Here is a 47377-nt window from a genome sequence, read left to right as displayed (position 1 = left end):
CCCTCCACTCAGCCTTCCGACGTCGCCCGTGGATCAAGATCAAAAGCAGGCGAGCTGACACTCGGCCTATTGAGTGGTTAAGGGCCAAGCGGTGTTCGGCTGTTGATTTATGTTGTGGCTACCCCAGCCCTCTCCCGAGGGAGAGGGAGCCGATTTGTGGGCCTTTCAGAATCTGAGTTCGACTCGGTATCGCACGTCGGCGTACCTTGCCCAAACACCTCGGTCAGTCACCTCTCTCTGGGAAGGAGAAGAGCCGATTTGTGTGCTTTTCAGCGCTGGAGTTCAACGCGGTATCGCACGTCGGCGTATCTTGCCCAAACACCTCGGTTAGTCCCCTCTCCCTCTGGGAGAGGGTTAGGGTGAGGGGCGATTCTGCTGGCACGATCAAGAACTGGAAGCGCTCACTGTCCGGCATTTCTCGTGCGTAAACATGATTTTGTGAGCGCGTGTAAATTACACAACCCGTTACGCCACCGGGCCTACAACACCTTGCGCCGTTACCTACGCATACGCCAGAATCCGCCGGCTTACACGACCATGCGCGGGCTATATCGTTTGCCTGCCACTGCCCATCAGTGGTCGGGTTTAGTAGCCCGTATGGTTTTAGTAAGTGCATAGGTCCCATAAAGTCAGGCGCATCTGCCTGTACTCAATGGTGGCTGTGCTCAGGGCGCTTTCGAGCGCGCCGGTCTTGCTAATTCCTCCGGTCTACTAACCTGCGCACAGCCGCCACCCTTCTTTAGTAGAGAACGGTCGCGGCCCTTGTTCAGGAATTAGATATTTATGTTCAAAGCCACGCCAAACCCTCCGGGCATCGACCCAACCCCTCACGACCCAGCGCTGGAGTCTCAAAAGACAAAAGAAGCGACTGATCGCGCCCTCGACTACTACCTCCGACCAGAAGCCCTGGGGGCTCCACCAAGCTCGCCCAAGTTTCGCCCGGTCTATCTCGTCGACCCTACACTGGACGACGAAACCCTGCTGGTCGAGGCGAGCGAGTCGCTTTCATACGCCCACGCCATGGCCGGTAACATCGCCAACTCAATAGGCGGCCCGGAGCGCAAACCGCTGCTGGCGCTGCAACAGGTGATCATGTTGAACGAGCTGTTGGTCAATCGGCTGCTGGATAAGCTGAAGTTGCCTCAGTAATTTCGCTGGCTGTTATGACCTCATCGCGAGCAGGCTCACTCCTACATTGGATCTGCGGTGATCACTGATTGAGTGCCCGACAACGATCCCCTGTAGGAGTGAGCCTGCTCGCGATGGCGGCCTAAGAGCCGACCAACCTCTAACTGATTGCATCCGGTCCAAATGTGGGAGCGAGCTTGCTCGCGAAAGCGGTCTGACAGACACCATCAAAAGAACAGGGCATTTGCGGACTTCTCTGTCGGTAAACGCAGTCCTGTAAGCACGTTTAAATCACACAACCCGTTACGCCGCAGGGCCTACAACACCTTGCGCCGTTACCTACGCGTACGCCAGAATCCGCCGTCTTACACGGCTATGGGCCGGGCTATATCGTTTCCTTGTCACCGCAAAACAGTGATCGGGATTGGTAGCCCGTCTGTAATAGCTGTGTGGCAACACCTTATGGAGCTTCTATCTTGAGGCTCTGCTTTATGGTGGTCATGCGTGGGGTTCATCCGTGAGCGCCGGGTTCCTATTGCAGTCGGTCTACCAACCCGCGTATGGCCGCCACCCACTCGTTTGGTAGCGACGGTGACTGCTCCTTAAAGCTGCGGTAGGAGTTTCATCCAAATTCAAAGTTACGCCCAACCCACCGCCAGTAAGCACACTGTTATCGAACGCGTTCTGCCCATCGTGCGCGATTTTCGGCACATCAAACAGTATCCGTGAATGTCTCAAAATATTGTTTGGCTTTCAGATCATTTCTTCTTAAATTGAAAGTTCCTTTGGGCTTTATTTCTTCGGGCGTTTCGTCGGGGTTTGTTTTTGTGAATGTTGCTTCGAACTTACCTTCAGCAGTCCCTTTTACAGGGTCCAGCTTAATACTCAGTGTCGCAGCATCCGCCTGGATAACTCGCCAGCCTTTCAACGCACCCTTTTTTACTGAATGCCTGTGGTCAAAGTACAAGCCGTTTGCAAGTGTATAGGTGCCTTCCAGGATATCCTCATTGATATACGGCACTCGGAGCATAAAACCAAAATAGTTCACTGAATCAACCGAACCCACGGAACCATAAATTATCCATGAAAGGTTAGTTGAGGTGCTTGATTTGTAAAATGATGTTCTTTGGGCTTTGGTTGATAAAGAATCGATCTCCCACTGAAAGTCGTCGTCCTCTGCTTCGAAGTTATCTATCTGAGAGGCGTTATTTTCATTATAAAAATCGCTGTAGCTCACGATGAAATCCTTCTGTCTCGTAGGGGAATCCCGTCGATTGACCGAGCGGTATTTCATAGATATTCAGTTATTAATGTTCTGTCTACTGTCAGAGTTGTCAGCTAGACTTTATTCGCGGAATGTGCTTCGGCGCTGTTTTTGGGGTTTGCCTTTATTTCAGGTATTAAAAACCGGAAGCTTTCGCCGTCCGGGCTTTCAGAATTAAAAGGTCGCAGCCTGCGGCAGCTCCTACACAATGGCTTTTTAGAAGCTGTGGCAGGCTGCGATTTTTTTGATTTACTTTGTAATGGGTAGCCTGCCAGTGATCACAATTTCATCGAACACTTTCTGCCCATCACGCGCGGCTTGCCGAACATCAAGGAATGTCAGTTCATCACAAACTTTCTGTTTTGCGGGTTTTCGGGCGGACGTTGTATTCATGCTGGCCGGTATGTGTGATTGAGTAGCGACCGGCAAACGATAGAAACTGGCCTCAACAAGCACCAGTCGGCGCATTCTGTCGCAATTGTAGGCAATGTCTGCATTACTTGAGTGAGATCGTTCCCGGTAGTGATAGCGCTCATCGCGAGCGGGGAGCACGCTGAATGGCTAAGTGCTCTGAGGGTGATTTTCAGTCAGCTCTATTGCCACTCCGTATTTTTTCTTCAAACCAGCATCATGAGTGACAATTATTAAGCAGGGTATGTTGGCGGCGAGCCACTCAATGATTTTGTAAGCCGTTGTATCATCAAGTGAAGAGGTCGGTTCATCTAATATCAATGTATGTTTATCTCTTAGAATCGCTCGGCCAATTGCAATTCGTTGTTTTTCTCCCCCGCTGAGTTCGCTATTCGCGGCGCCTATTACGGTAGCCAATAATCCCTCTATTTCAGAGTTGTCTTTTGAAAGTCCCAGAAGTTCAATGACCCATCTTAGTTTTTGCGGTGAAACATTTTTCGATCCATAAAGCAGGTTGTCTTCAAAGGTGCCAGCGATGAGTATAGGTTGCTGTGGTGCGACGGAAACCTCAGAGAGTATGAATTCACTCATTGTTTCGTTTATCAAGTGCCCTCTGTAATGTACTGCTCCCGTATAATTTTCTTCGAGGCCTAATAGAGTATTGATGAGTGTCGTTTTTCCTGCGCCAGAACTCCCCGCTATAATGTTTACGCCTCGTTTAAATTGATAGTTGATTCTGGAAAATATAACGTTATTGTCTTTGGTGAGTGATAGTTCTCTAAGAACAAAACCTTGTTCGGTCTGAGAGGTGTTCGGGTAATATGAGTTGTTGATTTTTTCTTCGATGTATTTAACGCCGTCATCCAGGGAAACAAGGTTTCCCTGAAGATTTATCAGTGTTCCAGCCAATAGATGTAACTGCATCGTGAACATTGTGATGTAGCCAGTGATCATGATGAAATCACCTGAAGTAAATATTGAATGATAATTAACTCCTGACAAAATCACGAAAAAAGCCAGCACGGTTCCAATTGCTAATCCTTGAGCGGCAATACGTGTACCCATATGAAGGTTGGCTTTTCTGATTGTCTTGACATAGTTGTCAAAAAAGCTTTTGCCCGCATGGCATTCCTTAAGTTGCGTACTGTTAAGCTTTATGTCGTAAGTGCGGCCAAGTCTTTCGACGGTATAGCTGGATAATTTGGCGTCTGCCTCAAATAATTCCCGATGAATGCTGGAGCTGGACCTGGCAACATAAATCGATATGCATATCAGTACTATGGAGGAGAGAAGGAACAAGATTGCGTAGGCATGGCCCATGATCGCGTACAGTACACTTATCGCAATGATGATTTCCACAGTAATAGGGGTGATTGTCCAGAATACGCCTATAGTTATCATGCTGAAACTGCTAGCGGATCTGTTTATGTCAGCTACAACAAATCCGGGGTCCAGGTTTTTTTGTTTTTTATATGGGTACTTAAAGATCCTGTTAATGATTGTTTCGTAGATTGTAGTGTCGCACTTTGCGAGTATCCACGCTGATAAAATTCCACGTATATTCGACAGAACCTGAGAAAGAGTCCATATGGCCGAATAAGATGCCGCAAAAAACAGAAACTGTGTTTGCATGCTATTTGATTCGTGAATGGAGTTGGCAGCATTTCTCAATATAACCGGGAGGAGGGAGTTCAGGGCGCTGCATAGGAGAAATATTGCTGATATTCCGATAAAGCTGGCTGTAAACCAGCGATAATTTTTTGAGATTATTTTAAAGATTTTTATGTATTGATACAGCCAATTCATTTTTGAGCAGCCTTATATTGTCAGTATTTTAGGTAGCTTGCGTGATAGGTGTGGATCATCGGCAATGACTTCTCCATTTATTTCGATCCACGCGTGCGAAAGGAAGTCATATAATTGAACGCCAATAAAGAAGTCACACTTTTTATTGTTTCTCATGGCGTGTTTGAAGAGACAGATAGAAGACTCAAGGCACTTGACCTTAAAAGGCAATACAAGTGAAGCGATGCGAACGCCTTGCGCGTAGCTTTCAATACTTTCGTGCCAAGCCGATACAGGGTTTCCTGATAGAGCTTTTTTTGAGGCTCTCATGCTATTCAGGCAGGTTTCCAGGCCACCGAGTGCGATTGTTACCTTTAAAATCAGGAGGTCCAGGCATGCCCGCATTGTCGGTAGCAATTTAACGGGTTGACGAGGGTTTTGCCTTTTTATTCTCCACGTATAGTTATCAATACCTTCGTAGTCATCATTCGCTTTTGTTAGAGGGTTGGAGTTGTGAATCGAATCAGTGATTATGTTTAGAGAGGAGAGCTCGTGTCGAATTTCGTTGTATTCGTTGCAGTCCCTGTCGCCTTTAATCAGTATCGTAGTTTGTGATTCGTTAAAAATTAAGTAGGTGTCGAGCTTTTCATCAAGGATGACAAGTTGGTTGTCTATCAAGATGGCGTGTGCGTGAGGCTGAAAAGTAAATTCCATTTTCCCTTTTCTCCTTTAAATATTTTTAATTAAGGACGCGCATATGATTTTCAGCAAATTTTTTTCGACACCTCCAAATCCCATTGCTGAGCGATTTATAGAGTTTTCAATGTTGGGCATGTTAATTATGTTTTCTTGGGTCATCCAACTGCTGCGGAGCTTTTTTATAATGTCTTTTTTATGGAGTTTTAATGCTTTTTGGTAGGCGCCTGTTATATGCCCCTTGTCACGTCGAAGTAGTATGTTTGGGTGTTTTTTTCTGAAGGCTCGCTTTATTGGTAGTCTGGTTTCACTTTCGTTGAACATGCTGTATGGGTTTTGTGTGAGTGCATATTCAATGATTTTTTGGCTTGTGAATGGAAAAATTATGTTGTTGAACTTGTTAAGGGTCGAACTTGTCGAGTTCTGGAAAATGGCCTGTGTTATAGCTTGTACATGTTCCTCGGCTAGGCTCTTAGGTTTTTCTGCACCCCTTCGCGGCAAGAACTGCGAGTTAAAAAAATACCTTAACTGGTCAGTCTCGTTGTTTCGTTGTCGCCTGTTTTGAGTAAGGGTTTGGTAGAGGTTTGATCCTGTCAGTTTGGAGATCGTTGCAGCTATATTAAATCCCTTGAAAAATCTCTTTTCTCTAATTAAATGTTGGAATGCAACGGAGGGTACGGGGTCTAAGAATAAGTGATCGCCTCCATGTCCATCCAGTACAATGAATTCGTGTCCTAGTTGGGATAAGATAAAGTCTCTTTCTCTTTTGAATACCTGCTCAGAAGCCATGCTGGAGTTGATACAGAAGTGATCAGTCGGATTCACTTCCTGAAAGAAGTCTTCTGGTTCGAGCTTGAACAATATGTGGTTTATGTCAAGTGTATTGCATAAGGCGGTGGCTGTATTTCTATCATTATTTGCACTGCATTTTTCGTCGAACCAAGTGATGGCGGTAACGTGATCTTTTCCAGCGACTTCAATCGCTGCAAGTAGTAAGCACGTTGAATCGACACCTCCCGAGAAACGCACTACAAGCTCTCCATCTTTGTTTTTATTATGTTCTTCGGCGATGTAATCAATTATCAATTCAAAAGGGTCTTGGTTTGCGAATGGATATTGGCCTTGAAGGTGGGTGAGGTTGGTCTCAATAATGCTGGTCTTTAGTTTGGTATCGTACGTGTATGTGTGTGAGGGCGGGAGCAATATGACCCCCTGCCAATAAGTGGACGTTGAGGCAGGTTCGTCTTGGGTGAGTTGGCGAATTATTTGATACCTGTCCGGTTCTTTGTTGAATAAGGGGGGCTCGAATTTACCACTCATAATGCTGCCGATATTACTGTTGATTACTATCAACTTGCAGGATGACAAAGGATTTACGTGCACTATTTTTTCTGCGGTGGGTTTTTGTTGTGTTGAATTAGGGTTGTGCGTTTGATAGCGCTTTCCTTTGTTGTTCATGGCCACTCCTTGGCTTTATGTGAGCTGGACCGATTATTGAGCGCCCTGTAGGGGCGCTCAATAATGACGTTTAGGAATTACCTCGGGCTTGGAATTCTAGGGCCGCCGCAATCTGGCCGAAAAATGAAGTATTTGCCTTCCAGGACGCAGCCTCCACCATAGCCATTTATCGTTGGGGTCGCTTTGAATATCAAAGGGCGGCTTGTTTTATCGTGAGTGACGTATTTTTTCTTTTGAACATGATCCAATCCTCTTTTTTAAGTTTAATGCCTGAATAAGTTGTGGGGGATTGTTGAGATTTGCGTATTGAGTAACGGAGTAGATTAAAAAAGTTCTATAGAACAGGCATTCCTCTGAGGAAGCCTTTTCTCCAAATCGTTTCGCGTTTTTTTGTAACAAGGTCACGATAGAGTCCGTGCGCCAGGCGTACAAGCCAGCGGATTCTGTCGTTGATGTAGGCAATGGCGAGAGGGTCTGTAGGCTTTAGGTGGTGCTGCAATGTATGCTTTAAACGCATCTTGGGTTGATCTTAAACGCCTTCCGCGAAGTGACGTGATCGTCGAGGTTCCTGCATGGCCAGCGCTTGTTGCGAAAGCGGCCTGCCCAACAACGTCCATTTCATACAGGCAACAAAAAACCCGGAAGCTCTCGCCATCCGGGTTTTTTGTTATCGCCAGTTCAATCAGCGGTTAAACCGCTCCACCAACGAGTACTGCGTATTCGCCGTCTTCGTCAGCTCTTCACTCAGCAACGCCGAGTTATGCGCCTGCTCCGACGTCTGATCCGCCAACTCCGAAATATTGCTGATGTTGCGGCTGATCTCTTCAGCCACCGCACTTTGCTCTTCCGTCGCCGCAGCAATCTGCGTGGTCATGTCGGTGATATTAGCCACCGCTTCACTGATCCCGACCAACGCCTGATCCGCTTCCAGCACCCGCGCTACACCTTCTTCAGCCTGACGATGCCCGGCTTCCATGGTCTGCACGGCACTCGAAGCCGTCTGCTGCAACTTGGCGATCAGGGCGTGAATCTGCCCGGTCGATTCGCTGGTGCGTTGCGCCAATTGGCGAACTTCATCGGCCACTACCGCGAAACCACGGCCCATCTCACCGGCACGTGCCGCTTCGATCGCAGCGTTCAGTGCCAGCAGGTTGGTCTGGTCGGCGATGCCTTTGATCACGTCGACCACGCCGCCGATTTCGTCGCTGTCCTTGGCCAATTGGGTCACGGTCAGGCCGGTTTCCCCTACAACCACCGACAAGCGCTGAATGGCTTCGCGGGTTTCCCCGGCGATGTCACGGCCGCGACCGGTCAGGCGATTGGCTTCCTGAGTGGCGTCGGCGGTGCGCTGCACGTGGCTCGCTACTTCCTGAGTAGTGGCGGCCATTTGGTTGACGGCGGTGGCGACCTGTTCGGTTTCCACGCGTTGACGTTCCAGACCGGTGGAGCTGTTGTGCGCCAGGGCGTCGGACTGCTTGGCCTGATCGGTCAGGTGTTCGGCGGTGTCCTGCAGACGGGTCAGGCAGGTTTTCAGGCGAGCTTCCTGGCTGAGGATCGACATTTCCAGACGCGCCTGGGCGCCACGGCTGTCGGTGTACATCTGCGCGATCAGCGGGTCGGAGGTGGTCTGCTCGGCCAGGCGCAGCAGGCGTTTGAGCCCGCGTTGCTGCCATTGCAGGCCCATCAGGCCCAGCGGCACCGACAGACCGGCGGCGAGGGCGAAGCCCCACTGCGAGTTCAGGGTCGCGCCGATCACGAAGCTCAGTTGGCTGACCAGAATGAACGGCAGCCAGTCTTGCAGCACCGGCAGCCATTTGTCGCTGGAAGGGATCGCCGACTTGCCTTGGTTGATGCGTTGGTAGAGCGCTTCGGCGCGGCGGATCTGTTCGGCGGTGGGTTTGATCCGCACCGACTCGTAACCGACCACCTGATTGCCGTCGAACACCGGTGTGACATAGGCGTTAACCCAGTAATGGTCACCGGTCTTGCAGCGATTCTTGACAATGCCCATCCATGGCAAGCCTTGTTTCAATGTGCCCCACATGTGCGAAAACACCGCCGCCGGGACGTCGGGGTGACGGACCAGGTTGTGCGGCGCACGGATCAGTTCCTCACGCGAAAACCCGCTGATCTCGACGAAAGCGTCGTTGCAGTAGGTGATCACGCCCTTGGCGTCGGTTGTGGAAATCAACCGCTGCTGAGCCGGGAAAGTCCGTTCGCGTTGTGTAATGGGCTGGTTGTTACGCATGGTTTTTCAATCCGCAAGGCTTTGAAAGGTTGTCGGCGGTGACAGCTTTTTATTGAAATTTTTTTTCAATAATCAGCACAGCGTCGCAAAACGGCGCTTGCTTCAGCCGGCGAGCATCGGATAGGTGAACAAACTGAAGTGCAGCAGGTTCAGGCCGAAATGCGTGGCGATTGCCGCGCCGAGCCCGCCAAAACGGTAGGCCAGACCATAGCCGACCCCCGCCAGACCCGCCAGCAACACCCAGGTCCAGCCCGCGCCGGCATGCACCAGACCAAACAGCAGCGAGGCCAGCAGCAGGGCGAGATTTTCACCGTAAGGCAGGTGTTTGAAGCGCTGGCTGAGGCCGCCCTGTATATAGCCGCGAAACAGCGCTTCCTCGACCAAAGTCACCAGCAGCAGGTTGTTCAACACCCACAACCACGCCACATCCGGCCATTTCGGTGCCCAAGCGATCACGCCCAGCAACAGCGCGCCGCCGAGGGCGAGAATCGCGCTCAAGGTCAGGGCGAGGGCGGTGGCGTACACGCTGAGGCGCAACGAACGTCGCCCGACAATCCATGGGCAAACCAGCAACAGCCAGAAGCCAACCAGCGGTTTATCAAGATTCAGGTACATCGCGAACGGCACGGCGTTGTCTGTGAAGCGTTGCGGATCAATGGCGCGACCGTTGGCGAAGCCCGGCAGCCAGTGCAGAGCCAGCGCCAAGGCCAGCACGATGAACAGGCCATGGCCGAGAAAACGTGCGACCGGCACCTGTTGCTGGCGCACCGCAAAGCCTGCGAACACCAGCAATCCAACGGAAATCAAAGCCAGCCAGCCGAGGTGGCCGTAGCTTAGCGCCCATCCGTAACCGAGGCTGAGAAGCGCCAGATAGAGCCATGGCAAAGCCTTCATCGAAAGTCCCTGTGCAAATTTGTGGAAGGGCTTTCTACACGGGTGGGGGCGCGGGGACAAGTGAGGATGAAGGGGGAAACCGGGGCAGCACACAAACCTATGGTCAACCCCTTTACCTGTGGGAGCTGGCTTGCCAGCGATGAGGCCTGTTCAGCCGACATCTTCATTGACTGGTCCACCGCTATCGCTGGCAAGCCAGCTCCCACAGGGTTTTGTGTTTGCCTGGGAATCAGTGCAAGTTGAGTTTCGCTGCCGCGCGCTCGGTGATTTCCGTGCGCAGCTTCAGCGATGGCGCGGCGCGCAATCGTGCTTCATCGACAATCGCACTCGGCGCAGTCTCCGGGCTGCCCGCGTTGAACGGCGGTGCCGGGGCATACTCCAATTGCAACTGAATCAGTTGCGCCGCGTCGGCCCCCACCAACTCTTCCGCCAGCACCAAGGCAAAATCGATCCCCGCTGTGATCCCGCCACCGGTAAACAGATTGCCGTCACGCACCACCCGATCCTTCACCGCGATCGCGCCCAGCGTCGGCAGCAGATCGTGATACGCCCAATGCGTGGTCGCGCGTTTGCCTTGCAGCAGGCCAGCCGCGCCGAGCACCAGCGAACCGGTGCACACTGAGGTCACATACTTCGCCTGAAGGGCCTGGCGTTTGATGAAGTCCAGTGTTTGCGCGTCTTCCATCAACGGCCCGACACCGCCGCCGCCGGGAATGCAGATCACATCCAGACACGGGCAATCCTCGAACGTGGTGGTCGGTTTAAGCAGCAGGCCGGTGCTGGCGGTGACCGGCATCAGATCCTTCCAGATCAGATGCACCTGCACGCCCGGCAGCGAGGCGAGCACGTCGTACGGCCCGGTCAGGTCGAGTTGCTGAACCTGTGGAAACAACAGAAAGCCGATCTGCAACGTCATCGTTCTTGCTCCATGAAAAGAGGTGGACGGCTTCACTGTAGGCGCGTAGGTTCTGGCGCATACGCCAATAACCCCACGAATTACGCCAAATGCCCAAAGCCATCCACGTACTCGCGTTTGCCAACATGCAGATCCTCGACGTCACCGGGCCGTTGCAGGTGTTCGCCTCGGCCAACGATATTGCCCGTCAGCGCGGCTTGCCGATCCCGTACGCGCCGAGCGTGATTGCCAGCGGCGGCGGGGCGGTGATGTCGTCGGCGGGTCTGGCGGTGTTGGCCGAGCCGTTGCCTGAAGCGCCCAGCGATACGTTGATCATCGCCGGTGGTTGGGGCATTTATCCTGCCGCTGAAGATGTGCTTTTGGTCGATTGGGTACGCGAACACGCCGCCAAATGTCGACGCGTGGCCTCGGTGTGCACAGGCGCTTTTTTGCTGGCGGCCAGTGGCTGGCTCGACGGTCGCCGAGTCGTCACCCACTGGACCCGCTGCGAACAATTGGCGCAGCAGCATCCGAAACTGCAAGTCGAGTCCAATCCGATTTTCATCAACGACGGCCCGGTATGGACCTCTGCGGGGGTGACCGCTGGCATCGATCTGGCACTGGCGATGGTTGAAGAGGATCTGGGCAGCGACATCGCCCTGGACGTCGCCCGCCATCTGGTGGTGTTCCTCAAACGCCCGGGCGGGCAATCGCAATTCAGCGTGACTTTGTCGTTGCAGAATCAGGGCAATCGGTTTGATGAGTTGCACGCATGGATCGCCGAAAACCTCACCTGCGATCTTGGCGTGCTGACCCTGGCCGAGCAGGCGGGCATGAGCGAACGCAGCTTCGTCCGCCACTACCGCGCCGACACCGGCCAGACCCCGGCGCGGGCGATTGAACTGATCCGTGTTGAAACGGCGCGGCGACTGTTAAGCGACACCGGCTTGCCGGTCAAACGGATCGCGGCCAATTGCGGGTTTGGCAGTGAAGAAACGTTGCGGCGCAGTTTCCTGCGCGCTATTGGCGTAACGCCGCAGGCTTATCGGGAGCGGTTTTCGGTCAGCGCTGCAGTCGATCCCTAATGCCTAGAGGGTTCTCCTGGAGTCAGGCCTCGGCTTCCGCTACTTGATTGAAGTATTTCGTCCGGTCCGGGGTAAACGTCACCACCATCTTCGTCCGCGAACAGGTCAGCGAACGCTCCTGACTCAAATCAATATCCAGATCCTCGCCGCGCAGCCCTTGCCACTGCGCCAGATACTTCAGCGAGCCGTACTTTTCGAGCTTCTTCAGGCTACGGCTCACGCCACCTTTCCAGCCGAGTACCGGCAATTCGCCGTCGCGGCATTGTTGGGCGAGATTGGGAAAACGCGCGGCGCGCTGGCGGCCGACTTCCCAGCATTTGATCAGGCCTTGGTCGGCGGCTTCCCAGAGTTGGGTGCGGGTCAGGCCCGTGCGAAGAGGGGCGTCGATGTTGCGCTGGACGTGCTGGGACATTCTGGTTCCTTGAATTCGGGTTTTGTTGGACAGCTCCGCTGTGCCCGTTGCGGTGGATGGTAGGGGCGGATGTAACCGCTGGCAACAAGGTATTTCGGGGTGTAAGTGCAAGTTACGAGGGGAGCTTGGCGTGGTGTTTGTGAGTTTTTTGCGGGCATTGATTTACACAAAGTGTCGCCGCAGGTAACCGCTGCAAGGCCCAGCGCCGAAATTCGGCGCTGGTTGATGTGTGTGGTGTGTAGGCCGGCTTCCCACAAGAGGCGTTTAAAGTGCGATATGTCTGACAGACGCTGACGAAGAACCGGACGAGTTCAAGGCTGCCACTCACTCTTTTCCCCGCTCAAGCGTCGATCCAGAAAACTCGCCGCGCTGATCAGCGCCAGATGCGTCAGTGCTTGCGGCGTATTGCCCAGATGCCGGCCATGGCTGTCGAATTCCTCGGCATACAACCCCAGCGGATTGGCATAACGCAGCAATTGCTCAAACTCCAAATGAGCTTTTTCCACTTGCCCGGCGCGGGCCAGGCATTCGACGTACCAGAACGAGCACGCGGCGAAGGCGCCTTCGGTGCCAGCCAGGCCATCGATATTGCTGTCGTCATTGCGATAGCGATACACCATGCCATCGCGCACTAACGTCTTTTCGATGGCTTCGAGGGTCGACAACCAGCGCGGATCCTTGGCGCTGACGAAGCGCACCAACGGCATCAACAGCATCGAGCCATCCAGCGCCGTGCCACCCTTGTACTGCACGAAATGCCCGCGCTCTTCATTCCAGAAGTTGTCCCAGATATCGGCATATATCGCTTGCCGGGTCTGATCCCATTGCGCAAACGGTGCCGGCAGCGAACGTTTCGACGCCAAACGAATCGCCCGGTCCAGCGCTACCCAGCACATCAGCCGCGAGTGCAGAAAGTGATGCTGCTCACCGCGCATTTCCCAAATGCCGACATCCGTGGTCTGCCACGTCTCACAAACTTGATCGACGACTTCACGCACATGTTTCCAGCCTTCGTGGGAAATCGCGTCGCCGTATTTGTTGACCAGATACACCGCGTCCATCAGCTCGCCGAAGATGTCGAGCTGGATCTGGTCGTACGCGCCATTGCCGATGCGCACCGGTTTCGCGCCGCCGTGTCCCGACAGGTGATCAAGTTCGGTTTCCGGCAATTCCTGTTGTCCGTCGATGGCGTACAGAATATTCAGTTTCACCGGTTGCCCGTGGCAATCGCTGACCCGTCCGCGCAACCAGCCCATGTAGGCGTTGGCTTCGCCGACAAAACCCAGGCGCATGAACGCGTACACCGTGAACGAGGCATCGCGGATCCACGTGTAGCGGTAATCCCAGTTGCGTTCGCCGCCCGGCGTTTCCGGCAGACCGAAGGTGGCGGCGGCGAGAATCGCGCCGTGTTTGCGCGAGGTCAGCAGCTTGAGCGCGAGGGCCGAACGGTTGACCATTTCCCGCCAGCGGCCGCGGTAAATCGACTGACCAATCCAGTCGCGCCAGAACTTCAGGGTGCGTTCCATGCACAAGTGTCCGGCGCCTTCGGCGAATCGTGGATCATCGGTCGCCCCGAGCATGAACGCCGCCGTTTCATCTTGCTTGAGGGTGAATTGCGCCACCGCCGCTTGCGCGTCGATCTGCATCGGCTGGTCCGAAGCCAGGCGCAGTGACGGTTGGCCAGCAGCGCTGAACGTCACGTCTTGTTGATCCATCTCGGCTCGGGTGTCGGCTCGGGCGTAGTCGTGGCGCACGGCGCAGCGCATTGTGAAAGTCGCTTCGCCGCTGACCACGCGCACCCGCCGCATCAGCAGCGGCAGGGCATCGTCACTGTCTCCGATGGGCAGCAGATCGGTGACTTCGACCACGGCGCGCTCACTCAGCCAGCGGGTTTGCAGAACATTGGTGTCCGGCAGATAGATCTGCTCGCGGCGCGCGTCGGGCAAGTCCGGCGCCAACTGGAAAATCCCCGCGTCGGGGGTATCCAGCAACGAACAGAAAATCGACGGACTGTCGAACTCCGGCCAGCAGAAAAAATCCACGCTGCCACGGTCGTTGACCAGTGCCGCACTGCGCATGTCGCCGATGATGCCATGGGCGTCGATCGGGCTTTGTCGTTCCAGGTGATGCTCAGCCATTGCCGCGAAACTCCGGATAGAGGCTCATGCCGCCGTCGATGAACAGGGTGGTGCCAACGATGTAATCGGAGGCGTCGGAGGCGAGAAAGACCACCGCGTTGGCGACGTCTTCAGCATCGCCGATGCGTCCGTAGGGAATCAGATCAAGCAGCTTTTCAGCGGCCGCGCCTTCGGTGGCGTCTTTATTGATCGCCGTGCGAATCGCCCCGGGCGCGATGCCGTTGATGCGGATGCGTTGATGGCTGACTTCCTGCGCGAGGGTCTGCATCAACTGATCGACGCCGCCCTTGGACGCGGCGTAATTGACGTGGCCGGCCCAGGGAATGCGCTGGTGCACCGAGCTCATGTGAATGATTTTGCCGGCGGCGCGCGAAACGCCTTCACGAATGCCCTGGCGATTGAATATGCGCAGGGCAGCGCGGGCGCAGAGGAACTGCCCGGTGAGGTTGACGCCGATGACTGCGTTCCAGTCGTCCAGCGACATATCCACAGCAGCGGCGTCTTTTTGCATACCCGAGTTGGCCACCAGAATATCCAGTGAGCCGAAGGCATCGATAGCCGCAGCGAACAGCCGTTCAACCTCGTCTTCCTTTGATACGTCGGCGCGGATGGCGATGGCCTGGCCACCGTCAGCGATGATCTGCCGGGCCAATGCTTCGGCGGGTTCTGCCTGGCGGTTGTAGTTGATGACCACTGCGGCGCCGGCAGCAGCGAGGGCTGTGGCGGCAGCGTGACCGATGCCGGAGCTGGCGCCGGTGATCAGGGCTACTTGTCGGGCGAGGGAGATTTGCATGCTGGGTCGCGCCTTGAGTGAGGGCTTATTTAGCTGACCGGTAACAAACAGTGAGAGTTCATTCGGCAGAAAGGGCAGTGGTGTTTTCGCCGACGCTTTCGCGAGCAGGCTCGCTCTCACACTGGATCGGCGTCGTACACAAATCCTCCTGTGGGAGCGAGCCTGCTCGCGAGGGGGCCTTCACATTCCACCAACAATTCCTCGCTTCCCCGACACCCGACCCTATGGCAACTTGGCGGCCCTTGATGAGACGGCAACCCATGGCAAACCCCTACCGCGAATTGTTCAACGCCCCCGGCGCACGAAATTTTGTGCTGGCCGGGATGATCGCGCGCATGCCGATTTCCATGACCGGTATCGGTGTGATCACCATGCTTTCTCAGTTGAAGGGTGGCTATGCGTTGGCCGGTGCGGTGGCGGCGATGTTTGCCTTGGCCACGGCGTTTTGCGCGCCACAGGTGTCGCGTCTGGTTGACCGTTATGGCCAGCGAAAAATTCTCCCGATATCGGCATTGCTCGGCGGCGGGGCACTGTTGATGTTGCTGCTCTGCACCCGCTTGCAGGCGCCGACCTGGACGCTGTTCATTTTCGCCGCGCTGGCCGGGTGCATGCCGAGCATGTCGGCGATGGTGCGGGCGCGCTGGACGGAAATCTATCGCGGCCAACCGCAACTACAGACTGCGTATGCGCTGGAGTCGGTGCTCGATGAGGTCTGCTTTATTGTCGGTGCGCCACTGTCAGTCGGATTGTGCGTGACGCTGTTTCCCGAAGCCGGGCCGTTGGCGGGACTGTTGATGCTGGCAATCGGCGTTACAGCGTTTGTCGCCCAGCGCAGCACCGAGCCAACGGTGCATCCGCATGAGGAACACCATCAAGGCTCGATCATTCGCTCCACGGACATGCGACTGCTACTGCTGTTGATGACGGCCATGGGCGTCATCGTCGGCGTCATCGATGTGGTCAGCGTCGCGTTCGCCCAGCAACAGGGGCAGCCCGCGGCGGCAAGTATCGTGTTGTCGGTTTATGGTATTGGCTCATTTCTGTCCGGTATCGCCTTCGGCGCCATGCGCTCGAAACTGCCGTTGCCGCAACTGTTTTTGTACGGCGGCGTGGCGACAGCGGTGACGACGTTGCCGCTGTTGCTGGCGAGCAATATTTTCGGCTTGTCGGTGGCCGTGTTCGTCGCCGGGTTGTTCTTCTCGCCGACGCTAATTGTGGCGATGGCGTTGATCGAACGCATTGTGCCGCCGGCCAAGCTCACCGAAGGCCTGACCTGGCTGGTGACCGGTTTGAGTATCGGCGTGGCGATGGGTGCTGCTGGCGCTGGCGCGCTGGTGGATGCCTTCGGCGCGCGCAGCGGGTTCTGGCTGGCGATTGTGGCCGGAGCGGTGGTGCTGGGCTCGGCGATACAAAGCTACCGCCATCTCAAGTAGGAGCTGCGGCACGCTGCGATCTTTTGATCTTGATCGTTAAAGTCAAAAGATCGCAGCCTCGTTTCACTCGACAGCTCCTACAAAGCGGAGGTGGCAACTGTTTACCAGCCCCGTCCCGAATTCACCCAGAAATTCACCGACAGTGAAGTCGACACCGACTCCACCTGATGGAACCAGCCCTCCGGTAGGAACAGCAGATCCCCAGCCTCCAGCGTTACGCGCAGGAACGTCACGTCCCGAGCGGCGGGGAAGCGCTCGTAGTCCGGCGCATCCGGGTTGAAATCGCAACCATCCAGACCGCCCTTGGGCGCCGTCGACCAGGTGCCCAAGGCTTCACGATGATGCGGTGCGGCAAGGGTGAATTTCTTCTGCCCCCAGACCTGCGCGAAGAGGTTGTCGGTGTCGTCACGATGCAACGGCGTCAATGTGCCTTTCGGCCCGATCCAGATACGCGGCGGAATGAATAACGAGGCGTCGAAGTAGGCCGGGTATTTGATCTGTTGCATCAGCTGCGCCGGCAGGATGTTGTTGCCCATGTAGGCGGGTGGTTCGCCATTCGCACCTTTGGCCGCCGGTTTGTCCAGCGAGGCGATGAAGTCGGCCATCGACGTGGAGCGAAAATCACGCTCGGTGGAGAAGGTCTTCTTCACGTAGTCGCCATGGCGGGTGATGCCTTGCAGCTCGGCGAAATGCACCAGCGATTCCTCACGGCTGAGCTTGAACAGGGGCCAGTCCTGCAGCGCATTGCTGATCACTACGGGAATGCCATTGGGCAGATAGCGGCTTTTGAACTCGGTGACCGACAGTTCGCTGCGCGCAAGGCGTTCGATGCTGCTTTGGGTCGGCAGGCTGGCGGTGAGTTTTTCACTGAAGCGCGGCGGGGTCGGGTAACGCTTGTTCATGTCGACTTTTTCCGCCACGACGCGGCCGTGCATCGCATGTTCGATGATCTGCGGCAGCATCGTCGCCAGGCCCATGTTGCCGCCGATCTTCAGGCGCCCGCTGGCGAACAGCTCTTCGACGTTGGCCATGCCGCTCATGATCCCGAGGAAATCGCGCTCGGCGACTTCAATGGTCACGTCCGGGCTGGCGTGGCGTCCGGGCACGGTGCGGCTGCTGGCCTTGACCTCGGACCAGTAGGCCTGCTGCGGACCAAACACGAATTGAAAAACGCCTTCGATGCCGACGGCGCCGGCATTGGCGAACAGTTTGCCCAAAATGCTCTGCAGGTCCACGGTGATCCCTCATTATTGGTTTTGGCCTGAACAGTTAACGAGCGCCTGTTGGGGGAATTTACCGGTTGCTGACTAATTTGCCCGACGCGGGATCCGTCTCTCTCTACAGATGAATTTTTCGAGGAAAGCGTGGTGACCAAGCTGACCCTGCTGTGCCTGCCGTATTCCGGCGCCAGTGCCATGGTCTACAGCCGCTGGCGGCCGAAACTGCCGCAATGGCTGCACTTGCAACCGGTTGAGCTGCCGGGGCGCGGTGCACGCTTTGGTGAGCCGCTGCACACCGATATGCGTGGGCTGGCGATGCAACTGGCCAAGGAACTGCGCCCGACACTCAAGACGCCTTATGCGCTGTTCGGCCATAGTCTGGGTGCATTGCTGGCCTGCGAAATGGCGCATGCCTTGCGTGCGCTGGGTTGTCCGGAGCCGGTGGCGATGTTCGCTTCCGGCACCGCGGCGCCGACCATGCGGGCCGATTACGATCGCGGCTTCGCCGACCCCAAGACTGACGCCGAGTTGATCGAGCAGTTGCGTACACTCAATGGCACCAGCGAAGAAGTGCTGGCCAACGAAGAGCTGATGAGCCTGACCCTGCCAATCCTGCGCGCGGATTTTCAGCTGTGTGGCAAGTTCGAACCGCTGGCGCGACCGCTGCTCAACTGCCCGGTGCATGTGCTCGGCGGCAAGGCTGACCGCGCTACCACCGAGCAATTGATCGGCTGGAGCAAGGAGACCCGCGGCAGTTTCTCGGTGGATATGCTCGCGGGCGGGCACTTCTTTATTCATGAGCATGAAGCGAAGGTATTGAAGGTGATCAAGGATCAGCTCGATGTACACCATCGCCGGCATGCTATGGCCGCCACCGCCTGAACTTCCCCTCACGCAGCTCTCTCCCGTAGGAGCTGCGGCACGCTGCGATCTTTTGATCTTGTCTTTGAAAAGCAGAATCAAAAGATCGCAGCCTCGTTTCACTCGTCAGCTCCTACAGGGTTTTGGTTGGCGGCAGAATCACTGTCTGCCTCCCGCCTGACAGTTATTCTCATTCGCTAATTTTTCCGGTCTGCATTCGTTTTATAGGGATGACGTGCCTTTGTGCTTCCTGCCTACTGATCCGGATGCTGAGAAATGAATGCTGAAGACTCCTTGAAACTTGCTCGCCGGTTTATCGGGTTGCCCCTGGAAAAGCGCCAGATGTTCCTCGCGGCCCTGCAAAAGGAGGGTGTGGATTTCGCCCGGTTTCCGATCCCGGCCGGGATCGAAGCCGAGGATCGCCAAGCGCTGTCCTACGCGCAGCGACGCATGTGGTTTCTCTGGCAACTCGATCCGCACAGCGGCGCCTATAACCTGCCGGGCGCGGTGCGCCTGAGCGGTCGCCTGAACCTCGGCGCGCTGGAGCAAGCTTTCGCCAGCCTGGTCGAGCGTCACGAAACCCTGCGCACGGTGTTCCAGCGCCAAGCGGACGACAACTTGCTGCAAGTGCCGGCCAGTGCGCCGTTGCTGATCAAGCATGAAGACTTCAGTGCGCTGCCGGCCCTCGAGCGTGAGCAGGCCGTGGTCCGCGCCGCTGAGCTGCAATCGGTATTGCCGTTCGATCTGGCCGTCGGCCCGTTGCTGCGGGTGACCTTGCTCAAGCTCGCCGAGCAGGAACATGTCCTGCTGCTGACCCTGCATCACATCGTTTCCGATGGCTGGTCGATGAACGTGCTGATCGACGAGTTCATTCGTTGCTATGACGCTTTCGACGCCGGCCAGCCACCACAGCTGTCCGCGTTGCCGATCCAGTACAGCGACTATGCGTTGTGGCAGCGCCGTTGGCTGGAGGCGGGCGAACAGGCGCGCCAGCTCGATTACTGGCAAGCACAACTGGGCGACGAACACCCGGTGCTGGAGCTGCCGCTGGATCATGCCCGCCCGGCGATGCCGAGCTATCGCGGCACCCGTTACGAATTCGCCATTGATGAGCAACTGGACGAGCAGCTGCGCAACACCGCGCAGCAGCATCAGGTCACCCTGTTCATGTTGTTGCTCGGTGCCTTCAACGCGCTACTGCATCGCTATACCGGTCAGACCGACATCCGTGTCGGCGTGCCGATTGCCAACCGTAACCGTGGCGAAATCGAAGGGCTGATCGGTTTCTTCGTCAACACTCAGGTGCTGCGCACCCAACTGGACGGTCAGACGCGGGTCGACGATCTGCTGCGCGCGATCAAGGAAACCGCGCTCGGCGCTCAGGCGCATCAGGATCTGCCGTTCGAGCAACTGGTCGAAGCGCTGAAACTGGAGCGTAGCCTCAGTCACACGCCACTGTTCCAGGTGATGTACAACCATCAGCCGCAAGTGGCCGATATCGCCAGCCTCAGCACGGCGTCCGGCCTGGTGCTCGACAGCCTCGACTGGCAGAGCCGCACCACCCAGTTCGACCTGACCCTCGATACCTACGAGAAGGGCGGAAAACTGCATGCCGCACTGACTTACGCCAGCGACTTGTTCGAGGCTTCAACCATCGAGCGCATGGCGCGCCACTGGTTGCGCTTGCTCTCGGCCATGGTCGCCGATCCGGCGCAACGCGTCGGCGAGTTGCCGCTGCTGGAAGCCGAGGAACAGCACACGCTGGTGCACGACTGGAACAACGTCCACGCGGTTTATCCGACCGAAACACCGATCCATCAACTGATCGAAGCGCAGGTCGCGCGCACGCCGAATGCGCCGGCGCTGCTGTTCGGCGAGCAGACCCTGAGCTACGCCGAACTGGATGCCCGCGCCAACCGCCTCGCGCATTTGCTGCGTGAGCAAGGCGTGCGGGCCGACAGTCTGGTCGGTGTGTGCGCCCTGCGTTCGGTGGAAATGGTCGTCGCGCTGCTGGCGATTCTCAAGGCTGGCGGCGCCTACGTGCCACTCGATCCGGAGTACCCGCAGGAACGTCTGGCCTACATGATCGAGGACAGCGGCATCACCTTGCTGCTGACTCAGGATGCTTTGCGGGCATCGCTGCCGACTGACGGCGTGCAGGTCATCACGCTGGATCAGCCGGACCTGCTCGACAGCTATAGCGACAGCCGCCCGGACGTCAGCGTCGATTCGCTGAACCTGGCTTATGTGATTTACACCTCGGGTTCCACTGGTAAACCCAAAGGCGCTGGCAACAGTCACGCCGCGCTGGTCAACCGTTTGTGCTGGATGCAAGAAGCCTACGGCCTCGACGCCAGCGATTCGGTGTTGCAGAAAACCCCGTTCAGTTTCGACGTGTCGGTCTGGGAGTTTTTCTGGCCGCTGCTGACCGGCGCGCGTCTGGTGGTTGCTGCGCCAGGTGCGCACCGCGATCCGTTGCAACTGATCGACGTCATCAACCGCCACGGCATCAGCACGCTGCACTTTGTGCCGTCGATGTTGCAGGCGTTCATTCACGAGGCGGGCGTTGAAAGCTGCGTCGGCCTCAAGCGCATCGTCTGCAGCGGTGAAGCGCTGCCACTGGACGCGCAACTGCAAGTCTTCGCCAAACTGCCGAATGCCGGCCTCTACAACCTCTACGGCCCGACCGAAGCGGCGATCGACGTGACCCACTGGACGTGTGTTGACGAAGGCGCCGACAGCGTGCCGATCGGCCGGCCGATCGCCAACCTGCGCACCCATGTGCTTGATGCCGAGCTGCTGCCGGTACCGAGTGGCGTGGCCGGCGAACTGTACCTGGGCGGCGCCGGGCTGGCGCGCAGTTATCACCAGCGTCCGGCGCTGACTGCCGAGCGGTTTGTGCCGTGCCCGTTCCACGCCGGCGCGCGCCTGTACCGCACCGGAGACCGTGTGCGTCAGCGCGCCGACGGCGTGATCGAATACCTCGGTCGTCTCGACCATCAAGTGAAACTGCGCGGTCTGCGCATCGAATTGGGCGAAATCGAAACCCGCCTGATGCAGCATCCGCTGGTGCGCGAAGCGGTGGTGTTGGTGCAGGGCGGCAAGCACTTGGTGGCTTATCTGGTGCTGGAAAATGCCCAGGCGGACGAGCAGTGGCAGCAGGACGTCAAGGCGTGGCTGCTCGGCAGCCTGCCGGAATTCATGGTGCCGACTTACCTGATCACGCTGAGCAAACTGCCGGTCACCGCCAACGGCAAACTCGATCGCAAAGCCTTGCCGCAACCGGATGCCGCGCCACAGCAAGCGTTCGTCGCGCCGCAGGATGCGCTGCAAAAAGCCTTGGCGGCGATCTGGGAAGACGTGCTCGGCCTTGAGCGCGTCGGTCTCGAAGACAACTTCTTCGAACTGGGCGGCGACTCGATCATCTCGATTCAAGTGGTCAGCCGTGCGCGGCAGGCCGGGATTCGTCTCAGCCCGCGCGACCTGTTCCAGTACCAGACCGTGCGCAGCCTCGCGCTGGTTGCCACGCTGGATAATCAGACCTCGGTAGACCAAGGGCCGGTGACCGGCGTCGCCGCGCTCGGGCCGATCCAACAGCATTTCTTCAGCCGCGCGATGCCACTGCGTGAACACTGGAACCAGTCGCTGCTGCTGACCCCGCGCGACACCTTGAATGCGCAGTGGCTGGATGCCGCGCTGACGCAGGTGATCAATCATCACGACGCCTTGCGCCTGCGCTTTGTCGAAAGCGCCGACGGTTGGCAGCAAAGCCATGGCTCGCTGGTGGACAGCGCTGACCTTTGGCTGCGTGATGCCGCGTCCGCTGAACAATTGCAGGTTCTGTGCAACGAAGCCCAGCGCAGCCTCGACCTGCAGAACGGTCCGCTGCTGCGTGCACTGCTGGTGACGATGGCCGATGGCACGCAGCGCCTGGCGTTGATCATTCACCATTTGGCAGTTGACGGTGTTTCCTGGCGGGTGCTGCTGGAAGATGTTCAGCAGGCTTACGAGCAATTGGCGGCGGGCGGCGGCATTCAGTTGCCGGCCAAGACCACTGCCTTCCAGAACTGGACCGCGCGCCTCGAAAGCGCCGCTGCACGCTTCGATGAACAACTGGATTACTGGAAAACCCAGCATCAAGCTGCGCAGGATCTGCCGTGCGAACGTCCCGATGGCAGCCTGCAAAACCTGCACGGCGAAAAAATCGAATGGCGCCTCGACGCCGAGCGCACTCGCCAGTTGCTGCAACAGGCACCGGCGGCGTATCGCACGCAGGTCAACGATCTGTTGCTGACCGCATTGGCCCGCACCATCAGCCGCTGGAGCCAGCAGCCCGGCACGTTGATCGAACTGGAAGGGCATGGCCGCGAAGACCTGTTCGATGACATCGACCTGACCCGCACCGTTGGCTGGTTCACCAGTCTGTTCGCGGTCAAGCTGACGGCTAGCGACGATCTCGACGGTTCGATCAAGGCGATCAAGGAGCAACTGCGCGCGGTGCCGGACAAAGGTCTGGGCTACGGCGTGCTGCGTTATCTGGCGGCACCGGCGGTGCGCGCCGAACTGGAGCAGTTGGCGCCGCCACGGATTACCTTCAACTACCTCGGTCAGTTCGACCGCCAGTTCGACGAAGCCGCGCTGTTCGTACCGTCCGCCGAAACCAGCGGTGTCGCGCAGGATCCGGCCGCGCCTCTGGCCAACTGGCTGACCGTGGAAGGTCAGGTGTATGGCGGTGAACTGGCGATGAGCTGGGGTTTCAGCCGCGAAATGTTCGACAGCACTACCGTGCAGAAACTGGTGGATCAGTACGCCAGCGAACTGCATGCGCTGATCGAGCATTGCTGCACGTTGCAAGCCGCGCAAGCGACGCCTTCGGACTTCCCGCTGGCGCGCGTGACGCAAGCGCAACTGGATGCGCTGCCGGTGCCGGCAGGTCAGCTCGACGATGTTTATGCACTGTCGCCGATGCAGCAGGGCTTGCTGTTCCACACCCTTTACGAGCAAGCGGCGGGTGAGTACATCAACCAGTTGCGCGTTGACGTACAAGGTCTCGATCCCGAGCGGTTCCGCGCTGCGTGGCAGGCCACCGTCGATGCGCAGGACATTCTGCGCAGCGGTTTTGTCTGGCAGGGCGAGCTGGCGCAGCCGCTGCAGATCGTCCACAAGCAGGTGCAACTGCCGTTCAGCACGCTGGACTGGCGCGATCGCGACGATCAGCCCGCAGCGCTCGCGGCCTTGGCCGATGCCGAGCGTCAGCAGGGTTTCGATCTGAGCTGTGCGCCACTGCTGCGACTGGTTCTGGTGCAGACCGGCGCCGAACAATGGCATTTGATTTACACCCATCACCACATCCTCATGGACGGCTGGAGCAACTCGCAGTTGCTCGGCGAAGTCTTGCAGCGCTACAACGGTCGCACGCCGCTGAATGGCGGCGGGCGTTATCGCGATTACATTGCCTGGCTGCAACGCCAGGACGGCCAACTGAGTGAGGATTTCTGGAACGGCCAATTGGCCGCCCTGCAAGAGCCGACGCGACTGGCGCGCGCGGCTACCGCTGGCGAGAACCAGAGCGGCCACGGCGATCATTACCTGACACTGGATGTGCAGCGCACCCAGGCGCTGGAAACCTTTGCCCGCCAGCAAAAAGTTACCGTCAACACCTTGGTGCAAGCAGCATGGTTGCTGTTGCTGCAACGCTACACCGGCCACGAAGCCGTGGCGTTCGGTGCGACCGTGGCCGGGCGGCCGGCGGATCTGCCGGGCATCGAGCAGCAGGTCGGTCTGTTCATCAACACCTTGCCGGTGATCGGCACGCCGCGTCCGGATCAAAGCGTTGGCAGCTGGCTGCAAGCGGTACAGGCGCAAAACCTCAGCCTGCGCGACTTTGAACACACGCCGCTGGCTGATATCCAGCGTTGGGCCGGGCAGGGCGGTGAAGCGCTGTTCGACAATATTCTGGTGTTCGAGAACTACCCGATTGCCCAGGCGCTGAGTCAGGCCGGACAAGGACTGACATTCGGCGAGGTCGGCAACCTCGAGCAGACGCACTATGCGCTGAGCGTGGCCGTTACGCTCGGCCAGCAACTGGCGTTGCACTACAGCTTTGATCGCGGCCAGTTTGCCGGCGATGTCATCGCCGGCATCAGTGCGCACCTGCTGCAATTGCTTGAGCAGTTCGCCGTGTCCGCCGAACGCAACCTCGGTGAAATCGCCTTGGCAGATGCTCAAGAGCAGGCGCGCCAGCAAGCCGAAAACCAGCCGCAGCCGTACCCGCTCGACATCGGCGTGCATCAGCGCATTGCCGCGCTGGCCGCAGAAAATCCGCAACGCACGGCGGTGATCTTCAACGGTCAGCGTTTCAGCTACGGCGAGATCGATCAGCGCGCCAACCAACTGGCACACGCGCTCATCGCCCGTGGCGTCGGCGCGGAAACCCGCGTTGGCGTAGCCCTGCCGCGCAGTGAGTCGGTGATCGTCGCGCTGCTGGCCGTGCTCAAGGCCGGCGGCGCCTATGTGCCGCTGGACACCAGCTACCCACGCGAACGTCTGGCTTATCTGATCGAAGACTCCGGGCTGGCGCTGCTGATCAGCGACTCGTCGGTGTCGGCGCAATTGCCGGTCGATGAATCGGTGCCGTTGCTGGAACTGGATCGTCTCGATTTGCGCGAGTTACCGATCAAGGCACCACAGGTGCAGCTCGATCCGCACAACCTCGCCTATGTGATCTACACCTCCGGTTCCACCGGCAATCCAAAAGGCGTCAGCGTCGCCCACGGCCCGCTGGCCATGCACTGCCAAGCCATCGGCCAACGCTATGAAATGCGTGACAGCGACTGTGAATTCCACTTCATGTCGTTCGCCTTCGACGGTGCCCACGAGCGCTGGCTGACCAGCCTGACCCACGGCGCGTCGCTGCTGATTCGCGACGACAGCTTGTGGACGCCGGAGCAGACCTACAACGCGATGATCGAACACGGCGTGACCGTGGTCGCCTTCCCGCCGGTGTACCTGCAACAGCTGGCCGAACACGCCGAGCGTGTCGGCAATCCGCCGAAAGTACGCATCTATTGCTTCGGCGGTGATGCGGTGCCCAACGCCAGTTTCGAGCGCGTTAAGCGTGCGCTCGATCCGGACTACATCATCAACGGCTACGGCCCGACCGAAACCGTGGTCACGCCGCTGATCTGGAAGGCCGGGCGCGAAGTGCCGTGTGGCGCTGCGTATGCGCCAATCGGCAGCCGCATTGGTGACCGTAGCGCTTATGTGCTCGACGCCGATCTGAACCTGCTGCCGCAAGGCATGGCCGGTGAGTTGTACCTTGGAGGTACAGGGCTGGCGCGGGGTTATCTGAACCGTCCGGGGCTGACCGCCGAGCGCTTTGTCGCTGACCCGTTCAGCACCACCGGCGGTTTGCTTTATCGCACTGGCGACCTGGTGCGTCAGCGCGCCGATGGTACGTTCGACTACCTGGATCGCATCGACAATCAGGTGAAGATTCGCGGTTTCCGCATTGAGCTGGGCGAAGTCGAGGCAGCCCTGCAAGCGCTCGACGGCGTGCGCGAAGCGGTGGTCGTGGCGCAGGAAGGCAGCGCCGGCAGTGGCAAGCGTCTGGTGGCGTATGTGGTGGGCGATTCCAGCCGTGCCGACTTCACCGACGATCTGCGTGCGCAACTCAAGGCGACGTTGCCGGGGCACATGGTGCCGGCGTATGTCTTGCGCCTGGAGCGCATGCCGCTGACACCGAACGGCAAACTCGATCGCAAGAACCTGCCGAAACCGGACGTCAGCCAACTGCAACAAACTTACGTTGCACCGCAAACGGCGCTGGAGCAGCAACTGGCAACGATCTGGCAAGACGTGCTCAAGCTTGAGCAGGTCGGTATCAGCGACAACTTCTTCGAGCTGGGCGGTGACTCGATCATCTCGATTCAAGTGGTCAGCCGCGCGCGGCAGGCCGGGATTCGCTTTACACCCAAAGACCTGTTCCAGCACCAGACTATTGCCGCGTTGGCAGCAGTGGCGCAGACCGGTGAAGCGCTGCAACTGATCGATCAGCAACCGGTCACCGGCAGTACGGCGCTGCTGCCGATCCATCAGGAGTTCTTCGCGCAGGCGATTCCCGATCGTCATCACTGGAACCAGTCAGTGATGCTCAAACCCAATCAACCCCTGAATGCTCACGTGCTCGAGCAGGCGCTGGATGCCTTGGTGCTGCATCACGACAGCTTGCGTCTGGAGTTTGCCGAGCAGGCTGAGCGTTGGGTCGCGCAATATCGCGACGTTGCCACGCAAGCCGGCGAGACCATCCTCTGGCAAGTAGAGGTCGCTGACCTCGCGGCGCTGGAGGCCCTGGGTGAAAAGGCCCAGCGCAGTCTGCAATTGAGCGGCGGCTCGCTGATTCGCGCGGTGTTGGCGAATCTGGCTGACGGTACGCAACGCCTGTTGCTGATCGTGCATCACTTGGTGGTCGACGGCGTGTCGTGGCGGATCCTGTTCGAAGACCTGCAAAACGCTTATCGGCAGATTCTCGCGGGTAACCCCGTGCAATTGCCGGCCAAGACCAGCGCAGTCAAAGCCTGGGCAGCAGCATTGCAGGACTATGCGGCAACCCCGGCGCTGCAAGCCGAACTGGGCTTCTGGCAGCAGCAGTTGCAGGGCGCTTCGGCTGCCTTGCCTTACGACCATCCGCATGGCGGGCAGCAACACGATCAGGCGCTGACGATCCGCAGCAAACTGGACAAAGCCCTGACCCGTCAACTCTTGCAGGATGCGCCACAGGCTTATCGCACGCAGGTCAACGATCTGCTCCTGACCGCATTGGCGCGAGTGATGGTGCGCTGGACCGGTGCTGATAACGCGTTGGTCTTGCTCGAAGGCCACGGTCGCGAAGACCTCTTCGACAGCATTGACCTGACCCGCAGCGTCGGCTGGTTCACCAGTGTGTTCCCGGCGCGACTGTCGCCGGTGGCTGAACTCGGCGCATCGCTCAAGCAAGTCAAGGAGCAACTGCGGGCGATTCCGCACAAGGGCATCGGCTTCGGTGTGCTGGCGCATCTGGGCGATGAGCAGTCTCGCAAGGCATTGCAAGGCTTGCCGGCACCGCGCCTGACGTTCAACTATCTGGGCCAGTTCGACGGCAGTTTCGATGCGGCCGACCAAGCCTTGTTCGCACCGACCAGCGAAGCCGGCGGTGCCGAAGTCAATATGCAAGGGCCGCTGGGCAATCCGCTGGCGCTGAACGGCAAAGTCTTCGGCGGAGAACTGGACCTGAGCTGGACCTACAGCGGCGCCATGTTCGACGCGGCGACCATTCAGCGTCTGGCCGATGACTACGTGCAAGAGCTGACCGCGCTGATCGGCCATTGCTGCGACACCGGCAACCGTGGCGTGACGCCGTCGGACTTCCCGCTGGCGCACCTGTCGCAAGCGCAACTGGATGCGCTGGTGCTGGAGCCGCAAGGCATCGATGACATCTATCCGCTGTCGCCGATGCAGCAGGGCATGCTGTTCCACACCTTGCTCGAACACGGCAATGGCGACTACATCAACCAGATGCGCCTCGACGTCGATGGCGTCGACCCGCAGCGTTTCCGCGCGGCCTGGCAAGCAGTGGTGGATGCGCACGATATCCTGCGCAGTGGTTTCTTCTGGCAGGGCGACTTGCCGCAACCGGTGCAAGTGGTGCAGCGCCAGGTCGAGGTGCCGTTCAGCGTACTCGACTGGAACGGCAAGGCTAATCTGGATTCGGCGTTGCAAACCCTGGCTGATGAGGAGCGCGCACTGGGCCTGGATCTCAACAGTGCGCCGTTATTGCGCCTGGTGCTGGTGCGCACGGCGACCGACCGTCATCACCTGATCTACACCAACCATCACATCCTGATGGATGGCTGGAGCAGCGCGCAGTTGCTCGGCGAAGTGCTGCAGCATTATCGCGGCGAAGCGGTGCCGCGTCCGGCGGGTCGCTATCGCGACTACATCGGCTGGCTGCAGCGTCAGGATGCGGCGGCTGCCGAGAATTACTGGCTGGCAACGCTGGGCAATCTGCAAGAGCCGACGCGTCTGGCCAACGCCATCGCGCGGCCAATCGACGCTTTGCCAAGTGTCGGTTATGGCGACCATTACCAAGTGCTGGACGCCGACCTGAGCGTGCGTCTGGGTGAATTTGCCCGTGCCTCGAAAGTCACCGTCAACACGCTGGTGCAAGCTGCGTGGCTGTTGCTGTTGCAGCGTTACACCGGCAAGGACTGTGTGGCATTCGGTGCGACCGTGGCCGGGCGTCCGGCGGATCTGCCGGGGGCTGAAGAACAGATCGGTCTGTTCATCAACACCTTGCCAGTGGTGGCCGCGCCGCAAACGCAGCAGAGTCTGGCCAGTTGGCTGCAAGCCGTGCAGGCGCAGAACCTCGCGTCCCGTGAGTTCGAACACACGCCACTGGCGGACATTCAGCGCTGGGCCGGGCAGGGCGGTGATGCGCTGTTCGACAGCCTGATGGTGTTCGAGAACTATCCGATTGGCGAAGCGCTGGAGCGTGGCGCGCCGCAGGGGTTGCGTTTCGGCGCGGTGGTCAATCAGGAGCAGACCAACTATCCGTTGACCTTGCTGGTGAGCATGGGCGCGCAACTGTCGGTGCATTTCAGCTATCAGCGCGACAGCTTCGCCCCGGCCAGCGTGGCGCAGTTGGGTGCGCATTTGCAGCGCTTGCTCAGCCAGATGACCGGCGCGGGCGAATGCTTGCTCAGCGAGTTGAACCTGATCGACAACGGCCCGAGTGTCGACACTGATTTCGTCACCGAGCTGTGCATTCATCAAGGCATTGCCCGCCAAGTGGCAGCAACTCCGGATGCGCTGGCGGTGACCTTCGCCGATACGCGACTGACCTACGCCGAACTGGACGCGCGAGCCAACCGTCTCGCGCACAAACTGATCGCGTTGGGTGTCGGCCCGGAAGTGCGGGTGGGCGTGGCGATGCCGCGTTCCGAACAGTTGCTGATTGCCTTGCTGGCGGTGCTCAAATCCGGTGGCGCGTATGTGCCGCTGGACCCGGATTACCCGGCTGATCGCGTTGCCTACATGCTCGAAGACAGCCGTGCGCGGGTGCTGCTCACTGAGCAGGCCGTTGCCGCAACCCTGAGCGTGCCGGGCGATACGCAAGTGCTGCTGATGGATCAGGTGTCATTGAGCGGATATTCAACGGTTGCACCTCAAACCACGGTGCAGCCGGACAACCTCGCCTATGTGATCTATACATCGGGTTCCACCGGCAAACCGAAAGGCGTGGCCATCGCCCATCGCAACGTCATGGCGCTGATCGACTGGTCGGCCAAGGTCTACAGCCGTGACGATATTCAAGGCGTGCTGGCGTCGACTTCGGTGTGCTTCGACCTGTCGGTGTGGGAGCTGTTTGTCACATTGGCCAACGGCGGTTCGCTGATCATTGCGCGTAACGCTTTGGAGTTGCCGCAGTTGCCGGCTCGCGATCAGGTACGCCTGATCAACACCGTGCCGTCGGCCATTGCTGCACTACAACGCGCCGGGCAGATTCCTGCGAGCGTGCGCATCATCAATCTGGCTGGTGAACCACTCAAGCAAGGCCTGGTCGACGCGTTGTATCAGCAGCCAACCGTAGAGCATGTCTACGACCTCTATGGCCCGTCGGAAGACACCACCTATTCGACCTGGACTCGCCGCACCGCCGGTGGCCAGCCGCGTATCGGTCGTGCTCTCGAGCACAGCGTCAGTCATTTGCTTGACGCCGATCTGCAAGCGGTGCCGCAAGGGATTTCCGCCGAGCTGTACCTGTCCGGCGCCGGTATCACTCGTGGTTATCTGGGCCGTGCGGCGATGACTGCCGAGCGCTTCGTGCCGAACCCGTTCGTCGGCAATGGCGAGCGCATGTACCGCACCGGCGACCTGATTCGTGAGCGCGAAGAGGGTGAGCTGGAGTACATGGGCCGGATCGACCATCAGGTGAAAATTCGTGGATTCCGCATCGAACTGGGGGAGATCGAGGCGCGATTGCTCGCTCAACCGGCAGTCACCGAAGCGGCGGTGCTTGCCGTTGAAGGCGAGGGCGGTGCGCAACTGGTGGCCTATGTGGTCGCCCCGCAACTGGATCTGTACGACGGCGAAGCCCAGCGGCAACTGCGCGACGGACTAAAGACTGGCCTCAAGTCTTCGTTACCTGACTACATGATTCCCGCGCACCTGCTGTTCCTTGAGCAGTTGCCACTGACCCCCAACGGCAAACTCGACCGCAAGGCCCTGCCTGCGGTGGATGCCAGCCAGATGCAGGCCGCGTACGTCGCGCCGCAGAGTGAGCTTGAGCAGCAGGTCGCGGTGATCTGGCAGCAAGTGCTCGAGGTTGAACGCATCGGTCTGAACGATCACTTCTTCGAACTGGGCGGGCACTCGCTGCTGGCGGTCAACGTGGTGTCGCGCATGGCCCTTGAACTGGGCCTGACGCTGACCCCGCAACTGTTATTCCAGCACCCCGTCCTGAGTGACTTCGTCGCTCGACTCGATACAGGAGGCGGGGCAATCAACGAACAGAAACTGAGCAAGCTGGAAGCCCTGCTTGACGATATGGAGGAAGTCTGATGGACAAGAGTGTTGCTTTGAGGGTAGCCAAGCGCTTTATCACTCTGCCGCTGGACAAACGTAAGCTGTACCTGGAAAAGATGCTCGAAGAGGGCGTCTCTCCGGCCAACCTGCCGATCCCGGAAACACGCTCCGGGTTCGCCGCCATTCCTCTGTCGTACGCTCAGGAACGTCAACTGTTCCTCTGGCAAATGGACCCGCACAGCACCGCGTATCACATTCCCAGCGCCTTGCGCCTCAAGGGCGCGCTGGACGTGGCGGCGCTGGAACGCAGCTTCAATGCCGTGGCCGCGCGCCATGAGAGTTTGCGCACCACATTTGCCGAGCACGGTGAAACCTTCTGCCAGGTGATTCACCCGCAGTTGCCGCTGAGCATCTCCCTGACACCGTTGCCGGCCGGCCTCGACGCCGCTGGCGCAGAGGCGGCGATCAAGACGTTCGTCGAAAGCGAAACCGCGCGCCCGTTCAATCTGCAACAAGGCCCGCTGCTGCGCGTGGCATTGCTCAAAGTTGCCGATGACGATCATGTGCTGGTGCTGGTCCAGCACCACATCATCTCCGATGGCTGGTCGATCAAAGTGCTGGTCAACGAGTTGATCCAGCATTACGCCGCCGACACCGCCGGGCAGCCACTGACATTGCCGGAACTGGACGTGCAATACGCCGACTACGCGATCTGGCAGCGCCACTGGCTGGAAGCGGGCGAGCGTGAGCGGCAACTGGCTTACTGGATCAAGACGCTGGACGGCGAGCAGCCGGTGCTGGAATTGCCGATCGATTTTCCGCGTCCGGCGGTGCAAAGCCTGCGCGGTGCACGTCTGCAACTGGACCTGCCAGTCGCCCTCGGCGATGCGCTCAAACAACTGGCCCAGCGCGAAGGCGCCAGCCTGTTCATGGTGTTGCTGGCGTCGTTCCAGGCCTTGCTGCATCGCTACAGCGGTCAGGCGCAGATTCGCGTCGGCGTGCCGACCGCCAACCGCAACCGGGTCGAAACTGAAGGCCTGATCGGCTTCTTCGTCAACACCCAGGTACTCAATGCCGAGGTCAACGGCCAGTTGCCGTTCAACCAACTGCTGGCGCAGGTCAAGCAAGCGGCGATGGCCGCGCAGGCGCATCAGGATCTGCCGTTCGAGCAGTTGATCGAAGCGCTGCAACCGGAACGCAGCCTGAGCCACAGCCCGGTGTTCCAGGTGATGTTCAACCATCAGACCAGTCGTGATCAGGGGCGTGGCGCGGTACAACTGCCGCAGCTGAGCGTCGAGGATGTGCAGTGGGAAGGGCGCACCGCGCAGTTCGACCTGACCCTCAATACCTATGAATCGAATGACGGTTTCGCCGCCGAACTGACCTACGCCACCGATCTGTTCAAGCCGCAAACGGTCGAGCGTCTGGCGCGTCACTGGCAGAACCTGTTGCAGGGGATCATCGCCGCGCCAACCCAGCGGGTCGGTGAACTGCCGCTGCTGGACAGCGCTGAACACGGCGTGTTGTTGCAGGACTGGTTGCGCGTGGCGGATCACAGCGCCCAGGCCGACTGCGTGCAGCAGGACTTTGCCTTGCAGGCGCAGCAAAACCCGCAAGCCACGGCGCTGATCATCGGCGACGACGTACTGACGTATGGCGAACTGGATGCCCGGGCCAATCAACTGGCGCATCACCTGATCAAGGCCGGCGTCGGCCCGGATCAATTGGTCGGCATCGCGGTGGAGCGCAGCGTCGAAATGATCGTCGGCCTGCTGGCGATCCTCAAGGCTGGCGGCGCGTATGTGCCGCTGGATCCGGCGTATCCCGAGGATCGTCTGGCCTACATGATCGAGGACAGCGGTCTGCAATTGCTGCTGACACAGGCGCATTTGCAGGCGCAGTTGCCGATCCCGGCGGGTGTGCAAACCCTGTTGCTCGATCAGCCCGGTGACTGGTTGGCGACTTATCCACAGACCGCGCCGAGCGTCGCCGTCAATGGCGAGCATCTGGCGTACACGATCTACACCTCCGGGTCCACCGGTAAACCGAAAGGCGTGATGGTGCGCCACGCGGCGCTGCGCAACTTTGTCGCGAGCATGATCAAGCAGCCGGGGATTGCCGCTGCGGATCGCATGCTGTCGCTGACCACGTTCTCCTTCGATATTTTCGGCCTGGAAATCTACGGCCCGCTGCTGGCTGGCGCCTGCGTGGTGCTGACCGGCAAGGACGTGCATCAGGATCCGCAAGCAGTGCTCGAACTGATCGAGCGCCACGCCGTCAGCATGTTGCAAGCCACGCCATCGACCTGGCGCATGCTGCTCGACAACGAGAACGCCACGATTCTTAAAGGCCGCACATTCCTCTGCGGCGGTGAAGCACTGCCGCAGGAACTGGCCCAGCGCATGCTGGCGCTGACGCCGAGCGTGTGGAACCTCTATGGCCCGACCGAAACGACGATCTGGTCGGCGCAACATGCGCTGAGCGCGGACAATAGCCGTCCATTCCTTGGCACGCCGATCGACAACACCGCGCTGTACATTCTCGGCAGTGACCTTGAGCTGAATCCGCTCGGCGCACCGGGTGAATTGCTGATTGGCGGTGAAGGTCTGGCGCGCGGTTACTTCCAGCGCCCGAGCCTGACCGCCGAACGTTTTGTACCGGACCCGTTCTCGCCAACCGGCGCGCGTCTGTACCGCACCGGCGACCTGACCCGTTATCGCGCAGAAGGCGTGATCGAATACATCGGGCGCATCGACCACCAGGTAAAAATCCGTGGTTTCCGTATCGAGCTTGGCGAAATCGAAGCGCGTTTGCTTGCGTTGGACAGCGTGCGTGAAACCGTCGTCGTCGCGCAGGACGGCCCGACCGGCCCGCAACTGGTCGGCTATGTGGTGCCATCCGCGAGCACGATTGATGAAGTCGAACTGCGCGCTGAATTGAAAGCCAGCCTCAAGGCCGAACTGCCGGAATACATGGTGCCGGCGCACCTGTTGTTCCTCGCGCAACTGCCGCTGACCCCGAACGGCAAAGTCGACCGCAAAGCCTTGCCGGCGCCAGACGCCAGCCAATTGCAATCGACTTATGTTGCACCACAAACCGCGACCCAACATACCGTCGCCGAGATCTGGCAAGCGGTGCTCAAGCTTGAACGTGTCGGCCTGAGTGACAACTTCTTCGAGCTTGGCGGCCATTCCTTGCTGGTGACCCAAGTGGTCTCCCGTGTGCGTCAGGCGCTGAACGTTCAAGTGCCGCTGCGCACGCTGTTCGAACACAGCACGCTGGAAGATTTCGTTGCTGCTTTGGGTGTCGATCAGGCCACTCAGGAACCGGCGATTGTCGCGCTGCCGCGTACGCAACCGATGGCACTTTCCTATGCGCAGGAGCGCCAGTGGTTCCTCTGGCAGCTGGAACCGACCAGCAGCGCTTACCACGTTCCGGCGGCGCTGCGTCTGCGCGGTGAACTGGATCTGTCGGCGTTGCAGCACAGCTTCAATGCGCTGATCGCGCGCCACGAATCCCTGCGCACCTGCTTCGTCGAACAGCAGGGCCAGACCCTGCAAGTGATCCAGGCGCAAGGCACGCTGGATCTGCAAGTGCAGGACGTGGCGGGGCTGGACGACGCAGCGCTGCAAGCGCTGGTCGCCGCAGAAACCCTGCACCTGTTCAACCTGCAGCAAGGCCCGCTGCTGCGGGTGAAACTGCTGCGTCTGGCTGCCGATGATCATGCGCTGGTGATCACCTTGCACCACATCGTCTCTGACGGATGGTCGATGAACATCATGGTCGATGAACTGGTGGCGCTCTATGCCGCGTACAGCCAGGGCCAGACCGCGACATTGCCGGCGTTGCCGGTGCAATACGCCGACTATGCCGTATGGCAGAAACAGTGGATGGACGCTGGTGAACGCGAGCGTCAGTTGAGCTACTGGACCGCGCAACTCGGCGATGGCGATCAACCGTTGCTGGAGCTGCCGACCGACCGTCCGCGTCCGCCTGAGCAAAGCTATCGCGGCGCGCGTCGCGACATACCGCTGAGCCTCGAACTGGCCGCCGCCCTCAAGCAAGTCGCGCAGCGTGAAAACGTCACCCTGTTCGCGCTGTTGCTGGCGTCGTTCCAGACCTTGCTGCACCGCTACAGCGGTCAGGCCGACATCCGTGTCGGCGTGCCGGTGGCCAACCGTAACCGCGTCGAGACCGAAGGGCTGATCGGCTTCTTCGTCAACACGCAGGTGCTCAAGGCCGAGTTCGACAGCCAGCAGACGTTCCGCAGCCTGTTGCAACAAGTGAAGAACACCGTGCTCGGCGCTCAGGCCCACCAGGATCTGCCGTTCGAGCAACTGGTCGATGCGCTGCAACCGGAACGCAGCCTCAGCCACAGCCCGCTGTTCCAGGTGATGCACAACCACCAGAGCCAGGCGCGTCAGGCGCAGGGCGCCACACGCTTGCCGCAACTGCACATCGAAGGCTTGCCTTGGGCGTCGAACACCGCGCAGTTCGACCTGACCCTGAACACCTTTGAATCGACCGATAACGTCTGGGCCGAGCTGACCTACGCCACCGACCTGTTCGACCTCGAGACCATCGAGCGCCTGTCGCAACACTGGACGAATCTGCTGCACGGCATCATCGCCGACAGCGGCCAGCGCATTGCCGAACTGCCGCTGCACGATGCCGCCGAACGCGCGGCGACGCTGTTGCAATGGAACCCGGCCGTGGCCGATTTTCCCAACGAGCAGTGCCTGCATCACTTGATCGAAGCCCAGGCCGCCCGTGCCCCGCAAGCCGTTGCCGTGACGTATGCCGAGCAATCCTTGAGCTACGGTGAACTGAATAGCCGCGCCAATCAGTTGGCCCACAAGCTGATCGCCCGTGGTGTCGGCCCGGACGTGCGCGTCGGCCTCGCAGTGGAGCGCAGCCTCGACATGCTGGTCGGCCTGCTGGCGATTCTCAAGGCTGGCGGTGCGTATGTGCCGCTGGACCCAAGCTACCCGGAAGAGCGTCTGGCCTACATGATCGGCGACAGCGGCATCGGACTGCTGTTGACCCAAAGCCATCTGCTCGGTCGTCTGCCGGTGCCGGATTCGGTGCGCAGCCTGATGCTCGATCAGGATCGCGAAGACCTCGAAGGTTACAGCGACAGCAATCCGCACGTGCGCATGAGCGCCGACAACCTGGCGTACGTGATCTACACCTCGGGCTCGACCGGTCAGCCCAAGGGCACCTTGCTCGCCCATCGCAATGTGCTGCGCCTGTTCGAAGCCACCGAGGCCTGGTTCGATTTTGGCCCTGAGGATGTCTGGAGCCTGTTCCATTCCTACGCCTTCGACTTCTCCGTGTGGGAGATTTTCGGTGCGCTGCTGTACGGCGGCAAACTGGTGGTGGTGCCTTACGAGGTCAGCCGTGCGCCGGAAGATTTCTTCGCTTTGCTTTGTCGCGAAGGCATCACTGTGCTCAACCAGACACCCTCGGCGTTCAAGCAACTGATGCAAGTGGCGTGCGCCCCGGAACACGCCGCGCAACAACTGGCGCTGCGTTACGTGGTGTTCGGTGGTGAAGCGCTGGAAGTGAAGAGCCTGCGCCCGTGGTTCGAGCGTTTCGGCGATCAGGCACCGCAACTGATCAACATGTACGGCATCACTGAAACCACCGTGCACGTGACGTACCGGCCGTTGTCGATGGCCGATTTGCAGCGTGACGCCAGCAGCCCGATCGGCGAGCCGATTGCCGACCTGTCGTGGTACTTGCTCGACGGCGATCTGAACCCGGTGGCCAAAGGTTGCATCGGTGAGCTGTACGTCGGTCGCGCCGGTCTGGCGCGCGGTTATCTGAACCGTGCCGACCTGACCACGCTGCGTTTCATTCCCGATCCGTTTGCCGCTGACGGCGGCCGTCTGTACCGCACCGGCGACCTGGCGCGTTATCGCGCTGACGGCGTGATCGAATACATCGGGCGGATCGACCATCAGGTGAAGATTCGCGGTTTCCGTATCGAACTCGGTGAGGTCGAAGCGCAACTGCTCGATCAGGCTGCCGTACGCCAAGCCGTGGTGCTGGCGCAGCCGGGTCTCAGCGGCCAACAACTGGTTGCCTGGCTGGTGCCGAGCGATGCCACGCTGCTCGACGCCAGCCCAGCGGAACAGGCGCAGTGGCGCGACCGCGTGCGTGCCGAACTCAAGGAAAACCTGCCGGATCACATGATCCCGGCGCACCTGTTGCTGCTCGCGCAATTGCCGCTGACCGCCAACGGCAAACTCAACCGCAGCGCGTTGCCGTCGCCGGATGCCAGTCAGGCGCAGCAGGCCTATCAGGCACCGCAAAGCGAGCTGGAGCAGCGTTTGGCGGCAATCTGGCAAGACGTGCTGAAGCTGCCGCAAGTCGGCCTCAACGATAACTTCTTCGAACTGGGCGGCGACTCGATCATCTCGATTCAAGTGGTCAGCCGCGCACGGCAGGCCGGCATTCGCCTCAATCCCAAAGACTTGTTCCAGCACCAGACCATTCAGCGTCTGGCCCTGGTCGCGCAGTTGGGCGATGACGTATCGAGCATCGACCAACAAGCGGTGACCGGCGCGGCGTTGCTGCTGCCGATCCAGCAGCAGTTTTTCGAAGACGACATCCCTGAGCGTCAGCACTGGAACCAGTCGGTGCTGCTCAAGCCGCGTCAGCCGCTGGACGCGGAGAAAATCGAGCAAGTCTTGCGCGCGCTGGTCGCGCATCACGATGCCTTGCGCCTGAGCTTCACTCAGCACAACGGCGTGTGGCAGGCCGAGCACCGCGCGGTTGAAGATCAGCCGCACAACCTGCTGTGGCAGGAAGATGTCGCCGATGCGGCTGCGCTGGAAGCCTTGGGCAACCGCGCGCAACGCAGCCTCGATTTGCAGAACGGGCCGCTGTTGCGCGCCGTGTTGGCGAATCTGGCCGATGGCACGCAGCGCTTGCAGTTGGTGATTCATCACCTGGCCGTCGACGGTGTGTCGTGGCGGATTCTGCTGGAAGACCTGCAAAACGCTTATCAGCAATTGCTCGATGCGCAGCCGCTGAGCCTGCCGTCGAAAACCAGCGCCTTCAAGGACTGGAGCGAGCACTTGCAGCGCTACGCCAACAGCGCGGCGTTGCAGCAGGAGCTGGCTTACTGGCAGGCGTGCCTGAGCGATGTCGGCAGCGATCTGCCGTGCAAGCGCATGGACGCCGGTCAGCAGAACAGACTGGCGCAGACGGTACAGACCAAGCTTGGCGCGGAGTTGACCCGGCAACTGCTGCAAGAAGCGCCGGCGGCGTATCGCACTCAGGTCAACGACCTGTTGCTGACCGCACTGGCGCGGGTGATCGGGCGTTGGAGCGGGCAGCCATCGACGCTGATTCAGCTCGAAGGTCATGGTCGTGAAGAGCTGTTCGACGGTGTCGATCTGACCCGCACCGTGGGCTGGTTCACCAGTCTGTTCCCGGTGCGTCTGACCCCTGCGGCTACGCCGGGCGAGTCGATCAAGCAGATCAAGGAACAACTGCGCTCGATCCCCGACAAAGGCATCGGTTTCGGCGCACTGCGTCACCTTGGCGATGCTCAGGCACAACAGAGCCTGCGCGCCTTGCCGACGCCGCGCATCACCTTCAACTACCTCGGCCAGTTCGACGGCAGTTTCGAGGGCGATGACGGCGCGCTGTTTGCACCGGCGCCGGACAATGCCGGTCTCGACCAGAGTCCGGACGCGCCAATGGGCAACTGGCTGACCCTCAACGGTCAGGTGTATGGCGGCGAATTGCGCGTGGGCTGGACCTTCAGCAGCGAGCGTTTCGACAACGCCGTGATCGAAGCACTGGCGGCGGATTACGCCGAAGAACTGGCCGCTTTGATCGACCATTGCCTGACCCCGGGCGTCGAAGGCTTGACGCCGTCGGACTTCCCTTTGGCGGCGCTGACCCAGGCACAACTCGACGGCTTGCCTTTGCCGGCCCAGCAGATTGCCGATGTCTATCCGCTGTCGGCGATGCAGCAGGGCATGCTGTTCCACAGCCTCTACGAACAGGCCACCGGTGATTACATCAACCAGGTCCGGCTCGACGTCGAAGGCCTCGACCCGCAGCGCTTCCAGCAGGCCTGGCAAGCGGCGGTAGACAACCACGACATCCTGCGCACCAGTTTCGTCTGGCAAGGTGAACTGGCGCGTCCGGTGCAAGTGGTACACAAGCAACTGGACATGCCGTTCAGTGTGCTTGACTGGCGTGAGCGCAGCGATTGCCTGGGCGAGTTGAACGCGCTGGCCGCCGCCGAGCAGGCACAAGGTTTCGACCTGAGCCAGGGGCCGCTGCTGCGTATGGTCGTGGTGCGCCTCGACGATCAGCGCTGCCATTTGATCTACACCAACCATCACATTCTGATGGATGGCTGGAGCAATTCGCAGTTGCTCGGTGAAGTCCTGCAGCGCTACAGCGGCATCGCCCAGCCAACGCAGGCCGGGCGCTACCGCGATTACATCGAGTGGTTGCAGCGTCAGGACGTGCAGGCCAGCGAACATTACTGGACCGCGCAACTGGCTGATCTGGAAGCGCCAACCCTGTTGGCGCAGGCACTTCAGGCGCAGCGTGGCGACGCCCCGCGAGACGGCCACGGCGAACATTTCTGTGTGCTCGACGCGGCGCAAACGCGGCTGTTGGGCGAGTTCGCCCGGCAGCAGAAAGTCACCCTGAATACGCTGATTCAAGCGGCCTGGTTGCTGCTGTTGCAGCGCTTGACCGGTCAGCAAAGCGTGGCGTTCGGCGCTACGGTGGCGGGGCGTCCGACAGAACTCAAAGGCGTCGAGCAGCAGATCGGTCTGTTCATCAACACCTTGCCGGTGATCGCCAGCCCACGTTCGCAATCGAGCGTAGGCGATTGGTTGCAGAGCGTGCAGGCGCAAAACCTGACGCTGCGTGAGCATGAACACACGCCGTTGTTCGACATTCAGCGTTGGGCGGCGCGCAACGGTGAAGCGCTGTTCGACAACATTCTGGTGTTCGAGAACTACCCGGTGTCCGAGGCGCTGGCGCAGGGCGCGCCGCAGGAATTGCGTTTCGGCGAGATCAACAACCATGAACAGACCAACTATCCGCTGACGCTGCTGGTGCATTTGAGCGACGAGTTGTCGATGCACTTCAGCTACCAGTGCGACAGCTTTGCTGCGCACAGCGTTGTGCAGTTGAGCGAATACTTGCAGCGCCTGCTCGGGCAAATGAGCGAGTCGGGCGAACGTACCCTCAGCGAGTTGAACCTGATCGATAACGGCCCAAGTGCCGAGACCGATTTCGTCACCGAGCTGTGCATTCATCAGGGCATTGCCCGTCAGGTGGCGGCGACGCCGGATGCGTTGGCGGTGACCTTCGCCGATACGCAACTGACCTACGCCGAGCTGGATGCGCAGTCCAACCGTCTCGCGCACAAACTGATCGAACTGGGTGTCGGCCCGGAAGTGCGCGTGGGCGTGGCGATGCCGCGTTCCGAGCAATTGTTGATTGCCTTGCTGGCGGTGCTCAAGGCCGGTGGCGCGTATGTGCCGCTGGACCCGGATTACCCGGCCGATCGCGTTGCCTACATGCTCGAAGACAGCTGTGCGCGGGTGCTGCTCACCGAGCAAGCGGTCGCTGCGACGCTGAGCGTGCCGGGCGATACGCAAGTGCTGCTGATGGATCAGGTTTCGCTGAACGCTTATCCGGCTAGCGCACCTCAGACATCGGTCACACCGGACAACCTCGCCTACGTGATCTACACCTCCGGTTCCACTGGCAAACCGAAAGGCGTGGCGATTGCCCATCGCAACGTCATGGCGCTGATCGACTGGTCGGCCAAGGTTTACAGTCGCGACGATATTCAAGGCGTGCTGGCGTCAACTTCGGTGTGCTTCGACCTGTCGGTGTGGGAGCTGTTTGTCACATTGGCCAACGGCGGTTCGCTGATCATTGCGCGTAACGCTTTGGAGTTGCCGCAGTTGCCGGCTCGCGATCAGGTACGCCTGATCAACACCGTGCCGTCGGCCATTGCTGCACTGCAACGCGCCGGGCAGATTCCGCCGAGTGTGCGCATCATCAATCTCGCTGGGGAACCACTCAAGCAAGGCCTGGTCGACGCGCTGTATCAACAACCCACCGTTGAGCATGTCTACGATCTGTACGGCCCGTCGGAAGACACCACCTATTCGACCTGGACTCGCCGCACCGCCGGTGGCCAGCCGCGCATCGGTCGTGTTCTCGAGCACAGCGCCAGCCATTTGCTCGACGCCGATCTGCACCTCGTTCCGCAAGGAGTTTCCGCTGAGCTGTACCTGTCCGGCGCCGGCATCACCCGTGGTTACCTGGGCCGTGCGGCAATGACTGCCGAACGCTTCGTGCCCAATCCACTCGCCAGCAACGGCGAGCGCATGTACCGCACCGGCGACCTGATTCGTGAACGCGAAGAGGGTGAGCTGGAATACATGGGCCGCATCGACCATCAAGTGAAGATTCGCGGTTTGCGTATCGAACTCGGCGAAATCGAAGCGCGTCTGGTGGCGCATGCCGCCGTGCGTGAAGCGGTGGTGGTGGCCAGTGAAGTCTCGGGCAGCCAACAGTTGATCGCCTACCTAGTGCCGACCGATCTGGCCATGGTCGGTGCCAGCGCCGAGCAGCAACGTGAATTGCAGGACAACCTCAGCACCTGGCTGGGCGCCACCCTGCCGGATTACATGGTGCCGACCCATCGCCTATGGCTGGCGCAGATGCCGTTGACTCCTAACGGCAAGATCGATCGCAAGCGCTTGCCGGCACTGGAACTGACGGCGGCGCAACAACACGTCGAACCGGTCAACGCCACCGAGCAGGCGTTGGTGGACATCTGGAAAGATGTTCTGGGACTGGCGCAGGTCAGCACCAGCGACAGCTTCTTTGCCTTGGGCGGCGATTCGATCATCTCGATTCAAGTGGTCAGCCGCGCCCGTCAGCAAGGCCTGGAACTGAGTCCGAAGGACCTGTTCCAGCACCCGACCATCGGCCAACTGGCCCAGCGTGTCGGGGTCAGTTCGGACGCACCGGTGGCCACGCTGGTCGATATGCCGCTGCACGGTTTGAGCGAGGCGCAAGTCGCCGAGTTGCCGTTGGCACAAGATCAGTTGGCCGGGCTCTATCGCCTGTCGCCGATGCAGCAGGGCATGCTGTTCCTCGGCCTCAATTCGCCGGAAGCGGATCTCTACATCAACCAGTTGTGCATTCCGGTGCAGGGCCTTGACCCGGCGCGCTTGAAAGACGCCTGGGAAACCGTCAGCCGGCGCCACGACATTCTGCGCACCGGGTTCCTCTGGCAGGACATGGCCGAGCCGTTGCAATTCGTCCTGGCTGATCCGCAATTGCCGATCAGCCTGCTCGACTGGCGTGAGCAGGATCACTCGGCCGAAGCGCTGCAAGCGTTGGCCGATGCCGAGCGGGCCAAGGGCTTCGATCTCGATCAGCCGCCGCTGCAACGCCTGACCCTGGTGCAGGTGAGCGAGGACAGTTATCAACTGATCTGGACCTATCACCACATCCTGATCGACGGCTGGAGCAGTTCGCAGTTGATCGGCGAGGTGTTGAGCCAGTACTCCGGCAAGCCATTGGCCGACGCCGTGCCGTACCGTCGCTACATCAATTGGCTGCAACAGCAGGATGGCAACGCCAGTGAAGGGTTCTGGCGTGAGCATTTGCGTCTGCTTGACGAGCCGACCTACCTGGCGGATGCCGTGGCGCGTACCGGCAGCGGTCGCGGCCACGAGGCGTTGTACAGCCGCTTGGGCGAAGCTCGCACCGAACAGCTCAAAGCCTTCGCGCAAGCTCAGCACGTGACCCTCAACACCTTGGTGCAGGGCGCGTGGCTGATGCTGCTCAGCCGTTACAGCGGCCAGCGCTGTGTCGCGTTCGGCGCGACAGTGGCGGGGCGCCCGGCGAGTCTGCCGGCGTCGGAATCGATCCTCGGTCTGTTCATCAACACCTTGCCGGTGATCAAGGACGTACCGGCCGAGCAGGCGGTTGGCGACTGGCTGCGCGACTTGCAGGACTTCAACCTGGAAATGCGTGAGCGCGAATACACCCCGCTCACCGACGTGCAGCGCTGGGCCGGACGTGCCGGGCAATCGCTGTTCGACAGCATCATCGTGTTCGAGAACCACCCGATCGATCAGGCGCTGCGCGAGTGGCGCGATGACTCGCTGAAGTTTGGCGAGATCAGCAACGCCGGCCTGACCAACTTCCCGATGGACTTGATGGTCACGCTCGAAGAAGGGCTGGTGATCGAGTACATGTTCCTGCGTGAGCATTTCGATCGGGCGACCGTCGAAGGCATTCGCAGCAACATGGAAGGCTTGCTCGCGGCGCTGGCCGAGGATGCGGCGCAACCGCTGGGGCGCATTGGTCTGCCGACCGGTCAGGTGGCGGCCGCGCAGGCGCTGCCGGCACTTTCGCAAGAAGTGGCCGTGCATCAGCGTATTGCCCAGTGGGCGGTGCAGCGTGGTGAGCAGACGGCGCTGATCTTCAATGACCAGTTCTTCAGTTACGGCCAGATCGACGCCCGCGCCAACCGTCTGGCCCATGCCTTGATCGCCGAAGGCGTCGGCCCGGAAGTACGCGTCGGCGTGGCGCTGCCGCGTAGCGAAAACATGATCGTGGCGTTGCTCGCGGTGCTCAAGGCTGGCGGTGCTTATGTGCCGCTGGACGCCACGTATCCGCGGGAACGCCTGAGCTATCTGATGCGCGATTCCGGGATTGCCTTGCTGCTCAGTGATTCGAGTCTGCGTCAGGTGCTGCCAACGCAGGACAACCTGCATGTGCTGGAGCTGGATCAACTGGAGCTGGCCGCGCACTCGGACAGCGCACCGGATGTCGCGGTGCAGCCGGGCAACCTCGCCTACGTGATCTACACCTCCGGTTCGACCGGCCAGCCGAAAGGCGTCGGTGTCGCTCACGGCCCATTGGCGATGCACTGCCAGGCGATCGGTCAGCGTTATGAAATGAGTGAGGCCGATTGCGAGCTGCACTTCATGTCGTTCGCCTTCGACGGCGCGCATGAGCGCTGGTTGACCACCCTGACTCACGGTGCACGCTTGCTGATCCGTGACGACAGCCTGTGGACTGCCGAGCAGACCTACAACGCCCTGCATGAGCATGGCGTGACCGTGGCAGCGTTCCCGCCGGTGTATTTGCAGCAGCTGGCTGAACATGCCGAGCAAAACGGCAACCCGCCGCCGGTGCGCATCTACTGCTTCGGTGGCGATGCGGTGCCGGTGGCGAGTTTCGAACTGGCCAAACGCGCCCTCAAGCCGCAGTACATCATCAACGGTTACGGCCCGACGGAAACCGTGGTCACGCCGCTGATCTGGAAGGCCGGCACTGATGATCACTGTGGTGCGGCCTACGCGCCAATCGGCAGTGTGGTCGGCGAGCGCAGCGGTTATGTGCTCGATGCTGATCTCAATCCACTGCCGGTGGGCCTTGCCGGTGAGCTGTACCTGGGCGGCGCGCTGGCCCGTGGTTATCTGGGCCGGGCGGGCGGCACCGCCGAGCGTTTCGTGGCCAACCCGTTCAGCGCCGATGGCAGTCGTCTGTACCGCACCGGCGACCTCGTTCGCCAGCGCGAGGACGGCACTGTCGACTACCTGGGGCGGATCGACCATCAGGTGAAGATCCGTGGTTTCCGCATCGAGCTGGGCGAAGTCGAGGCGCGTCTCAAGCAGCAGCCGGGCGTGCGCGACGCCGCTGTGGTGGCCCGCGAGGGCGTCAGCGGCAAGCAGTTGCTCGGTTATGTGCTGGCCAATGCCGATACGCAAATCGATGGTTTGTGCGAACGCCTGCGTGAACAGCTCAAGGCCAGCCTGCCGGACTACATGGTGCCTGCGCACCTGATGTTGCTCGAACGCATGCCCCTGACGCCGAACGGCAAGCTTGACCGCAAGGCGCTGCCGAACCCGGATGCCGAACAGCGTCAGGATTACCTGGCGCCGCGCACCGAGCTGGAAAAGGCCTTGGCGAAGATCTGGCAGGACGTGCTGAAAATCGAACGCGTGGGCCTCACCGACAACTTCTTCGAACTGGGCGGCGATTCGATTCTCAGTCTGCAAGTGGTCGCTCGCAGTCGCGTGCTCAAGGCTCAGGGTCTGAGCCTGAAACTGCGCGACCTGATGCAGAAACCGAGCATCGCCGAGCTGGTCGCCAGTGTGCAGGGGACAGCCGAAAAAGCCTCCGGGCTGTTGGCGATGAACGCAGAGGTCAAAGGCGTTGCGCCGCTGTTCTGCATTCATGCAGGTTTCGGCACGGTGTTCGACTACGAGCCGTTGGCGCGCCGTTTGAGCGGTCGCCGGCAGGTCTTGGCGATTCAGTCGCGGATGCTGCTGGACCCGGCGTTCAACGATGTCTCGTTGCAGAGCATGGCCAGCGCTTACGTGGCACAGATCCGCGAGAAACAGCCACACGGGCCGTATCACCTGTTGGGCTGGTCGCTGGGCGGGACGTTGGCGATGCTGATGGCCGCGCAACTGGAGCAGGCCGGGCAGACCGTGAAGTTTGTCGGTCTGGTGGACAGTTTTGTGCCGTCGGCCAAGGTCAATGAAGGCGCAGTGGATGACTGGCAGGCCGATCTGCGCGACTTCCTGCGGGTAACCCTGCCGGAGGCCGCGCCAGGTTTGCGCATCGACGGCGAGGAAACCGCGCAGAACCTGCGGGCGCTGTTCGCCCGTGCCATGAGTGCCGAACGCGGGGCGTCGACTTACGTGGCACTGGGCGCCGATGAACTGGCCCATGTGTTCAGCGTGGCCCGTCGACTCAAGCAACTGTCGTTGCAACTGGATCGCTGTGCACCTTTGGCGGTCAACCCGATCTGCTGGTGGACGCTGGGTCGCGAAGAGGAGGCCGTGGAGCTGGCGGCGCAACTGGCGCAGCCGGGCATGGGTGGTGAATGGCTCGATTGCGGGCACTTCCAGATCCCGCGCGATGAAACTTTCCTGTCCGAGGCTGAAGAAATGCTCGGCGAGATCGTTGAACCTGTAGCCATGTCCTGAACTGTGTTCTGAACCTGAAAAAAACGGTCGGGCGCCTTTATGGCGCTCGACCTGTCTGGAGAGTTACGAATGTCGTTGAACCCTGATATCGCCGCGTTCCTGCAACTGGTCGGCAACGGCCGGGCCAGTGGCAAGCGCGTTGGCATGCATGAGCTGAGCCCGGCAGAGGCCCGCGAACAATTTGATCAGTCGTCGTTGTTGATGGATGCCGGTGGCGAAGAGTTGGAAGTGGTGGAAGAGCTGCAATTGCCTGTGCGCGATGGCACGCGCCTGCACGCACGCCTTTATAGCAATCAGCCTCTGAGCGTCGGGGCAGGGCGGCCGGCGTTGCTGTATTTTCATGGCGGCGGTTATGTGGTCGGCAGTCTCGATTCCCATGACTCACTGTGCCGCGCACTGGCTGCGATGGCCGACTGTGTGGTGCTTTCCGTCGCGTATCGACTAGCGCCGGAGTTTCGTTTTCCGACCGCCGCCGATGATGCCCGGGATGCTTGGGACTGGCTGGTGGCCAGTGCTGCGGATCTGGGTATCGATACCGCGCGCCTGGCGATTGCCGGTGACAGCGTCGGTGGCAGCCTGACCACGGTGCTCGCCGCGCAACTGGCGGATGCGGTTGTGCAGCCGCGTCTGCAGGTGCTGATCTATCCGGTTACCGATGCCAGTCGCAGCACGCCCTCGATCGAGCAGTTTGGCGAAGGGTATCTGCTGGAGAAGGCTTCGCTGCAGTGGTTCTACGAGCACTATCAGCGTGATGCCAGCGATCGTCTCGACCCGCGTTTCTCGCCATTGCTGGCTGAGGTCCGCGCGAACGTTGCGCCGGTGCTGTTGGTCTTGGCCGAGTGTGATCCGTTGCACGATGAGGGCGTGGCGTATGCGCGTCACTTGCAGGCGGCGGGGGTTGCGGTGGAGCTGAAGGTTTATGAGGGCATGACCCACGACTTCATGCGCATGGGGGCGATTATTGATGAGGCTGAAGAGGCGCAGGGGCATATTGCTCGGCGCTTGGTAGAGGTGTTTGCTGTGGCTTGACGAGGTGGGGGGAATATCCGTTGCTGCGGTAACGGCCACTTAG

At 59.8% G+C, this 47377-nt stretch carries 18 protein-coding genes; 7 read left to right on the top strand and 11 right to left on the bottom strand.

Going from position 1 to position 47377, the window contains the following annotated elements; translation table 11 throughout:
• The first annotated feature begins 783 nt into the window (after positions 1-783).
• Positions 784-1149, top strand: coding sequence for a DUF6124 family protein (locus M5G26_RS24010; RefSeq protein WP_123374778.1), 366 nt, complete (start codon positions 784-786; stop codon positions 1147-1149).
• A gap of 691 nt (positions 1150-1840) precedes the next feature.
• Here M5G26_RS24010 and M5G26_RS24005 read toward each other — a convergent pair.
• From M5G26_RS24005 to inhA, 7 genes are all read right to left on the bottom strand, one after another.
• Positions 1841-2365: a hypothetical protein gene (locus tag M5G26_RS24005; protein ID WP_273916658.1), complete on the bottom strand. Its 525-nt coding sequence runs from the start codon at positions 2363-2365 to the stop codon at positions 1841-1843.
• 588 nt (positions 2366-2953) lie between these two features.
• The gene (locus M5G26_RS24000; protein ID WP_273916657.1) at positions 2954-4609 is read right to left on the bottom strand and encodes an ATP-binding cassette domain-containing protein; all 1656 of its coding nucleotides are present in this window, start codon (positions 4607-4609) and stop codon (positions 2954-2956) included.
• A gap of 12 nt (positions 4610-4621) precedes the next feature.
• Entirely contained in the window at positions 4622-5302 is a 681-nt protein-coding gene (locus M5G26_RS23995; RefSeq protein ID WP_273916656.1) for a lasso peptide biosynthesis B2 protein, read from the bottom strand.
• Positions 5303-5317: 15 nt separating this feature from the next.
• Entirely contained in the window at positions 5318-6742 is a 1425-nt protein-coding gene (locus M5G26_RS23990) for an asparagine synthase-related protein (RefSeq protein ID WP_273916655.1), read from the bottom strand.
• 682 nt (positions 6743-7424) lie between these two features.
• Positions 7425-8990, bottom strand: a complete 1566-nt coding sequence (locus tag M5G26_RS23985) for a methyl-accepting chemotaxis protein (RefSeq protein WP_064389791.1) — start codon at positions 8988-8990, stop codon at positions 7425-7427.
• 102 nt (positions 8991-9092) lie between these two features.
• Positions 9093-9884 carry a CPBP family intramembrane glutamic endopeptidase gene (locus M5G26_RS23980; protein ID WP_273916654.1) on the bottom strand — a complete coding sequence of 264 codons (792 nt, stop codon included), beginning with the start codon at positions 9882-9884 and terminating at the stop codon, positions 9093-9095.
• A gap of 229 nt (positions 9885-10113) precedes the next feature.
• Positions 10114-10800: an isonitrile hydratase gene (inhA, locus tag M5G26_RS23975; protein WP_134174947.1), complete on the bottom strand. Its 687-nt coding sequence runs from the start codon at positions 10798-10800 to the stop codon at positions 10114-10116.
• Between the two features lie 89 nt (positions 10801-10889).
• Here inhA and M5G26_RS23970 point away from each other — a divergent pair, with 89 nt between their 5' ends.
• Entirely contained in the window at positions 10890-11864 is a 975-nt protein-coding gene (locus tag M5G26_RS23970; RefSeq protein WP_273916653.1) for a GlxA family transcriptional regulator, read from the top strand.
• A gap of 22 nt (positions 11865-11886) precedes the next feature.
• On the opposite strand, the gene M5G26_RS23965 is transcribed toward M5G26_RS23970, so the two are convergent.
• From M5G26_RS23965 to M5G26_RS23955, 3 genes are all read right to left on the bottom strand, one after another.
• The gene (locus M5G26_RS23965) at positions 11887-12276 is read right to left on the bottom strand and encodes a hypothetical protein (RefSeq protein ID WP_273916652.1); all 390 of its coding nucleotides are present in this window, start codon (positions 12274-12276) and stop codon (positions 11887-11889) included.
• A 311-nt stretch (positions 12277-12587) separates the two neighbouring features.
• Entirely contained in the window at positions 12588-14414 is a 1827-nt protein-coding gene (locus M5G26_RS23960; RefSeq protein WP_273916651.1) for a glycoside hydrolase family 15 protein, read from the bottom strand.
• Positions 14407-15207 carry a glucose 1-dehydrogenase gene (locus M5G26_RS23955; protein WP_273916650.1) on the bottom strand — a complete coding sequence of 267 codons (801 nt, stop codon included), beginning with the start codon at positions 15205-15207 and terminating at the stop codon, positions 14407-14409. Before M5G26_RS23955 ends, M5G26_RS23960 begins: the two co-directional genes overlap by 8 nt.
• Positions 15208-15467: 260 nt before the next feature.
• Between M5G26_RS23955 and M5G26_RS23950 the strand changes: the two genes are divergently transcribed.
• Positions 15468-16640, top strand: a complete 1173-nt coding sequence (locus M5G26_RS23950) for an MFS transporter (protein WP_273916649.1) — start codon at positions 15468-15470, stop codon at positions 16638-16640.
• A 101-nt stretch (positions 16641-16741) separates the two neighbouring features.
• Here the strand turns inward: M5G26_RS23950 and M5G26_RS23945 are convergent, their stop codons facing one another.
• Complete coding sequence (locus tag M5G26_RS23945; RefSeq protein WP_273916648.1) at positions 16742-17875, bottom strand: cupin-like domain-containing protein; 1134 nt, start codon at positions 17873-17875, stop codon at positions 16742-16744.
• Between the two features lie 129 nt (positions 17876-18004).
• On the opposite strand from M5G26_RS23945, the gene M5G26_RS23940 reads away from it, so the two are divergent.
• The 4 genes from M5G26_RS23940 to M5G26_RS23925 all read left to right on the top strand — a co-directional run bounded on the left by M5G26_RS23940 (position 18005) and on the right by M5G26_RS23925 (position 47334).
• A complete protein-coding gene (locus M5G26_RS23940) occupies positions 18005-18742 on the top strand; it encodes a thioesterase II family protein (protein WP_038365340.1) in 738 nt (245 codons plus the stop codon).
• A 255-nt stretch (positions 18743-18997) separates the two neighbouring features.
• A complete protein-coding gene (locus tag M5G26_RS23935; protein ID WP_273916647.1) occupies positions 18998-31318 on the top strand; it encodes a non-ribosomal peptide synthetase in 12321 nt (4106 codons plus the stop codon).
• Positions 31318-46305 carry a non-ribosomal peptide synthase/polyketide synthase gene (locus M5G26_RS23930; protein WP_273916646.1) on the top strand — a complete coding sequence of 4996 codons (14988 nt, stop codon included), beginning with the start codon at positions 31318-31320 and terminating at the stop codon, positions 46303-46305. The genes M5G26_RS23935 and M5G26_RS23930 overlap by 1 nt, the downstream gene beginning before the upstream one ends.
• 69 nt (positions 46306-46374) lie before the next feature.
• Positions 46375-47334 (top strand): alpha/beta hydrolase, encoded by a 960-nt coding sequence (locus tag M5G26_RS23925; RefSeq protein WP_273916645.1) that lies wholly within the window; start codon positions 46375-46377, stop codon positions 47332-47334.
• Positions 47335-47377 lie beyond the last annotated feature (43 nt).

It is taken from the genome of Pseudomonas sp. TNT2022 ID642, assembly GCF_028656995.1.
GTDB lineage: Bacteria > Pseudomonadota > Gammaproteobacteria > Pseudomonadales > Pseudomonadaceae > Aquipseudomonas.
This window is presented reverse-complemented; position numbering and strand designations above follow the sequence as displayed.

Coding starts and splice junctions, on each gene's coding strand:
- M5G26_RS24010 (WP_123374778.1), top strand. CDS start 784: ATGTTCAAAGCCACGCCAAACCCTCCGGGCATCGACCCAACCCCTCAC.
- M5G26_RS24000 (WP_273916657.1), bottom strand. CDS start 4,609: ATGAATTGGCTGTATCAATACATAAAAATCTTTAAAATAATCTCAAAA.
- M5G26_RS23995 (WP_273916656.1), bottom strand. CDS start 5,302: ATGGAATTTACTTTTCAGCCTCACGCACACGCCATCTTGATAGACAAC.
- M5G26_RS23990 (WP_273916655.1), bottom strand. CDS start 6,742: ATGAACAACAAAGGAAAGCGCTATCAAACGCACAACCCTAATTCAACA.
- M5G26_RS23985 (WP_064389791.1), bottom strand. CDS start 8,990: ATGCGTAACAACCAGCCCATTACACAACGCGAACGGACTTTCCCGGCT.
- M5G26_RS23980 (WP_273916654.1), bottom strand. CDS start 9,884: ATGAAGGCTTTGCCATGGCTCTATCTGGCGCTTCTCAGCCTCGGTTAC.
- inhA (WP_134174947.1), bottom strand. CDS start 10,800: ATGACGTTGCAGATCGGCTTTCTGTTGTTTCCACAGGTTCAGCAACTC.
- M5G26_RS23970 (WP_273916653.1), top strand. CDS start 10,890: ATGCCCAAAGCCATCCACGTACTCGCGTTTGCCAACATGCAGATCCTC.
- M5G26_RS23965 (WP_273916652.1), bottom strand. CDS start 12,276: ATGTCCCAGCACGTCCAGCGCAACATCGACGCCCCTCTTCGCACGGGC.
- M5G26_RS23960 (WP_273916651.1), bottom strand. CDS start 14,414: ATGGCTGAGCATCACCTGGAACGACAAAGCCCGATCGACGCCCATGGC.
- M5G26_RS23955 (WP_273916650.1), bottom strand. CDS start 15,207: ATGCAAATCTCCCTCGCCCGACAAGTAGCCCTGATCACCGGCGCCAGC.
- M5G26_RS23950 (WP_273916649.1), top strand. CDS start 15,468: ATGGCAAACCCCTACCGCGAATTGTTCAACGCCCCCGGCGCACGAAAT.
- M5G26_RS23935 (WP_273916647.1), top strand. CDS start 18,998: ATGAATGCTGAAGACTCCTTGAAACTTGCTCGCCGGTTTATCGGGTTG.
- M5G26_RS23930 (WP_273916646.1), top strand. CDS start 31,318: ATGGACAAGAGTGTTGCTTTGAGGGTAGCCAAGCGCTTTATCACTCTG.
- M5G26_RS23925 (WP_273916645.1), top strand. CDS start 46,375: ATGTCGTTGAACCCTGATATCGCCGCGTTCCTGCAACTGGTCGGCAAC.